Annotated in this window: 58 protein-coding genes (2 of these 58 cut by a window edge); 40 read left to right on the forward strand and 18 right to left on the reverse strand. The window is 67.4% G+C overall.

All coding sequences use genetic code 11. The features are described 5' to 3' along the window. On the forward strand, positions 1-492 hold the 3' portion of the coding sequence (gene cbiQ, locus AWC12_RS21700) for a cobalt ECF transporter T component CbiQ (protein ID WP_024447130.1). It extends 288 nt beyond the left edge of the window; 492 of the gene's 780 nt are visible here — the last part of the coding sequence; its start codon lies off the left edge, out of view; it ends in the stop codon at positions 490-492. Continuing rightward, complete coding sequence (locus AWC12_RS21705) at positions 477-1,226, forward strand: energy-coupling factor ABC transporter ATP-binding protein (protein WP_036465180.1); 750 nt, start codon at positions 477-479, stop codon at positions 1,224-1,226. The genes cbiQ and AWC12_RS21705 overlap by 16 nt, the downstream gene beginning before the upstream one ends. On the opposite strand, the gene AWC12_RS21710 is transcribed toward AWC12_RS21705, so the two are convergent. Further along, positions 1,218-2,732 (reverse strand): sensor histidine kinase, encoded by a 1,515-nt coding sequence (locus AWC12_RS21710; RefSeq protein WP_420087729.1) that lies wholly within the window; start codon positions 2,730-2,732, stop codon positions 1,218-1,220. The genes AWC12_RS21705 and AWC12_RS21710 overlap by 9 nt on opposite strands. Further along, entirely contained in the window at positions 2,729-3,496 is a 768-nt protein-coding gene (locus tag AWC12_RS21715) for a response regulator transcription factor (protein ID WP_024447133.1), read from the reverse strand. Before AWC12_RS21715 ends, AWC12_RS21710 begins: the two co-directional genes overlap by 4 nt. Before the next feature lie 239 nt (positions 3,497-3,735). Between AWC12_RS21715 and AWC12_RS21720 the strand changes: the two genes are divergently transcribed. Together AWC12_RS21720 and AWC12_RS21725 are read left to right on the forward strand one after the other, a co-directional pair. Next, positions 3,736-4,134: a DoxX family protein gene (locus AWC12_RS21720; protein ID WP_085176881.1), complete on the forward strand. Its 399-nt coding sequence runs from the start codon at positions 3,736-3,738 to the stop codon at positions 4,132-4,134. A gap of 243 nt (positions 4,135-4,377) precedes the next feature. Further along, the gene (locus AWC12_RS21725) at positions 4,378-4,842 is read left to right on the forward strand and encodes a sigma-70 family RNA polymerase sigma factor (protein WP_420087730.1); all 465 of its coding nucleotides are present in this window, start codon (positions 4,378-4,380) and stop codon (positions 4,840-4,842) included. A 150-nt stretch (positions 4,843-4,992) separates the two neighbouring features. Here the strand turns inward: AWC12_RS21725 and mtr are convergent, their stop codons facing one another. Together mtr and AWC12_RS21735 are read right to left on the reverse strand one after the other, a co-directional pair. Beyond that, positions 4,993-6,405, reverse strand: a complete 1,413-nt coding sequence (gene mtr / locus AWC12_RS21730; protein ID WP_085176883.1) for a mycothione reductase — start codon at positions 6,403-6,405, stop codon at positions 4,993-4,995. Continuing rightward, positions 6,398-7,435: an alpha/beta hydrolase gene (locus AWC12_RS21735; RefSeq protein WP_085177369.1), complete on the reverse strand. Its 1,038-nt coding sequence runs from the start codon at positions 7,433-7,435 to the stop codon at positions 6,398-6,400. The genes mtr and AWC12_RS21735 overlap by 8 nt, the downstream gene beginning before the upstream one ends. A 138-nt stretch (positions 7,436-7,573) precedes the next feature. On the opposite strand from AWC12_RS21735, the gene mqo reads away from it, so the two are divergent. From mqo to AWC12_RS21780, 9 genes are all read left to right on the forward strand, one after another. Then, positions 7,574-9,130, forward strand: a complete 1,557-nt coding sequence (gene mqo, locus AWC12_RS21740) for a malate dehydrogenase (quinone) (RefSeq protein WP_085176885.1) — start codon at positions 7,574-7,576, stop codon at positions 9,128-9,130. 16 nt (positions 9,131-9,146) lie between these two features. Then, positions 9,147-9,593, forward strand: a complete 447-nt coding sequence (locus tag AWC12_RS21745; RefSeq protein WP_085176887.1) for a GNAT family N-acetyltransferase — start codon at positions 9,147-9,149, stop codon at positions 9,591-9,593. Then, positions 9,590-11,539, forward strand: coding sequence for a magnesium chelatase subunit D family protein (locus AWC12_RS21750; protein ID WP_085176889.1), 1,950 nt, complete (start codon positions 9,590-9,592; stop codon positions 11,537-11,539). Before AWC12_RS21745 ends, AWC12_RS21750 begins: the two co-directional genes overlap by 4 nt. A gap of 12 nt (positions 11,540-11,551) precedes the next feature. Further along, complete coding sequence (gene cobO / locus AWC12_RS21755) at positions 11,552-12,166, forward strand: cob(I)yrinic acid a,c-diamide adenosyltransferase (RefSeq protein ID WP_024447141.1); 615 nt, start codon at positions 11,552-11,554, stop codon at positions 12,164-12,166. A gap of 82 nt (positions 12,167-12,248) precedes the next feature. Continuing rightward, the gene (locus AWC12_RS21760; protein ID WP_085177371.1) at positions 12,249-13,613 is read left to right on the forward strand and encodes a cobyrinic acid a,c-diamide synthase CobB; all 1,365 of its coding nucleotides are present in this window, start codon (positions 12,249-12,251) and stop codon (positions 13,611-13,613) included. Then, positions 13,610-14,824 carry a uroporphyrinogen-III C-methyltransferase gene (cobA, locus tag AWC12_RS21765; RefSeq protein WP_085176891.1) on the forward strand — a complete coding sequence of 405 codons (1,215 nt, stop codon included), beginning with the start codon at positions 13,610-13,612 and terminating at the stop codon, positions 14,822-14,824. Before AWC12_RS21760 ends, cobA begins: the two co-directional genes overlap by 4 nt. 33 nt (positions 14,825-14,857) lie before the next feature. Continuing rightward, positions 14,858-16,501, forward strand: coding sequence for an MFS transporter (locus AWC12_RS21770; protein WP_085176893.1), 1,644 nt, complete (start codon positions 14,858-14,860; stop codon positions 16,499-16,501). A 100-nt stretch (positions 16,502-16,601) separates the two neighbouring features. Further along, a complete protein-coding gene (locus AWC12_RS21775) occupies positions 16,602-18,092 on the forward strand; it encodes an MFS transporter (protein ID WP_085176895.1) in 1,491 nt (496 codons plus the stop codon). A 64-nt stretch (positions 18,093-18,156) separates the two neighbouring features. Then, positions 18,157-19,914 carry a proline--tRNA ligase gene (locus AWC12_RS21780; protein WP_085176897.1) on the forward strand — a complete coding sequence of 586 codons (1,758 nt, stop codon included), beginning with the start codon at positions 18,157-18,159 and terminating at the stop codon, positions 19,912-19,914. Between the two features lie 7 nt (positions 19,915-19,921). Here the strand turns inward: AWC12_RS21780 and AWC12_RS21785 are convergent, their stop codons facing one another. After that, positions 19,922-20,398, reverse strand: a complete 477-nt coding sequence (locus AWC12_RS21785; RefSeq protein ID WP_085176899.1) for a ferritin-like domain-containing protein — start codon at positions 20,396-20,398, stop codon at positions 19,922-19,924. Beyond that, complete coding sequence (locus tag AWC12_RS21790; RefSeq protein ID WP_024446021.1) at positions 20,395-20,913, reverse strand: hypothetical protein; 519 nt, start codon at positions 20,911-20,913, stop codon at positions 20,395-20,397. Before AWC12_RS21790 ends, AWC12_RS21785 begins: the two co-directional genes overlap by 4 nt. A 168-nt stretch (positions 20,914-21,081) precedes the next feature. On the opposite strand from AWC12_RS21790, the gene rimP reads away from it, so the two are divergent. From rimP to AWC12_RS21825, 7 genes are all read left to right on the forward strand, one after another. Further along, on the forward strand, positions 21,082-21,612 hold the full coding sequence (gene rimP, locus AWC12_RS21795; RefSeq protein ID WP_024446020.1) for a ribosome maturation factor RimP: 531 nt from the start codon (positions 21,082-21,084) through the stop codon (positions 21,610-21,612). Continuing rightward, positions 21,609-22,670 (forward strand): transcription termination factor NusA, encoded by a 1,062-nt coding sequence (gene nusA, locus AWC12_RS21800; RefSeq protein ID WP_024446019.1) that lies wholly within the window; start codon positions 21,609-21,611, stop codon positions 22,668-22,670. Before rimP ends, nusA begins: the two co-directional genes overlap by 4 nt. A 93-nt stretch (positions 22,671-22,763) precedes the next feature. Continuing rightward, complete coding sequence (locus AWC12_RS21805) at positions 22,764-23,099, forward strand: YlxR family protein (protein ID WP_412093729.1); 336 nt, start codon at positions 22,764-22,766, stop codon at positions 23,097-23,099. Positions 23,100-23,201: 102 nt separating this feature from the next. Further along, positions 23,202-25,964, forward strand: coding sequence for a translation initiation factor IF-2 (gene infB / locus AWC12_RS21810; RefSeq protein ID WP_085176901.1), 2,763 nt, complete (start codon positions 23,202-23,204; stop codon positions 25,962-25,964). Next, entirely contained in the window at positions 25,965-26,459 is a 495-nt protein-coding gene (gene rbfA, locus AWC12_RS21815; RefSeq protein ID WP_024446017.1) for a 30S ribosome-binding factor RbfA, read from the forward strand. Continuing rightward, a complete protein-coding gene (locus AWC12_RS21820; protein ID WP_133057374.1) occupies positions 26,452-27,438 on the forward strand; it encodes a DHH family phosphoesterase in 987 nt (328 codons plus the stop codon). Before rbfA ends, AWC12_RS21820 begins: the two co-directional genes overlap by 8 nt. After that, positions 27,431-28,750 (forward strand): MATE family efflux transporter, encoded by a 1,320-nt coding sequence (locus AWC12_RS21825; protein ID WP_024446015.1) that lies wholly within the window; start codon positions 27,431-27,433, stop codon positions 28,748-28,750. Before AWC12_RS21820 ends, AWC12_RS21825 begins: the two co-directional genes overlap by 8 nt. Before the next feature lie 16 nt (positions 28,751-28,766). On the opposite strand, the gene AWC12_RS21830 is transcribed toward AWC12_RS21825, so the two are convergent. Beyond that, entirely contained in the window at positions 28,767-29,378 is a 612-nt protein-coding gene (locus tag AWC12_RS21830; RefSeq protein ID WP_085176903.1) for a class I SAM-dependent methyltransferase, read from the reverse strand. On the opposite strand from AWC12_RS21830, the gene AWC12_RS21835 reads away from it, so the two are divergent. Beyond that, on the forward strand, positions 29,377-29,856 hold the full coding sequence (locus AWC12_RS21835; RefSeq protein WP_234814112.1) for a MerR family transcriptional regulator: 480 nt from the start codon (positions 29,377-29,379) through the stop codon (positions 29,854-29,856). The two genes, AWC12_RS21830 and AWC12_RS21835, sit on opposite strands and share 2 nt — an antisense overlap. A gap of 93 nt (positions 29,857-29,949) precedes the next feature. Here AWC12_RS21835 and AWC12_RS21840 read toward each other — a convergent pair whose 3' ends face one another. The 4 genes from AWC12_RS21840 to AWC12_RS21855 form a co-directional block, all read right to left on the reverse strand. Further along, the gene (locus AWC12_RS21840) at positions 29,950-30,771 is read right to left on the reverse strand and encodes an ABC transporter ATP-binding protein (RefSeq protein WP_085177375.1); all 822 of its coding nucleotides are present in this window, start codon (positions 30,769-30,771) and stop codon (positions 29,950-29,952) included. A 12-nt stretch (positions 30,772-30,783) separates the two neighbouring features. Further along, positions 30,784-31,818, reverse strand: coding sequence for an ABC transporter substrate-binding protein (locus tag AWC12_RS21845; RefSeq protein ID WP_234814113.1), 1,035 nt, complete (start codon positions 31,816-31,818; stop codon positions 30,784-30,786). 25 nt (positions 31,819-31,843) lie between these two features. Beyond that, a complete protein-coding gene (locus AWC12_RS21850) occupies positions 31,844-32,725 on the reverse strand; it encodes an ABC transporter permease (RefSeq protein WP_085176905.1) in 882 nt (293 codons plus the stop codon). A 134-nt stretch (positions 32,726-32,859) separates the two neighbouring features. Next, positions 32,860-33,885 carry a LacI family DNA-binding transcriptional regulator gene (locus AWC12_RS21855; RefSeq protein WP_085176907.1) on the reverse strand — a complete coding sequence of 342 codons (1,026 nt, stop codon included), beginning with the start codon at positions 33,883-33,885 and terminating at the stop codon, positions 32,860-32,862. Positions 33,886-34,116: 231 nt separating this feature from the next. Between AWC12_RS21855 and AWC12_RS21860 the strand changes: the two genes are divergently transcribed. The 3 genes from AWC12_RS21860 to AWC12_RS21870 are packed head-to-tail and all read left to right on the forward strand — an operon-like array spanning position 34,117 to position 37,297. Beyond that, the gene (locus AWC12_RS21860; protein ID WP_085176909.1) at positions 34,117-35,289 is read left to right on the forward strand and encodes a Gfo/Idh/MocA family protein; all 1,173 of its coding nucleotides are present in this window, start codon (positions 34,117-34,119) and stop codon (positions 35,287-35,289) included. A 32-nt stretch (positions 35,290-35,321) separates the two neighbouring features. Continuing rightward, positions 35,322-36,476: a dihydrodipicolinate synthase family protein gene (locus tag AWC12_RS21865; RefSeq protein WP_165762849.1), complete on the forward strand. Its 1,155-nt coding sequence runs from the start codon at positions 35,322-35,324 to the stop codon at positions 36,474-36,476. Beyond that, on the forward strand, positions 36,476-37,297 hold the full coding sequence (locus AWC12_RS21870; protein WP_085176913.1) for a sugar phosphate isomerase/epimerase family protein: 822 nt from the start codon (positions 36,476-36,478) through the stop codon (positions 37,295-37,297). The genes AWC12_RS21865 and AWC12_RS21870 overlap by 1 nt, the downstream gene beginning before the upstream one ends. On the opposite strand, the gene AWC12_RS21875 is transcribed toward AWC12_RS21870, so the two are convergent. Further along, positions 37,294-38,058, reverse strand: a complete 765-nt coding sequence (locus AWC12_RS21875; protein WP_024446005.1) for an enoyl-CoA hydratase — start codon at positions 38,056-38,058, stop codon at positions 37,294-37,296. The genes AWC12_RS21870 and AWC12_RS21875 overlap by 4 nt on opposite strands. A 56-nt stretch (positions 38,059-38,114) precedes the next feature. Here AWC12_RS21875 and AWC12_RS21880 point away from each other — a divergent pair, with 56 nt between their 5' ends. Continuing rightward, entirely contained in the window at positions 38,115-38,381 is a 267-nt protein-coding gene (locus AWC12_RS21880; RefSeq protein WP_024446004.1) for a DUF2277 domain-containing protein, read from the forward strand. Continuing rightward, a complete protein-coding gene (locus AWC12_RS21885; RefSeq protein WP_085176915.1) occupies positions 38,378-38,938 on the forward strand; it encodes a DUF1802 family protein in 561 nt (186 codons plus the stop codon). Before AWC12_RS21880 ends, AWC12_RS21885 begins: the two co-directional genes overlap by 4 nt. On the opposite strand, the gene AWC12_RS21890 is transcribed toward AWC12_RS21885, so the two are convergent. Continuing rightward, complete coding sequence (locus AWC12_RS21890; protein WP_036464831.1) at positions 38,927-40,519, reverse strand: CocE/NonD family hydrolase; 1,593 nt, start codon at positions 40,517-40,519, stop codon at positions 38,927-38,929. The genes AWC12_RS21885 and AWC12_RS21890 overlap by 12 nt on opposite strands. A gap of 61 nt (positions 40,520-40,580) precedes the next feature. After that, positions 40,581-41,165, reverse strand: a complete 585-nt coding sequence (locus AWC12_RS21895) for a DUF3558 domain-containing protein (protein ID WP_085177379.1) — start codon at positions 41,163-41,165, stop codon at positions 40,581-40,583. A 152-nt stretch (positions 41,166-41,317) separates the two neighbouring features. Here AWC12_RS21895 and AWC12_RS21900 point away from each other — a divergent pair, with 152 nt between their 5' ends. From AWC12_RS21900 to AWC12_RS21925, 6 genes are read left to right on the forward strand one after another with little or no spacing between them, the layout of a single operon-like run. Beyond that, positions 41,318-42,265, forward strand: coding sequence for an ACP phosphodiesterase PptH (locus AWC12_RS21900; RefSeq protein WP_024446000.1), 948 nt, complete (start codon positions 41,318-41,320; stop codon positions 42,263-42,265). Next, the gene (gene pptT, locus AWC12_RS21905; RefSeq protein WP_024445999.1) at positions 42,262-42,948 is read left to right on the forward strand and encodes a 4'-phosphopantetheinyl transferase PptT; all 687 of its coding nucleotides are present in this window, start codon (positions 42,262-42,264) and stop codon (positions 42,946-42,948) included. Before AWC12_RS21900 ends, pptT begins: the two co-directional genes overlap by 4 nt. Continuing rightward, the gene (gene truB / locus AWC12_RS21910) at positions 42,945-43,826 is read left to right on the forward strand and encodes a tRNA pseudouridine(55) synthase TruB (protein ID WP_085176917.1); all 882 of its coding nucleotides are present in this window, start codon (positions 42,945-42,947) and stop codon (positions 43,824-43,826) included. The genes pptT and truB overlap by 4 nt, the downstream gene beginning before the upstream one ends. 23 nt (positions 43,827-43,849) lie before the next feature. Next, on the forward strand, positions 43,850-44,041 hold the full coding sequence (locus tag AWC12_RS21915; RefSeq protein ID WP_085176919.1) for a hypothetical protein: 192 nt from the start codon (positions 43,850-43,852) through the stop codon (positions 44,039-44,041). 57 nt (positions 44,042-44,098) lie between these two features. Further along, positions 44,099-44,755 (forward strand): response regulator transcription factor, encoded by a 657-nt coding sequence (locus tag AWC12_RS21920; protein WP_024445996.1) that lies wholly within the window; start codon positions 44,099-44,101, stop codon positions 44,753-44,755. Further along, positions 44,752-45,918 carry a sensor histidine kinase gene (locus AWC12_RS21925; RefSeq protein ID WP_085176921.1) on the forward strand — a complete coding sequence of 389 codons (1,167 nt, stop codon included), beginning with the start codon at positions 44,752-44,754 and terminating at the stop codon, positions 45,916-45,918. The genes AWC12_RS21920 and AWC12_RS21925 overlap by 4 nt, the downstream gene beginning before the upstream one ends. Here AWC12_RS21925 and AWC12_RS21930 read toward each other — a convergent pair. Continuing rightward, complete coding sequence (locus AWC12_RS21930) at positions 45,912-46,292, reverse strand: hemophore-related protein (protein ID WP_165762844.1); 381 nt, start codon at positions 46,290-46,292, stop codon at positions 45,912-45,914. The two genes, AWC12_RS21925 and AWC12_RS21930, sit on opposite strands and share 7 nt — an antisense overlap. Before the next feature lie 164 nt (positions 46,293-46,456). Between AWC12_RS21930 and AWC12_RS21935 the strand changes: the two genes are divergently transcribed. Together AWC12_RS21935 and AWC12_RS21940 are read left to right on the forward strand one after the other, a co-directional pair. Further along, on the forward strand, positions 46,457-47,032 hold the full coding sequence (locus AWC12_RS21935; RefSeq protein WP_085176925.1) for a TetR/AcrR family transcriptional regulator: 576 nt from the start codon (positions 46,457-46,459) through the stop codon (positions 47,030-47,032). Next, positions 47,029-47,670, forward strand: coding sequence for an HXXEE domain-containing protein (locus AWC12_RS21940; protein ID WP_085176927.1), 642 nt, complete (start codon positions 47,029-47,031; stop codon positions 47,668-47,670). Before AWC12_RS21935 ends, AWC12_RS21940 begins: the two co-directional genes overlap by 4 nt. A 4-nt stretch (positions 47,671-47,674) precedes the next feature. On the opposite strand, the gene AWC12_RS21945 is transcribed toward AWC12_RS21940, so the two are convergent. Together AWC12_RS21945 and mntR are read right to left on the reverse strand one after the other, a co-directional pair. Continuing rightward, the gene (locus AWC12_RS21945) at positions 47,675-48,106 is read right to left on the reverse strand and encodes a type II toxin-antitoxin system Rv0910 family toxin (protein ID WP_085176928.1); all 432 of its coding nucleotides are present in this window, start codon (positions 48,104-48,106) and stop codon (positions 47,675-47,677) included. Between the two features lie 9 nt (positions 48,107-48,115). Next, entirely contained in the window at positions 48,116-48,832 is a 717-nt protein-coding gene (gene mntR / locus AWC12_RS21950) for a manganese-binding transcriptional regulator MntR (protein ID WP_085176930.1), read from the reverse strand. 92 nt (positions 48,833-48,924) lie between these two features. Between mntR and AWC12_RS21955 the strand changes: the two genes are divergently transcribed. The 5 genes from AWC12_RS21955 to bla all read left to right on the forward strand — a co-directional run bounded on the left by AWC12_RS21955 (position 48,925) and on the right by bla (position 55,202). Continuing rightward, positions 48,925-49,899 (forward strand): bifunctional riboflavin kinase/FAD synthetase, encoded by a 975-nt coding sequence (locus AWC12_RS21955; RefSeq protein ID WP_085176932.1) that lies wholly within the window; start codon positions 48,925-48,927, stop codon positions 49,897-49,899. Between the two features lie 141 nt (positions 49,900-50,040). Next, the gene (gene rpsO, locus AWC12_RS21960) at positions 50,041-50,310 is read left to right on the forward strand and encodes a 30S ribosomal protein S15 (protein WP_024445988.1); all 270 of its coding nucleotides are present in this window, start codon (positions 50,041-50,043) and stop codon (positions 50,308-50,310) included. Positions 50,311-50,686: 376 nt separating this feature from the next. Continuing rightward, positions 50,687-52,954 carry a polyribonucleotide nucleotidyltransferase gene (locus AWC12_RS21965; RefSeq protein WP_085176934.1) on the forward strand — a complete coding sequence of 756 codons (2,268 nt, stop codon included), beginning with the start codon at positions 50,687-50,689 and terminating at the stop codon, positions 52,952-52,954. Further along, positions 52,929-54,284 carry a M16 family metallopeptidase gene (locus AWC12_RS21970; protein WP_085176936.1) on the forward strand — a complete coding sequence of 452 codons (1,356 nt, stop codon included), beginning with the start codon at positions 52,929-52,931 and terminating at the stop codon, positions 54,282-54,284. The genes AWC12_RS21965 and AWC12_RS21970 overlap by 26 nt, the downstream gene beginning before the upstream one ends. Positions 54,285-54,302: 18 nt before the next feature. Continuing rightward, positions 54,303-55,202, forward strand: a complete 900-nt coding sequence (gene bla, locus AWC12_RS21975; RefSeq protein WP_085176938.1) for a class A beta-lactamase — start codon at positions 54,303-54,305, stop codon at positions 55,200-55,202. Here the strand turns inward: bla and AWC12_RS21980 are convergent. After that, on the reverse strand, positions 55,199-55,768 hold the full coding sequence (locus tag AWC12_RS21980; protein ID WP_085176940.1) for a DUF4334 domain-containing protein: 570 nt from the start codon (positions 55,766-55,768) through the stop codon (positions 55,199-55,201). The genes bla and AWC12_RS21980 overlap by 4 nt on opposite strands. A 46-nt stretch (positions 55,769-55,814) precedes the next feature. Here AWC12_RS21980 and AWC12_RS21985 point away from each other — a divergent pair, with 46 nt between their 5' ends. Further along, on the forward strand, positions 55,815-56,096 hold the 5' portion of the coding sequence (locus AWC12_RS21985; protein ID WP_085176942.1) for a YchJ family protein. It continues 93 nt past the right edge of the window; only the first 282 of its 375 coding nucleotides appear in the window; it begins with the start codon at positions 55,815-55,817; its stop codon lies beyond the right edge, outside the window.

Consider the following 56,096-nt stretch of genomic DNA (forward strand, 5'->3'; position numbering starts at 1 on the left):
GCCGGCATGCAACTGTCCGTCGCCGGGCTGTACGCCGCCTGGGGCATCGTCATCAAAGGAACCCTCGGCGTCGCCGCCTCGCTGACCGTGGCGGCGACCACCGCGGCGGCGGAGTTACCGGTGGCGCTGAGCAGGCTACGGGTGCCCGCCGTCATCGTGTCGGTATTGACTCTGATGATCCGCTACATCGATGTCCTCACCGCGGAAGCCCGCAGGATGCGGATGGCGCGGATCTCCCGCGGCGACTCGCCGCGAATGCTGCACCAGGTCGGTGCGACGGCGAAAAGCGTAGGGGCACTGTTCCTGCGATCCTACGAACGCGGTGAGCGCGTGTATCTGGCGATGCTGTCCAGAGGTTTCGACGGGCACGTCCCGGCGCTGGCGGTCGGGGCCGGATGCGTCGCTTCGGCGACGCCGCGGCAGTGGGTGACGGCGCTGATTCCCGCCGCGGCCGCCGCATCGGTGGCTCTGACGGCCTGGGTGACGCTGTGACGCCGGCGATCCGGGTGACGGGGCTGAGCTATGCCTACCCCGACGGGCATTCGGCGTTGCGCGGAATCGATCTCGAGGTCGCCACGGGCGAACGCGTCGCGCTGCTCGGGCCCAACGGCGCTGGCAAGACCACCCTGATGCTCCACCTCAACGGTGTCCTCAGCGCGTTGCAGGGCACCGTCGAGATCGGTGGAACCACCTTGTCCCGCAACACTCTCCGCGACATCCGCCGTCGCGTCGGGTTGGTTTTCCAGGATCCCGACGATCAGCTGTTCATGCCGACCCTCGCCCAGGATGTCGCCTTCGGACCTGCCAATTTCGGCCTCCGCGGTGCCGAACTGGAGGACCGCGTCGCGCGCGCCCTGGAATCGGTGTCCATGACCGAGCTGGCAGGACGCAGCCCCGCCCACATGTCCGGCGGGCAGCGTCGCCGGGCAGCCCTGGCAACGGTGCTGGCCTGCGAACCAGAGGTGCTCGTCCTCGACGAACCGTCGGCCAACCTCGATCCGGTGGCGCGTAGGGAACTCGCCGAAACATTGGCGGGCCTGGATGCCACCATGCTCATCGTCACCCACGATCTGCCCTATGCGGCGCAACTGTGTCGGCGTGCAATCGTCATGGACGGCGGGGTCATCGTCGCCGACGGACCCATCGACGAGGTGCTCGCCGATTCCGAACTGCTTGCCGCGCACCGGCTGGAGCTTCCGTGGGGGTTCGCCGTCGGCTCACGCTGAGGTCTGCGCCGGGACGGCCGGCGCAGGCGCGGCGGGCAGACGGACGCTGAACGTCGTTGCTCCCGAGGAGGATCGAGCATTGATGGTGCCGCCGTGCGATTCCACGATCGACGCCGCGATGGACAGTCCGAGCCCGAAGCTTCCCGTCTGGCGCGACCGAGACTTGTCGGCACGCACGAAACGTTCGAAGAGGTGCGGCAGAAGCTCGGCGTCGATGCCCGGCCCGTCATCGGTGACCGACATCTCGACGAAGGGCGTTCCGTCGTCGTCCGTCCCGGCCGACAGGCGAGTCGTGACCGTGGTGCCCGCGGGCGTGTGCAGACGAGCGTTGGACAGTAGGTTGGCCAGGGTCTGGTGCAGTTGGGCCCTGTCACCGCGCACCCACACCGACCCGTCGGGAACCTGTGTCAACCAGCCGTGCGTCGGCGCCGACACCGTCGCATCGTTGACGGCGTCGACCACCAGATCGGCGAGGTCGATCGAGGTGGCCTGCAGGTCTTGACCCTCGTCGAGACGCGCCAGTAGGAGCAGATCGGCGACCAGCGAATTCATCCGCCGAGTCTCGGCTTCGATGCGGGCCAGCGAGTACTCCGTAGTCTCGGGCAGCACCGCGCTGTCCTGCCGGGTCAGCTCCGCATAACCGTGGATCGCGGCCAGCGGTGTGCGCAGCTCATGGCTGGCGTCGGTGATGAACTGCCGCATCCGCCGATCCGAGGCCGCGACATCGCTCAGTGCCTGCTCGACGTGGTCGAGCAACCGGTTCAGCGTGTCTCCGACCAGTCCCACCTCGGTGCGGGGATCCGTATCGCCGGGCGGAACCCGCGGCGTGATCGCGTGGTTGTCGCGGTCGAGCGGAAGGCTGGCCACCTCGGCTGCCGTCGCTGCCACCCGGCGCAGCGGCCGCAGCGCGAAGCGCACCATCGCAATCGTGCTCAGTGCGGTGACCACCAGCGCGATGGCAGTCATCCCCGACACGATCGCGGTCTCACGCACCATCGCGTCCCACGCGGGCGCCCGGGACACGCCGGTCACCAGGATCTCGTCACCGTCGCCGGGTCTGCCGACCATCCGGTACCAGCCCAGTCCGGGCAGCTCGATGGTGCGAGGTTCCGGATCGCTCCACGACAGCCCCGCTATGGTGTCGACGGCTGCCTGAGGGGCCTTGCGCGCCTCACCGTCCCCGAAGAACGCCGAGTCCACCACCTTGCCGTTCTGGATCAGCGCCACCACATTGCCAGGGGCCTGCCCGATGAAATGAGTCAGGGGTTTCATCGTCCCGGGGGCGGGCAGCTCGCCTCCGGGGCCGGGGGAACTCCGGTATTTGTTCATCGAGCTGATCCCACCGTCGGCGGCGCCCGTCAGCTGGGTGTCGATGATGCCCAGCACGGAAGCGCGCAGACTCACCACCGACATCGTGCCCACCGTGACCAGGACCACCATCACGACCGCCGAGACGCCGACGACCAGTTGACGAAGCAGCGACCAGCTCCGCCACGCGGGCATCATTGCGCCGGTCGCAGCATGTAGCCGACGCCGCGCACGGTGTGGATCATCGGTTCCCGGCCTGCGTCGATCTTCTTGCGCAGGTAGGAGACATACAGGTCGACGATGCTGGACCGGCCGCCGAAATCGTAGTTCCACACCTGCCGTAGGATCTCGTTGCGGTCCAGGGCTTTTCGCTGGTTGCGCATCAGCAGCCGCAACAGCTCGAACTCCGTCGACGTCAGCGAGATCGGCTCGCCGGCGCGTGTGACCTCACGGCTGGCGGCATCCAGCGCGAGATCTCCGACCGCAAGGGTCTCGTCCTCGGTGGGGGTGAGGTAGGCCGAGCGGCGCAACAGCCCGCGCAGCCGTGCGACGAGTTCTTCCAGGGAGAACGGCTTGGTCATGTAGTCGTCCCCGCCTGCCGTCAGGCCGGTGACGCGATCCGACACCGAATCGCGGGCGGTGAGGAACAGCGTCGGTGTGTAGGTACCGGACTCACGCAGTCGGGCCAGCACTCCGAGGCCGTCCATATCCGGAAGCATGATGTCCAGGACCAGCAGGTCGGGGGTGTTCTCCTGGTATTTGGCGACTGCTTCGGCTGCGTCGTGGGCGACCTCGATCTCCCATCCTTCGTACTTCAGCGCCATGCGCACGAGGTTGGTCAGTGCGCGCTCGTCGTCGACGAGCAGCACGCGTATCGGAGACCCGTCGGCGCGATACATTCGGGGCAGCTTGCCCAGGATCGCGCGACGGGGCCCCTGGTCCTCCACCGGCGCAGACGTCATCCGATCATTGTCACGCGCAGCGGCCCGCGCCGTCACCACCCTCATAGAGATCTCATATGTCTCGCCCCGGCCCGAACGTCAGCATTATTGACCGCTACGAAAAACGCTGTCAGACATTTGAATTGCCTATGAGGGTCGACCCGGGTGGCGTTGCCTGCCGGGACAATGGCTCGGTGAGCCCGGCCGGTGACGTCCGGGCACTCACGTGATTCACACCATGCGAGGGAAGGTTCTCCGTCATGTCCACTGACACCACGCTCGAGGCCCGTCCGACTGTACGGGCCGACATCGCGCTCGGCGTGTTCCGCATCGTCGTCGCCCTGTTGTTCATGATGCACGGCACCGCCAAGCTGGCGGGCTGGCCGCAGGGGTCACCCGCACCGCTCGGCGCCTGGCCGATGTGGTGGGCCGGCGCCTTGGAGATAGTGCTCGGCGGCCTCATCGCCATCGGCCTGCTCACCCGGCCCGCCGCATTTCTGGCCTCGGGCATGATGGCAGTCGCCTATTTCTGGATGCACTTCCCCGACGGATTCTGGCCGCTGGTCAACGGTGGTGAGACCGCGGTGCTGTACTGCTTCGGCTTCCTGCTTCTGGCCGCCACGGGTCCGGGCGCGTTCGCCGTCACCCGTCGAATCTGAAAGCTGTTCTCGTTCAAATGTTTTGCAAATGTTTGCGTTTCCTATGCACATCTGGAATTCGCGTCGATCGCTCCTAGATTGGAATCAACGACGACAGAAGCGATGTGGAGGGAACCGAGCATGACCATGACGATGACGGATCCAGATCTGGAACGGTTCGAGCGCGACGCACTGCCGCTGCTGGACACCCTGTAGCGTGCCGCGCGCCGCTACACCGGCAACGCCGCCGATACAGAAGACCTCGTGCAGGAGACGATGATGAAGGCCTACGCAGCTTTTCATCGCTTCGAAGAAGGGACGAACATCCGCGCCTGGCTGCTGCGCATCCTGACCAACACGTGGATCAAGTCCTACCGCAGGTCCCAGTGCAGGCCGGCGGAGATCCTGTCCGAAGGCCTCACCGATGCGCAGTTGCACGACCACGCGGGGCATTCGTCGACGGGCCTACCCTCAGCCGAGCTCGCCGCGCTGGAATCCCTGGGCGACGACGAGGTCAGGCAGGCGCTCGAACAGCTCAGCGAGGAGCAGCGTCTGGTCGTCTACTACGCAGACGTAGAAGGGCTGAGCTACAAGGAGATTGCGCTCATCCTCGGAACCCCGGTCGGCACCGTGATGTCACGTCTGCACCGCGGCAGGCGCACGCTGCGACGCCTGCTGGTCGACGTCGCGGCCAGTCGCGGCTACCTGCGCGGCGCCACCGCAGCCTGACTTGACCGCCGCCTGACTTGACCGCCGCCGAAACTGCATTCCGCGCGCGAAAATCCGCGAAACGACCGCGCGGAATGCAGTTTCGGCGCTAAAGCTAATGCCGCCGGGGGCGCGGCTTCTGCCTAGTGCCGCCGGGGCCGCGGCTTCTGCCTAGTGCCGCCGGGGCCGCGGCCATGGCGGCTCGCCGCACAGCGCCAACAACGCATTCTCGACGACCTCCGGCAGCGCCGGGTGAATCCAGTACTGGCCGCGCGCCATCTCCTGTGCCGGCAGGTCGAACGCCATCGCCTGAATGATCGGCTGAATGATCGACGACGCCTGATGGCCCATGATGTGCGCGCCGAGCAGCAGCCCGCTGTCATCGTCGACGATCAGCTTGGCGAACCCCGTGTTGTCCTCCATCGCCCACCCGTAGGCGACATCGCCGTAGTCCTGAACTTTCGACCGGATCTTGTAACCAGCTGCGCGAGCTTCGTTCTCGGTCAGACCCACGCACGCGATCTGCGGCTCGGTGAACACCGCGGACGGCACATTGCGGTGATTGGCGGGCATCAGGTTCGCGGTGTCGTCCCAGCCTTGCAGCAGGTTGTGTTTGACGACACGGGCCTCGTGGTTGGCAACATGCTTGAGCTGAAACGGGGAACTGACGTCACCCAGCGCGAAGACGTTTCGCGCTGTGGTGCGCTGGAATTCGTCGACGGCGACCAGGCCGTCGTTCACCTCGATCCCCGCCAGGTGCGCATCGAGGAGGTCGCCGTTGGGGACGCGCCCCGTCGCGACCAGGAGGGTGTCGGCCTCCAGCGTCGAACCGTCATCGAGCCGCAACCGGACCCCGGAATCGTCGGACTCGCCACCGACGATGTTGCGCCGGCTGCGGATCTCCCACTTCTTGCCTGCGATGTCGGTGAATCGCTCGCAGACCGTGTCGTCGCAATGGGTCAGCATCGTCGTGCCGCGCAGCACGATCGTCACCCTCGTCCCGAGAGAGGAGAAGACATGGGCGAACTCGGCGGCCACGAAGCCGCCGCCGACGATCACGATGTGTTCGGGCAGATTCGAGATTCGCATGATGGTGTCGCTGGTGTGATGCGCCACCCCACAATCGCGGATGGCGGGCGGCACCGTCGCTCTCGCGCCTGCGGCGATCACCACCTGGTCGGCGGTGAACTCGTCGCCGTCGTCCGTCCGGAGCCGGTAACCATCGCCGGTATCAGGCCCGGCGAACCGCGTGTGGCTGGCGAACACCTCGACGTTCGGTGAGGAACGTCGATACTGCTCACCGCCGCTGGCCAGCGGATCGATCCGGCCGAACACCCGCGACACGATGTCCGTCCATCGCACCCCGTCCAGATGTCCGTCCACGCCATATCGGCTCGACTCCCGGATCTGCTGGGCCACCCCGGCCGCGTAGACGAACATCTTCGTCGGGATGCAGCCCACGTTGAGGCAGGTGCCGCCGAACACACCCTGCTCGCAGATCGCGACGCGCTTGTCGGCGTACCGGTCGTCGAGGATCGAGTTCCCAGAGCCTGTCCCGATGATCGCGATGTCGAAATCAGCCATGCCCTGTGCTCCCCTCGGACGGTGATGCGGTGGCGCCCGGTGCGCCTGTGGCCTCGGACAGATACCAGTGCAGCCAACGGTCCAACTCGTCGTAGGCCCGCCTGCGCGGCTCGGGCAGCGACAGGAAGACGTCATGCTTGGCGTCGGCGATCGGCACGATCGTCGTCCGGTTACCGATGCAGCCGGCCCATCGTGCGATCTGCGACACCTCCAGCACAGCGTCGCCTTTCTGGATCAGCGCGGGGTCGGCGACTTCGCGCACGCTGTGGTCGGACCGCAGGATCAGGTTCGGCACGCCGACATCGAGGCCCCGGTGCAGCTTCGCCTGGCCCCGCCGGATCGCATGGATCCACCCGAAGGTGACCGGGAAGCCGCCGACCGGTTTCCACTCCAGGTTGTAGTCGAACTCGCCGGCGAAGTCGCGGTGCAAAGTCGAGCCGTACCCGCCCTCGCTGACCGGTCGGCGGATCACCGAATGCTTGCGGAACCTGCGCATGGCCATCAGCGCCGCCGAGGTGGGTGGTGTGCGCAAGATCGCATGCCCCTGCAGATCCAGCCACGGGGCGTTGAGCACCAGCCCTCCGACGCCTTTGCGCGCCGTGGAGCGCCGCGCTCGCAGCCTGTCCAGCCATAGCGACACCACCAGGCCGCCCGCCGAGTGGCCGTAAACGAGCACCTGCGGACCCGACACCGCCGCGATCACATCCAACGCCCGCTCCAGTTCGACGTCGTAGCGCGCCAGGTCGGTGGTGAAATGCGGCGTCTGTCCCCGACGGTGTGAGCGTCCACATTTGTGCAGGTCAATGGCGTAGAACGCGAAACCGCGGGCCGCGAAGTGGTCGGCGATCTCGGTGTTGAAGAAATAGTCGGTGAAGCCGTGGACCATCAACACCGCATGCCGCGCCGACGGGTCCGCGTCGCCGCGGCGCACCAGCGTCGCCTCCAACTCTCCCTCGCCGTCGGGATCGGGGCCGAGCGCAAAGGTGCACTGCCAGTATCCGGGCAGCACGTCGGGCTCCCATCGAGACACGTTTGCCACCCTAACGGCGCGCAGGCGGCGGCGAGCGTTTCGGCAGTGGTTGGCGGGTTACGGAAAAGCCGGGCGGGATAACCTGAACACCGGCAAGCCGTGTTCGACGGGCAGCAACCACGAAGGACCCACGAAAAGGTGTCAGAAGCAGAGAAGATTGACGTCCTGCTGGTCGGGGCCGGCATCATGAGCGCCACCCTCAGCGCGTTGCTGCGGCTGGTGGAGCCGAGCTGGTCGATGACGTTGGTCGAGCGCCTCGACGGCGCCGCCGCCGAGAGCAGCGACGCGTGGAACAACGCCGGTACCGGCCACTCCGCGCTGTGCGAGCTGAACTACACCCCGGCGCGCCCCGACGGCTCGATCGACATCGCCAAGGCGGTGAACGTCAACGAACAGTTCCAGGTTTCACGGCAGTTCTGGGCCTACGCGGTCGACAACGGCGTCATCCCGGACGTCCGCAGCTTCCTCAACCCCATCCCGCATGTGTCGTTCGTCTCCGGCCAGGACAACGTGCAGTATCTCCGCAAGCGTTACGAAGCGTTGGTCACCAACCCGCTGTTCGCGACCATGGAGTTCATCGACGACAGTGACGAATTCGCCCGCCGGCTGCCGCTGATGGCCGAGAAGCGGGACTTCTCGGAGCCCGTCGGGCTCAACTGGACGCAGGACGGCACCGACGTCGACTTCGGTTCCCTGTCGCGCCAGCTCATCGGATACGGCGCCAAGCAGGGCCTGTCGACCCTGTTCGGTCACGAAGTCCGCGACCTCAGCCAGAACTCCGACGGCTCGTGGACGGTGAAGGTCGTCAACCGCCGCACCGGTTTCACGCGGGACTTCAACGCCAAGTTCGTCTTCGTCGGCGCGGGCGGCGGGGCGTTGCCGCTGCTGCAGAAGGCAGGCATCAAGGAGGCCAAGGGCTTCGGCGGTTTCCCCGTCGGCGGCCAGTGGCTGCGCACGGGCAATCCGGAGCTGGCGGCCAAGCACCAGGCCAAGGTCTACGGGCTGCCTCCGCTGGGCGCCCCGCCCATGTCGGTCCCTCATCTGGACACCCGCGTGATCAACGACAAGTCCTGGCTGCTGTTCGGGCCGTTCGCCGGGTGGTCGCCGAAGTTCCTCAAGCAGGGCAAGGTCACCGATCTGCCGTTCTCGGTTCGGCCCAACAATCTGATGTCGATGCTGGGCGTGGGCGTCACCGAAATGGGTCTGGTGAAGTACCTCATCGGCCAGCTACTGCTCAGCGAGGCGGCCCGCGTCGAGAATCTGCGCGACTTCGCGCCCAGCGCAAAGGATTCCGACTGGGAGCTCGACATCGCCGGCCAGCGTGTGCAGGTCATCCGCAGGGCCAAGGGCAAGGGCGGCACACTCGAGTTCGGCACCACCGTGCTCACCGCGTCCGACGGGAGCATCGCCGGCCTGCTGGGCGCCTCGCCCGGCGCGTCGACCGCAGTGCCCGCGATGTTCGACGTGATGAAGCGCTGCTTCCCCGACCAATACCCGAGCTGGGAGCCCAAGCTCAAGGAGATGGTGCCCTCGCTCGGCACTGCGCTGTCCGACGAGCCGAAGCTGTTCGAAGAGGTGTGGGCGTACGGAACCAAAGTGCTCAAGCTGGACAAGTCCGCCGACGTCGTCCCGGCGACTGGTGACGGCCAGTCGACCGCGGGAACCGAGCACACCCCGGCAGCGGCGTCTGTCTGACTCAGGACTTCTCCCGATGACAGTGGCGCTACGCCGCAGCTGGGCCAAGGACCTGGACGCCGCGACGCTCTACGAGCTGCTCAAGCTGCGCGTCGAGGTGTTCGTCGTCGAGCAGGCCACTCCGTACCCGGAGCTCGACGGTCGTGACCTGCTCGCCGAAACCCGGCACTTTTGGCTGGAAAACCCCGAGGGAGAGGTCATTTCGACGTTGAGGCTGATGGAGGAGCACCCGGCCGGGCAGAAGGCGTTCCGGATCGGGCGGGTGTGCACCAAGCGCACCGATCGAGGCCACGGCCACACCGCCAGATTGCTGCAGGCTGCGCTCGCTGAGGTCGGCGACTATCCCTGCCACATCAACGCCCAGACCTATTTGGAGGATATGTACGGCAGGCACGGCTTCGTCCGCGACGGCGACGAGTTCCTCGACGACGGAATCCCGCACGTGCCGATGGTCAAACCGTGACGCGCAGCGTCCCGGTCTATCCGTTCAGCGCCGTCGTCGGGCACGACCGTCTACGCCTGGCGCTGGTGTTGTGCGCGGTCCGACCGGACATCGGGGGAGTGCTGATCCGCGGCGAGAAGGGCACCGCCAAGTCGACGGCCGTGCGCGGTCTCGCCGAGGTGCTCTCCGCGGCGTCCGGTGGTGACGGCGGGCAGTTGGTGGAGCTGCCGATCGGTGCCACCGAGGACCGCGTCGTCGGATCGCTGGACCTGCAAAAGGTACTGCGCGATGGCGAGCACGCGTTCTCCCCGGGGCTGTTGGCGCGAGCGCACCGTGGTGTGCTGTACGTCGACGAGGTGAACCTCCTCCACGACCATCTCGTCGATGTGCTTCTCGACGCCGCGGCGATGGGTCGGGTGCACATCGAGCGGGACGGTGTCTCGCACAGTCACGAGGCCCGCTTCGTGTTGATCGGCACGATGAATCCCGAAGAGGGAGAACTGCGTCCGCAATTGCTCGACCGATTCGGGCTCACCGTCGACGTCGCCGCCTCGCGCGACGTCGACGTGCGCGCCGAGGTGATCCGGGCGCGGCTGGCGTACGAGGCCGACCCCGTCGGCTTCGCGGCGCGATACGCCGACGCGGACGCCGAACTGGCCGCACGCATCGCCGCGGCCCGCGCACTGGTGCCACAGGTCGTGTTGCCCGACAACGAGTTACGGCGGATCGCGGCGCTATGTGCTGCTTTCGACGTCGATGGGATGCGCGCCGACCTGGTGGTGGCGCGGACCGCGATGGCGCACGCCGCGTGGCGGGGAAATATAACCGGGGCGAGCGAAGCGACGGGAAATATAACCGGGGCGAGCGAAGCGACGGGAAATATAACCGGGGCGAGCGAAGCGACGGGAAATATAACCGTGACCGAGGACGACATCCGGGTGGCGGCCGAACTCGCGCTGCCGCACCGTCGCCGCCGCGACCCGTTCGACGATCCCGGTCTGGACCCCGAGCGGCTGGACGAGGCGATGCAGCAGGCCGGCGAATCCGCGGATAATCCGCCGGAGCCCGATCCTGATCCGGACCCGCCGGGCGGCGGAGCGTCGCACTCCAGTGACCAGCAAGCGCCGCAGCAGAATTCGTCGCGACAGAACGGTTCGGCGACCCGGCAGAGCGCTCCGCCGTCGGCGACGTTCAAGACCCGGGCGCTCGTGGTCCCGGGTGTCGGTGAGGGGGCTCCCGGCCGCAGGTCCCGTGCGCGCAACCGCACCGGCACGGTCATCTCGGCGACCGACGAGCCGGGCGCCGGCCACGGCATGCATGTGTTCGCGACGCTGCTGGCCGCGGCGGGCAGGCAGACGGGAGCCGGTGCCATACGGCCGAATCCGGACGACGTCCGTCGTGCGCTGCGGGAAGGCCGCGAGGGCAACCTGGTGATCTTCGTCGTCGACGCCTCGGGCTCGATGGCGGCCCGTGACCGGATGTCGGCGGTCAGTGGAGCGACGTTGTCGCTGTTGCGGGACGCCTATCAGCGCCGGGACAAGGTCGCGGTCATCACGTTCCGCCAGCAGGACGCTCAGGTGTTGCTGCCGCCGACATCGTCGGTGCACATCGCCAGCCGGCGGCTGACCCGCTTCAGCACGGGTGGGAAAACCCCTCTGGCACAGGGCCTTCTAGCCGCCCGCGACATGGTGGTGCGGGAGCGGACGCGCGATCGCGTGCGCCGCAGTCTCGTCGTGGTGCTGACCGACGGTCGCGCGACAGGCGGGCCGGACCCACTTGGCCGGGCGCGCACGGCGGCGGCTCTGCTGGTGGCCGAAGGCGCGGCGGCGGTCGTCGTCGACTGCGAAACGTCTTATATCCGGCTCGATCTCGCGGAGGAACTGGCCCGCCAGCTCGATGCGCCTGCGGTCCGGTTGGCGCACTTGCGCTCCGACAATCTGACCGCCCTCGTCAAGGGTGCCGCGTAGAAGGGTGATGCGATGCCTCAGGGTCAACCGCTGACGGTTCCGGACGACGGGCTGACGACGCGGGCGCGACGCAACGCCCCGCTTCTGGCGGTGCACACCGGTCCGGGCAAGGGCAAGTCGACGGCCGCGTTCGGCATGGCGCTGCGTGCCTGGAATCAGGGCTTCGATATCGCCGTGTTCCAATTCGTCAAGAGCGCGAAATGGAAGGTGGGGGAGGAGACGGCCCTCACCGAGCTCGGCCGTGCCCACGCTGAGCGCGGTGTCGGAGGCCCGGTCGAATGGCACAAGATGGGGTCGGGCTGGTCGTGGACGCGCAAGGCGGGCACGGAGGTCGATCACGCCGCCGCGGCGGCTGACGGCTGGGCCGAGATCTCGCGCAGGCTGGCCGAGCAGCGCCACGACTTCTATGTACTCGACGAGTTCACCTATCCGCTCAAGTGGGGCTGGGTTGAGACGAATGAAGTGATCGACGTGCTGGCCAACAGACCCGGCACGCAGCACGTGGTCATCACCGGCCGCGACGCACCGCAGGCGCTGGTGGACGCCGCCGACCTGGTGACCGAGATGACGAAGGTGAAGCATCCGATGGATGCGGGCCGCAAGGGCCAGAAGGGTATCGAGTGGTGAGCGAGCGCGCGCGAAATGCCATTGAACGCGGCGCGCCGCTGTGCAGACACGCGCGCTCGCGGTGCGAAGGGCGGGGCACTCGGTGAGCACGCCGGCGGTGGTGATCGCCGCGCCTTCGTCGGGCAGCGGCAAGACCACGATCGCGACGGGCTTGATGGGTGCGCTGCGGCGGGCCGGCCATCGGGTGGCGCCGTTCAAGGTGGGCCCCGACTTCATCGACCCCGGCTATCACGCGCTGGCTGCGGACAGGCCGGGCCGCAACCTCGACCCGGTTCTGGTCGGCGAGCCCCTCATCGGACCGCTGTACCGGCACGGCAGCGACGACGCCGACATCGCTGTCGTCGAGGGCGTGATGGGCCTGTTCGACGGACGTATCAGCGAATCCACGGTCGGCCCCGCGCAGGGCTCCACCGCCCACGTCGCCGGGCTGCTGGGTGCTCCGATCGTCCTCGTTGTCGACGCGCGCGGCCAGAGCCACAGCGTCGCGGCATTGCTTCACGGCTTTGCGACCTTCGACCGTTCCGTGCGTCTGGCGGGCGTGATTCTCAACCGCGTCGGCTCGGCACGCCACGACGGCGTGCTGCGCCAGGCGTGCGAGCACGCAGGCGTGCCGGTGCTCGGCTCGATCCCGCGGACCGACGAACTCGCCGTCCCCTCAAGGCATCTCGGGTTGGTGACGGCCGTCGAACACGGCCGTCGGGCGAGCGCGGCGGTTCAGGCGATGACCGACCTGGTGTCCCGCCACGTGGACCTCGACGCGGTGGTGAGGGTCGCCGCGAGCCGGGTCGTCGACGAGCCGTGGACGCCGGCGCAGTTCCCGACGACTCAGCCTGCCACCGTGGCGCTCGCCGCCGGTAAGGCGTTCACGTTCGGCTATGCCGAGCACCGCGAGATCCTGGCCGCCGCGGGCGCAGAGGTCGTGGAGTTCGACCCGCTGAGCGACCCGCTGCCTGCGCGAGCGTCCGCGCTCGTCCTGCCAGGCGGCTTCCCGGAGGAGTTCGGCACCGACCTGTCGGCCAACGACGTGGTCCGCGGTCAGATCAGGGCGCTGGCCGCGGGCGGAGCGCCGGTGCATGCCGAGTGCGCCGGGCTGACCTATCTGGTCGACGAGCTCGACGGGCACCCGATGTGTGGCGTGCTGGCCGGTTCGGCGTCATTCACCGCATCGCTCACCCTGGGCTACCGGGATGCGGTGGCAGTGGCCGATTCTGCGTTGCACAGGGTCGGCGATCGCCTTGTGGGTCACGAATTTCACCGGACGACAGTGCAATACGGCGACGGTCGGCAACCCGCCTGGCGCTACCGGGGCCGCGGAGGGCAGGTGATCGAGGACGGCGCCGTCACCGGCGGAGTGCACGCGGGCTATCTGCACACCCACCCGGCGGCACACCCGTGGGCGGTCGCGCGCTTCGTCGCGGCTGCGGCAACCTTTAAGCTCGCCGGGTGAGTCCTGAGACCGACAACGCCTATCTGGTGGGCCTGCGCCTGGAAGGCAAGAAGGTCGTCGTTGTCGGCGGTGGCACGGTCGCCCAGCGGCGCCTGCCACTGCTCGTCGCCAGCGGCGCCGACGTCCACGTCATCACCAAGGCCGCGACCCCTGTCGTCGAGGCGATCGACGGAATCACGCTGACAATGCGCGAGTTTCGTGACGGCGACCTCGAAGGCGCCTGGTATGTGATCGCCGCCACCGATGATCCCGACGTCAACGCCGCAATCGTCGCAGAGGCCGAAAACCGCCGCATCTTCTGTGTGCGCGCCGACGTGGCGATCGAGGGCACCGCCGTCACGCCGGCGACCTTCGAGTACGAAGGGCTCGCGGTGGGCGTGCTGGCCGGGGGCGAGCACCGCCGCTCGGCGGGCATTCGCACGGCGATCCGTGAGGCGCTGCAGCAGGGTCTTCTCACCGATGACAGCGCGGCCGCCTCCGGCGTCATCAAAGGTGGCGTCGCGTTGGTCGGTGGCGGCCCCGGCGACCCGGAACTCATCACGGTTCGCGGGCGGCGACTATTGGCGCATGCCGACGTGGTGGTCGCCGACCGGCTCGCCCCGCAGGAACTGCTCGCCGAATTGTCGCCCGACGTCGAGGTGATCGACGCCGCGAAGATCCCCTACGGCCGGGCGATGGCGCAAGACGCGATCAACGACGTCCTCATCGCGCGGGCCAAGGAAGGCAAGTTCGTGGTCCGCCTGAAGGGCGGCGACCCGTTCGTGTTCGCCCGCGGCTACGAAGAGGTGATCGCGTGCGCGGACGCCGGAATTCCGGTGACTGTGGTGCCCGGTGTGACAAGTGCCATAGCGGTTCCCGCATTGGCCGGCGTTCCGGTCACTCACCGCGGTCTTACTCATGAATTCGTGGTGGTCAGCGGTCATCTTGCGCCGGACCACCCCGAATCGTTAGTGAATTGGGATGCGCTCGCCGCGATGAGCGGAACAATTGTTTTGCTGATGGCCGTCGAGCGGATCGAGCTTTTCGTCAAAGTTCTTCTTCGAGGCGGCCGACCTGCAGATACGCCCGTCTTGGTGGTTCAGCACGGCACAACGTCATCGCAGCGGACTTTGCGGGCAACCCTCGCCGAGACGCCCGAACGCGTCCGGTCGGACGGTATTCGGCCCCCGGCGATCGTCGTTATCGGGGCGGTGGCCGGCTTCGGCACTTAAAGGGTTCTTAAGATTACTGTAAGGTAACCCGATATGACGGCTCTCAACGATGCGGAGCGTGCCGCCATCCACCGTGATGCAGAAGGCAGGACCAAACGAGGCTCGGACCGAGTGTCTGACCGGGCCCTGCCGACGCGCGTTCCCGGGGTGGGTGAGACGGCAGGCGGACATCCCGGTGGCCCTACAGACGGCGCGGCCCGACCTAACAGGACCCCTGCCTGGATGCCGTCGCGGCGTTTCATCGCGGCGGTGGTCGCGATCGGCGGAATGCAGTTGCTGGCCACGATGGACAGCACGGTCGCGATCGTGGCGCTGCCGAGGATCCAGGATGAGCTCAGCCTCTCCGACGCCGGCCGCAGCTGGGTCATCACCGCGTATGTATTGACCTTCGGCGGCCTCATGCTGCTGGGCGGCCGCCTCGGCGACGTCATCGGCCGCAAGCGCACCTTCATCGTCGGCGTCGCACTGTTCACCATCGCGTCGGTGCTGTGCGGTCTGGCGTGGAACGAAGCCACCCTCGTCATCGCACGCCTGCTGCAAGGCGTCGGCGCGGCTATCGCGTCACCGACCGCACTGGCATTAATCGCCACGACATTCCCGAAGGGGCCGGCCCGCAACGCCGCAACAGCGATCTTCGCGGCGATGACTGGCATCGGCTCGGTGATGGGCCTGATCCTCGGCGGTGCCCTGACCGAGGTGTCCTGGCGCTGGGCCTTCCTCATCAACGTGCCCATCGGTCTGCTGATGATCCATTTGGCCCGCCGGACCCTGCGCGAGACCCACCGCGAACGCCTCAAGCTCGATGCCACCGGAGCGCTTCTGGCCACTCTGGGCTGCACGGCCGCCGTCTTCGCCTTTTCGATCGGGCCCGAAGCGGGCTGGATCTCACCGGTCACCATCGGGTCGGGCATCGTCGCAGTCGGCGCACTCATCGCCTTCCTGTGGGTCGAGCGCACCGCCGAAAACCCCGTCGTGCCGTTCGAACTGTTCTACGACCGCAACCGGGTCGCCACGTTCGCCGCGATCTTCCTGGCCGGCGGCGTGATGTTCACGCTGACCGTGACCATCGGGCTGTACGTGCAGGACATCCTCGGCTACAGCGCGCTGAGGGCCGGCATCGGCTTCATCCCGTTCGTCATCGCCCTTGGCATCGGGCTCGGCGTCTCCTCGGCGCTGGTGTCGAAGTTCCCGCCGCGGATCCTCGTGATCGGCGGAGGCGTGCTTGTGCTGGCCGCGATGATCTACGGATCCACGCTGGACGCCAACATCCCGTACTTCCCGAACCTCGTGCTGCCCATCACGGTCGGCGGCTTCGGCATCGGCATGATCGTCGTGCCGCTGACCGTGTCGGCGATCGCAGGTGTCGGCTTCGACCAGATCGGTCCCGTGTCGGCGATCGCGCTGATGCTGCAGAACCTCGGCGGACCGGTCGTGCTGGCGATCATCCAGGCGGTCATCACGTCGCGCACCCTGTACCTCGGCGGCACCACCGGGCCGGTGAGCGACATGAATGCCGTCCAACTGCACGCGCTGGACCAGGGGTACTCCTACGGCCTGCTGTGGGTCGCCGCGGTCGCCGTCATCGTCGGCGGTGCGGCGCTGTTCATCGGCTACACCGCCGAGCAGGTGGCGCACGCCCAGGAAGTCAAGGACGCCATCGACGCCGGAGAGCTTTAGCTCGACATCAGACCAGGGCAGAGCTTTAGCTCGACATCAGACCAGGGCAGAGCGTTAGCTCGACCACGCCGAAATCACCGGGTCGGTAGGGTGGCCAACCATGGCTTCCGGGTCGCCTGAACGCGAGACGGAACCACTGTCCTCGTCGGTGCTCGGCATCGCCATCGTCGCGATCACCGGCATGCAGCTCATGTCGACCCTCGACGGCACCATCGTCATCGTCGCGCTGCCCCGGATGCAGGCCGATCTGGATCTCTCGGACGCCGGCAAGAGCTGGGTCATCACAGCCTATGTATTGGCCTTCGGAGGTCTGCTGCTGCTCGGCGGACGGATCGGCGACGCCGTCGGCCATAAGCGCGCCTTCCTGTCCGGAGTGGGCGTCTTCACTATCGCCTCGCTGGTATGCGGCCTGGCCACCGAAGAGGTCACGCTCGTCGTGGCCCGCGCGGTCCAGGGCGTCGGCGCCGCGGTGGCTGCCCCGACCGGCCTGGCGCTGATCGCGACGACGTACGCGGTGGGGCATGCCCGAAACCGCGCGCTCGCCGTGTCGGCGGCCATGCAGGGTCTTGGGTCTGTCCTCGGGCTGATCCTTGGGGGCGCGGTCACAGGTCTGTCCTGGCGGCTGGCGTTTCTGGTCAACGTGCCGATCGGCATCGTCATCATCTGGATCGCGGTGACTCGGCTGGCCGAGACCCGGCACGAACGCATCAAGCTCGACATCACCGGGGCGCTACTGGCGACGATGGCGTGCACGTCGGCGGTGCTGGTGTTCACCCAGGGTCCGCCCCGCGGCTGGGTCGACCCGTGGGTGATCGGGGCTGTGGTGGCGGCCGCGGTGTTCTTCATCGCCTTCCTGCTCGACGAGCGTGGAGCGGACAACCCTCTGGTGCCGCTGTCGATCTTCGACAACCGCAACCGGGTGGCGTCGTTCGTCGCGTATTTCCTGGCCGGCGGTGTGATGCTGACGTTGTCGGTCATGATCGGACTGCTCGTCCAGGATGTGCTCGGCTACTCGCCGCTGCGCGCCGGCATCAGCTTCATGCCGTTCGCGGTCGCGTTCGTCCTCGGCAACGTCCTGGCGACCCACCTCGCCCCGCGGATAGCGCCCCGCTGGGTGATCCTCGGCGGTGGCGTCCTCGTGCTCGTGGCCATGCTGTACGGGTCCACCCTGGACCGGTCCATTCCATACTTTCCCGACCTTTTCCTGCCTGTCGTCGTCGGCGGGGTCGGCATCGGGGTGATTTCGGTGATCCTGCCGCTGTGCCTGCTTGCCAACGTGGCGCCCCGCGACATCGGCCCACTGTCCTCGGTGACGCTGATGGTGTTCAATCTCGGCGGCCCATTGGTGCTCGTCGTCATCCAGGCCGTCCAGACGTCGCGCACCCTGTATCTGGGGGGGACCATGGGGCCGGTCAAGGACATGAGCCCTGCCCAGCTCGACGCGCTGGGGCACGGCTACACGTACTCGCTGCTGTGGGTCGCCGCGATCGCGCTGGTAGTCGGTGTCGCGGCGCTGTTCATCGGATACTCGGCCCGAGATATCGCGCGGGCACGGGAGACTCGCGAAGCCGTGGAGGCGGGCGAGCTCTAGTTTCGGTGGGGTGGGAGCGTAGCGACTCGGGCGGGGATCCAGCCGATCAGTAAGGTGGTCGGCTGTGATCACCCGCATGTCCGAGCTGTTCCTGCGCACCCTGCGCGACGATCCGGCCGACGCCGAAGTGCCGAGCCACAAGCTGCTCATCCGGGCCGGCTACGTTCGGCCCGTCGGGCCCGGCCTGTACAGCTGGCTGCCGCTGGGTCTGCGGGTGCTGCGCAAGATCGAGAAGGTCGTCCGCGATGAGATGAATGCCATTGGGGGACAAGAGATTCTGTTCCCGGCTCTGCTTCCTAAGGCGCCGTACGAGACGTCGAACCGGTGGACGGAGTACGGCGACGGAGTCTTCCGGCTCAAAGACCGCCGCGGCAACGACTACATGCTGGGACCGACGCACGAGGAATTCTTCACGCTGACGGTCAAGGGCGAGTACTCGTCCTACAAGGACTTTCCGCTGACGCTCTACCAAATCCAGACGAAGTACCGCGACGAGGCGCGCCCGCGTGCCGGCATTCTGCGCGGTCGCGAATTCATCATGAAGGACTCATACTCCTTCGATATCGACGAAGGCGGGCTCAAGTCCGCCTACCACCGACACCGCGAGGCCTATCAGCGGATCTTCGAGAAGCTGGCGGTGCGCTACGTGATCGTCTCGGCGGTGTCGGGGGCGATGGGCGGCAGTGCGTCCGAGGAATTCCTCGCCGAGAGCGACGTCGGCGAGGACACCTACGTACGCTGCCCCGAATCGGGCTATGCGGCCAACGTCGAGGCCGTGATCACCGCGGTGCCCGACGCCATCCCGTTCGAGGGTCTGCCAGAGGCCACGGTGCACCAGACCGGTGACACGCCGACCATCGCCACTCTCGTCGACTGGGCCAATAGCGCAGACCTGCCCAGTTTCGCCGGCCGCCCGGTGACCGCCGCCGACACCCTGAAAAACGTGCTGCTCAAGGTGCGCGAGCCGGGCGGCGAGTGGGAGCTGCTCGCCGTCGGCGTGCCCGGCGACCGCGACGTCGACGACAAGCGCCTCGGCGCCGCGCTGGAGCCGGCGGAGTACGCGATGCTCGACGATGCGGACTTCGCCAGGTACCCCTTCCTGGTGAAGGGATACATCGGACCGAAAGGTTTGTTGGCCAACGGCGTTCGTTACCTTGTCGACCCGAGGGTGGTCGACGGTACGGCGTGGATCACGGGTGCGGACTCCAAGGGCGACCATGTCGTCGACCTCGTGGCCGGACGGGACTTCACCCCGGACGGCACCATCGAGGCCGCCGAGGTCCGCGAGGGTGACCCGTCGCCGGACGGCGCGGGCACCCTGGTGGCTGCGCGCGGCATCGAGATCGGACATGTCTTCCAGCTCGGCCGCAAGTACGCCGATGCGTTCAATGCCGATGTGCTCGGCGAGGACGGCAAGCCGGTCAGGCTCACCATGGGGTCGTACGGCATCGGCGTGTCCCGGTTGGTCGCGGTGATCGCCGAACAGCACCACGACGTACTCGGTCTGCGCTGGCCCTCGAGCGTCGCGCCGTTCGATGTGCACGTCGTCATCGCCAACAAGGACGCCGACGCCCGCACGGGCGCCACGGAACTGGCCGCCGACCTGGACCGCCTCGGCATCGACGTGCTCCTCGACGACCGGACCGCCTCTCCCGGAGTGAAGTTCAAGGACGCCGAATTGCTCGGTGTGCCGTGGATCGTCGTCGTCGGGCGCGGGTGGGCCGACGGAGTGGTCGAGCTGCGCGACCGTTTCAGCGGGAACAAGCGCGACGTGGCGATTGACGGCGCGGTGGGGGAGATCAGCAGCGCGATCTCCGGCTGACGGCCGGCTATTCGCTGCCGCCGGGGAAGGCGACGGTGACCGTCTTGTCGCCGCGGATGACGCGCCACTGGGCGGCGGTGACGGCGCATTCGGACACCGCCGTCACCCCGAACGCGCGCACACTCTGGTCGGTCGCCTGCTCGACGACGGCACGCCACGCCACGGCGGCATCCTCTTCCATCCGGACCGCGAGATTGGTGGCGTCGGCCGAGCTGTCGATCTCCATAGGCATCTGATAGCCCGCAGCCGGCACCGCCACGGCGAAGCCCTGCTGCTCAGCCAGCTCGATGGCCGCCTCGCGGCGCGCGCGATGCTCGGCGATGGCTGTGGACACCAGGTAGTTGACCTCGGGTACGGAGTGCGCCGACACGACGCCGTATCCGTAGATCGTGGCGTGCTCAGTGGCGATCGCGTCGAAGAGGGCAGCCGCAGCGGAGTCCTCCGGACGCGCCGGCATGGTGGAATCGGGTTCGGGAGAGGTCATTGCCCCGTCCCGGCGAGCGCGACGGCGTACGCGGCGGTGCACGACGCGGCGATCGAGGCGAGCAGGCCCGCTCGGTACCCCGACAGCGCACCCGCGGCCTGCGTTGCGCTGTCGGCCGACGCGCGCAGCGCCCCGGTCACGTCCTCGGCTTTCGGTGCGGGCACCGACGGCGATGTCGTGGTCGTCGGGACGGGACTCGCCGTCGTGCTGGCAGTGGGCGCCGGGTGGCCCGTCATCCGCACGATCTCCTCCGACAGCGCCTCGGCGTGGGCGGCACGTTGGGCGGCGATGTCGGTCAGTACGTCGGCCAGCCGTCCGCGGACGGTCTCGGCGACGTCGGAGGCCAGTTCGGCATCGGATCGCGCCCGGTCCAGCGCGGTGGTGAGATCGTCGAGGTCCGGCGGAGGAGGCGGGTCTGCGCAACCTGCCGCGGTGACCGAGAGCGCTGCCAGCGCAGCCGCCCCGACGAGCACACGTCGACGGCTTACGGTCGGCGGTCTCGGCACGTGCCACATCCTGCCATCCGTCCGTCGCGGGGTCGCAGAACCCACTTCCCCGACAGCCGGTCGGCGGTGCGCGCTTTTCGTTATTTGTCTAGGCCACGCTGGCGTATCGTGGGGAGTCGGATTCGCAGGGCCCTCCCTGCGCACCGTGTCCGGACAACTCAAGACGAGGAGCTCGCCGTGGCGGAGCGGTCTACGGGATTACCGTCGCAACGACAGGTGATCGAACTTCTCGACGGGTCGTTCGCGCGCGCGGGCTACGACATCGAAGACGTGGTGATCGACGCCGCCGCCCGCCCGCCGCGCATCACGGTGGTGGCCGACGGCGACCGCGGTCTGGACCTCGACTCCGTTGCCGAACTGTCGAGAATTGCTTCCGAGTTGCTCGACGAACTGGACTCACCGCCCTATGTGCTCGAGGTGTCCTCGCCCGGGGTGGACCGCCCGCTGACCAGCGAAAAGCACTACCGCAGGGCGCGGGGTCGGCTAGCGGAGTTGACCCTGGCTGATGGGTCGAGCCTGATCGGACGGATCGGTCAGCTGGGCGACGGGACCGTCGGCGTCGTCGTGCGTGAACCGCGCAAGAACCCCGAGGTGCGCGAGATCGCACTCGATGCCATAACCAAAGCTGTTGTCCAGGTGGAGTTTTCACCGCCGAGTCCACGCGAGTTGGAACTGGCCGGTGTCTCCGGAGAGGATGCCCGACCGTGAACATCGATATGGCGGCACTGCACGCGATCGAGGCCGACAAGGGGATCACCGTCGACGTCGTCGTCGAAACGATCAAATCGGCTCTGCTGACTGCATATCGGCACACCGAGGGGCACGAGGCGGACGCCCGCATCGACATCGACCGCAAGACCGGCGTTGTCAAGGTGATGGCCAGGCAAACCGACGAAGACGGCAACGTGTTGCACGAATGGGACGACACCCCAGAGGGTTTCGGTCGCATCGCCGCGACGACCGCCCGTCAGGTCATCCTGCAGCGCCTCCGCGACGCCGAGAACGAGAAGAATTACGGCGAATTCTCCGCCAGGGAGGGCGACATCGTCGCCGGTGTGATCCAGCGCGATGCCCGCGCCAATGCCCGCGGTCTGGTCGTCGTGCGGATGGGAAGCGAGACCAAGGGTTCGGAGGGCGTCATCCCCGCCGCCGAGCAGGTGCCCGGCGAACGCTACGAACACGGCGACCGGCTGCGCTGCTACGTCGTCGGCGTCACCCGCGGCGCGCGTGAGCCGCTCATCACGCTGTCGCGCACCCACCCGAACCTGGTGCGCAAACTGTTCTCGCTGGAGGTGCCCGAGATCGCCGACGGATCGGTGGAAATCGTGGCAGTGGCCCGCGAGGCAGGGCATCGTTCCAAGATCGCGGTGGCGTCGCGGGCGCCCGGGCTGAACGCCAAGGGCGCCTGCATCGGTCCGATGGGACAGCGAGTGCGCAATGTGATGAGCGAGCTCTCCGGCGAGAAGATCGACATCATCGATTTCGACGAAGACCCCGCCAGGTTCGTGGCCAATGCTCTGTCGCCGGCCAAGGTGGTGTCGGTGACGGTGATCGACGCGGCGGCCCGTGCGGCCCGGGTGATCGTGCCGGACTTCCAGCTGTCGCTCGCGATCGGCAAGGAGGGTCAGAACGCGCGGCTGGCGGCGCGGCTCACCGGCTGGCGCATCGACATCCGCAGCGACGACGCCGCCGAGGGAGCGGACCCCCAGGCCTCGCGGCCGGCAGCGCGCCGCGATGCCCCGCACGGCGCGGTGGAGGAGCGCTGACCAGCGAGGCCGGATCACCATCAGCACCGTTTTCCTCTCTGCGCCGTGGTGACGGTAGACTCAGCTGTGATCCAGCGCGAGACATCGGCTCGGATGCGAAAAAGCACCTCCACCCCCGTTGGTGGCCCGGTGCGGACGTGCATCGGATGTCGTAAACGAGAGCTGGCCGTCGAACTGCTTCGGGTTGTCGCTGTCGACGGCGGGAACGGTCCTGGGAATGGTTCCAGCGCCGTGACCGTTGACGCGGCGAGAAAGCTTCCGGGGCGGGGTGCGTGGTTGCATCCCGATCCGGAATGTCTGCAAGCGGCCGTTCGCCGGCGGGCATTCGGCCGAGCGTTGCGGATCACCGGTTCACCGGACATCACCGCGGTGTCAGAGCATTTCCCATCCCGGGAGGTGCCCGACGCGCACGGGCAACAGAACAGGTAAGCGAAGAACATGAGCACACCGTGAAGCCCCGATGACCATGCGTCATAGCTAACCCGAGGCGCGGCGCCTACCACCGCTGTCGCCTCCTAGACAGGAGATGTAGTGGCAGGTAAGGCCCGCGTGCACGAGTTGGCTAAGGAACTCGGTGTCACAAGCAAGGAAGTGCTCGCCCGTCTCGGCGAGCAAGGAGAATTCGTCAAGTCCGCGTCGTCGACGGTGGAGGCCCCGGTCGCCCGTCGGCTGCGTGAATCATTCGGTGGGAACAAGACCGACAAGGTGAAGCCCGGCGCCGGCGCGTCCAATGGCTCGCCCGCCAAGCCGGCCCCATCCGCCGACCGGCGTCCCGGTCCGCGACCCGGACCGCCCGCACCCCAGCAGCCCAAACCCGCAGCACCGGCGGCACCCGCTGCCGCCGCACCGCCCGCGGCACCGGCACCGCCCACGCCTGCGGCTCCACCCGCGCCTGCCGCGTCGGCGGCCTCGGAGACGCCCGCGGCTCCCGAGGCACGTCCCACCCCCGGTCCGCGTCCCGGCCCGGGCGGTCCCCGGCCGGGCGGGCCGAAGCCCGCGCCGCGAACCCCGCGCGTCGGCAACAACCCCTTCTCTTCCCAGCAGCCGGTCGAGCGTCCCGCCCCGAGGCCACAGGCGGGTCCCGGCGGTCCGCGACCCGGACCCGGCGCAGGCGGGCCCCGTCCCGGTGCGACGCCGGGCAATATGCCCCCGCGTCCCGGCGGCGGTCCCCGCCCAGGTGGCGGGCCGCGTCCCGGTGGCGGTCCCCGTCCCGGTGGCGGTCCTCGTCCCGGACCTGGCGGCGTCGGTCGTCCCGGTGGTGGCGGCGGCGGTAACTACCGCGGCGGCGCAGGTGGCGGCGGTGGAGCTCCCGCTGGTGGAGGTTTCCGCGGTCGCCCGGGTGGCGGCGGCGGTGGACGTCCCGGTCAGCGCGGTGGCGCGGCGGGTGCGTTCGGCCGTCCCGGCGGCGCCCCGAAGCGTGGACGCAAGTCAAAGCGCGCGAAAAGGGCCGAATACGAGAACATGCAGGCCCCGGTTGTCGGTGGCGTGCGGTTGCCGCACGGCAACGGCGAGACGATCCGGCTGGCGCGCGGCGCATCGCTGAGCGATTTCGCCGACAAGATCAACGCCAACCCGGCCTCGCTGGTGCAGGCGCTGTTCAACCTCGGCGAGATGGTCACGGCCACCCAGTCGGTGGGTGACGAGACCCTCGAGCTGTTGGGCAGCGAGATGAACTACGTCGTGCAGGTCGTGTCCCCGGAGGACGAGGACCGCGAGCTGCTGCAGTCGTTCGATCTGTCCTACGGCGAGGACGAGGGCGGCGAGGAGGACCTCGAGTTCCGTCCGCCGGTCGTCACGGTCATGGGTCACGTCGACCACGGCAAGACCCGACTGCTGGACACGATCCGTAACGCCACCGTCCGCGAGGGCGAGGCCGGCGGTATCACCCAGCACATCGGTGCCTACCAGGTCACCGTCGACCTCGACGGGACCGAGCGGCCCATCACGTTCATCGACACCCCGGGTCACGAGGCGTTCACCGCCATGCGCGCCCGCGGCGCGAAGGCCACCGACATCGCGATCCTGGTCGTGGCCGCCGACGACGGTGTCATGCCGCAGACGGTGGAAGCCGTCAACCACGCGCAGGCGGCCGATGTGCCGATCGTGGTGGCGGTCAACAAGATCGACAAGGAAGGCGCCGACCCGGCGAAGATCCGCGGTCAGCTGACCGAATACGGGCTGGTGCCCGAGGAGTACGGCGGCGACACGATGTTCGTCGACATCTCGGCCAAGGCCGGCACCAATATCGAGCAGCTGCTCGAAGCGGTCATCCTGACGGCCGACGCGTCGCTGGATCTGCGGGCCAACCCCGATATGGAGGCCCAGGGCGTGGCGATCGAGGCGCACCTGGACCGCGGCCGCGGTCCGGTGGCGACCGTGCTCATCCAGCGCGGCACGCTGCGTGTCGGTGACTCGGTGGTCGCAGGCGACGCCTACGGACGTGTGCGCCGCATGGTCGACGAGCACGGCGAGGACGTCAGCGAGGCGCTGCCGTCGCGTCCCGTGCAGGTCATCGGCTTCACGTCGGTGCCAGGAGCAGGCGACAACTTCCTGGTGGTCGACGAGGATCGCATCGCCCGGCAGATCGCCGACCGCCGCAGCGCGCGCAAGCGCAACGCGATGGCGGCCCGCACCCGCAAGCGGATCAGCCTGGAGGACCTGGATTCGGCGCTGAAGGAAACCAGCCAGCTGAACCTGATCCTCAAGGGCGACAACTCCGGCACGGTCGAGGCGCTCGAGGAGGCCCTGCTGGGCATCCAGGTGGACGACGAGGTCGAGCTGCGCGTCATCGACCGCGGCGTCGGCGGTGTCACCGAGACCAACGTCAACCTGGCGTCGGCCTCGGACGCGATCATCATCGGCTTCAACGTCCGCGCCGAGGGCAAGGCCACGGAGCTGGCCAACCGCGAAGGTGTGGAGATCCGCTACTACTCGGTGATCTACCAGGCCATCGACGAGATCGAGAGCGCGCTCAAGGGCATGCTCAAGCCGGTCTACGAGGAGAAGGAACTCGGCCGCGCCGAGATCCGGGCGATCTTCCGGTCGAGCAAGGTCGGCAACATCGCCGGTTGCCTCGTGCAGTCGGGCATCATGCGGCGCAACGCCAAGGCCCGCCTGCTGCGCGACAACGTCGTGGTGGCCGAGAACCTCACCATCTCTTCGCTGCGGCGGGAGAAGGACGATGTCACCGAGGTCCGCGACGGCTACGAGTGCGGCCTGACGCTGACCTACTCCGACATCAAAGAAGGCGACGTCATCGAAACGTACGAGTTGGTCGAAAAGGAACGCGTCTAGATGCCAGATCCCGCGCGGGCCAAAAGGCTTGCCAAGCGGATTTCGACGTTGGTCGCGTCGGCGATCGAGTATGAGATCAAGGATCCTCGGCTCGCCGGCGTGACCATCACGGACGCGAAGGTCACCAACGACCTGCATGACGCGACGCTGTACTACACGGTGTTGGGGAGTTCCCTCGACGAGGAACCCGACTACGCCGGGGCCGCCGCGGCGCTCGAGAGCGCCAAAGGTGTGCTGCGCACCAGGGTCGGAGCCTCGCTGGGAGTGCGGTTCACCCCGACACTGGCGTTCGCCCGGGACACCGTGCCCGACGCCGCCCACCGCATGGAGGAGCTGCTGGCCCGGGCGAGGGCGGCAGATGAGGATTTGGCGAGAGTTCGTCAGGGTGCCAAGCACGCAGGCGATGCCGACCCTTACCGTGTAAGCGGGGTGGACGAGGCAACCGGGGGATCGACCGCAGAGGACATGCGTGGCTCCGACTCGCTCGATGACTGATGTGACGACTGGCGCGGGCGCGCGTGCCGTGGACGCGTTCGGTGCTGCCGAGCTGCTGGCAGAAGCGGACAGCGTGAGCATCGTCTGTCACGTCTTCCCGGATGCCGACACCATCGGGGCCGGACTGGCACTGGCTCTGGTTCTCGAGCAGTCCGGCAAGGCGGTGCAGGTCAGTTTCGCCGAGCCGGACGAACTGCCCGAGTCCCTGCGTTCGCTGCCCGGCGGGCACCTGCTCGTTCCTCCGGCAACACTGCGTCGCGATGCCGACCTGCTCGTCACCGTCGACATCCCGAGCGTGAACCGACTCGGTGCGCTGCGCGAACTCGCCGCCGGTGACCGCAACGTCCTCGTCATCGATCATCACGTCTCCAATCAGCTGTTCGGCAGCGCGAACTTCGTGGACACCTCTGCTGACTCGACGACGATGCAGGTCGCCGAGCTGCTCGACGCATGGGGCAAACCGATCGACGTCGGGGTTGCGCACTGCCTGTACGCCGGGCTGACCACCGATACCGGATCATTCCGCTGGGCCAGTGCCCGCGCGCACCGGCTGGCGGCCCGGTTGGTCGAGGCGGGCGTCGACAACGCGACGATCAGCCGGACGCTGCTCGACACCCATCCGTTCGCGTGGCTGCCGATGTTGTCGCGGGTGCTGGGGTCAGCCGAATTGATCCCCGACGCGCTCGACGGCCGCGGGTTCGTCTATGCCGTGGTCGATCACGACGAGTGGGCCGCGGCCAGACCGGAAGAGGTCGAGAGCATCGTCGACATCGTCCGCACCACCCAGCAGGCCGAAGTGGCGGCGGTTTTCAAAGAGATTGAGCCGCAACGCTGGTCGGTGTCGATGCGCGCCAAGACCGTCGATGTGTCGGCAGTCGCCGCCGGTTTCGGCGGAGGCGGACACCGCCTGGCCGCGGGGTACTCGGCCACCGGGGCCGCCGCCGACGTCATCGCGGCATTGCGTGCGGCCCTTGGCTGACGCCGTCGAACCGGCGAGCAGTCGGCGCATCGCCGCGCTGGCGTTCCCGGCACTGGGGGTTCTCGCGGCCGAACCCGTCTATCTCCTGTTCGATCTGGCTGTCATCGGTCGTCTCGGCGCGTTGAGCCTGGCCGGATTGGCCATCGGCGCACTTGTCATGGGAGTGCTCAGCTCTCAACTGACGTTTCTGTCGTACGGCACCACCGCTCGCGCCGCGCGGTTCTTCGGGGCGGGGGACCGCAGGGCAGCGGTCGAGGAGGGGGTACAGGCCACCTGGCTCGCGCTCGGGATCGGTGCCGCGATCGTGGCCGCCGTCCAGGTCACTGCCGTTCCGCTGGTGTCCGCGCTGGCCGCAGGTGGCGACATCGCCGACGCGGCGTTGCCGTGGGTGCGGATCGCCAGCCTGGCGGTGCCGGCGATCCTGATCGCGGCCGCGGGGAACGGCTGGATGCGCGGCGTGCAGGACACGGTGCGGCCCTTGCGATATGTCGTCGTCGGTTTCGGGCTGTCGGCGCTGCTGTGTCCGGTCCTGGTCTTCGGATGGTTCGGAGCGCCCGAGCTCGGGCTGTCCGGGTCTGCGGTGGCGAACGTGGTGGGGCAGTGGTTGGCCGCCCTGTTGTTCTGCCGGGCGTTGTTCGTGGAGAAGGTGCCCCTGGGGGTGCGTCCGGCTGTGCTGCGCGCGCAGGTGGTGATGGGCCGCGATCTCATATTGCGAACCATGGCGTTCCAGGCGTGTTTCATCTCCGCCGGCGCGGTTGCGGCGCGCTTCGGAGCCGCGTCCGTGGCCGCGCACCAGGTGGTGCTTCAGCTGTGGAGTTTCCTTGCACTCGTTCTGGATTCGCTCGCCATCGCCGCGCAGTCGCTGGTCGGTGCCGCGCTGGGCGCCGGGCAGTTGACGCACGCAAAGTCGGTGGCGTGGCGGGTGACGATCTTTTCGACCGTCGCCGGGCTCGTCCTCGCCGCGGTGTTCGCGCTGGGGTCCTCGGTGATCCCATCGGTGTTCACGACCGATCGCTCGGTGCTCGACGCGATCGGGGTGCCGTGGTGGTTCCTGGTGGGCATATTGCCCATTGCCGGAATCGTTTTCGCCGTCGACGGCGTGTTGCTGGGTGCGGGTGACGCGACGTTCATGCGCAATGCCACGGTGGCCAGTGCGCTGCTCGGCTTCCTACCGCTGATCTGGTTGTCGCTGGCCTACGGGTGGGGTCTGCTGGGGATCTGGGCGGGCCTGGCCACCTTCATGGTGTTGCGGCTGATCTTCGTGGGCTGGCGGGCTCTCTCCGGCCGCTGGCTGATACCCGGCACACGCTGACGGTCCTGCGCCTCGTTCACGATCGGCGCTTGGCGCTGACTGCCCACACCGCTCTACGCCCGGCGCGGCGGCTATCAACTGCGACGTCGACCATGCCGGCCGAACGGCACAGGGCGGCAAAAGCTTCGGCCTGCCTCTCGGTCCAGCCGTGGCTCGCCACGCCGGTGGCACCGGGCGGTGACTGACGTTCGACGGCCAGAAGCCTTCCGCCGGGCGCCAGCACGCGCTGTGCTTGCGCGATTCCGGCGGAGACGTCCTGCCAGTGGTGCACCGTGGCAAGAGCCCAGATGACGGTTGCGGTACCGTCGGCGACGGGAAGCGCTTCGGCGGTGCCCTCGGCCCAGCGGATCCCTGTGTTCCGGCCGGAGACGAGCCGCGCAACGCGCAGCATCGACGCCGACGGTTCGACTCCGGTGACCCGAGCGCCCCTGCCCGCCGCCACCCGCGCGGCGGTTCCGGGACCGCAGCCGATGTCGACGACGTGGTCACCGGCGCCGATGCCGGTGAGCTCCTCGGCGAGCCTGGCACCGGCCCTACCGGTCAACAGGAACATGAGGGCGAACAGCGAGCCTGGCAACCCGGAGAAGCCGGGGTGATCGGCGTGGTGATTGACGGCGAGATCACTCATGAGCACGACCTTGCCGGTTCAAGGCGGGTTGAAGTCAAATGGGGGAATGGACCTGATCCCGATCGGCGAGGCGGCCGCTCGACTGCAGATGACGGCCTCGGCGTTGCGGTACTACGACGAGCGGGGGCTTGTCCGCCCGAGGTCGAGGATGTCCGGCCGCCGGATGTATGGCCGAGAAGAGCTGCGCCGCTTGGCATTCCTGAAGATCGTGCACCGGCTTGGGCTGCCGCTGGACACCGCGGCGGCGGTCCTCGATGCGCCGGGCGGACAGTGGCGCGGAAGCGTTCGCGAGCAGATCGCCGAGTTGGACAGGGTCATCGAACAAGCCAGGGCGGCCCAACAGTTCCTGACCCATGCGCTGAACTGCCCGACCGAGCATCCGGCGAGCGAGTGCCCGACCATGACGGGTGCGCTGGATCGTCTGGTTGCGGGAATGTCGGTGGAGGACCTGGCTGCAGAGCAGTCGAACGAGGGCTGACGCTCGATCGCGGCGAACGCGCGCATCTGCACACGACACACCGGGGGAGGTGTGTGCAGACACGCGCGCTCGCGGTGCGGGCGGGGGGACGAATCAGTCGGCGGCCGAGGTACTTCCGAGGAGATCACGCACCCGGTTTGCGACGGTGATGAACTCCGGCCGCTCCATCGTCTCGGCATAATCGCGCTCGGCGGGTAGCTCGACATCGAGGGTTTCGACGATGCGGCCCGGCCGCGGGCTCATCACGACGACCCGGTTGGCGAGGTAGACCGCCTCGGCGACCGAGTGGGTCACCAGCACCACTGTGGTGCCGGTTTCACGCCAGATGCGATGCAGTTCGACGTTCATCTTCTCGCGCGTGAGCGCGTCCAGAGCGCCGAACGGCTCGTCCATCAGCAGCACTCGCGGCTGGTGCAGCAGCGCCCGGCACAACGAAACACGTTGTTGCATACCGCCGGACAGTTCGTGAGGCAGTGCGTTCTCGAAACCGGTGAGGCCGGTCATCTCGATGAGCTCGTCGCACCGCTGCTGCGCCGCCTGCCGGGGCATGCCCCGCATCTCGGCCTGCAGCAGGATGTTCTTGCGCACCGAACGCCATTCCAGCAGTGCCGCCCGCTGGAACACGTAGCCGATCTCGCGTTGCGGGCCGCGCACCTTCTCGCCGCGCAACAGGACCTCGCCCGCGGTCGCATCGGTGAGACCGGCGACGACCTTCAGCAACGTCGACTTGCCGCAGCCCGACGGGCCCGCGATCGAGACGAACTCGCCGTCGGCGACCTGGAGATCGATGTCGTCGAGAGCGGTGACATCGGCTCGCTTCGAGGAAAACCGCACGGTGAGGTCGCTTATCGTGATGGCCGAGGAACTCAGCGAAGTCGCGCCCGCCTCCGGCGGTGTGATGGTGGCAGTGGTCATTTTCATGATCTCCTACTGCTGACCTTCGGGGGCGAACGACGAATCCCAATACTCGGCAGGCTCTTTGGCGCTTTCCAGCAGGCCCGCCTCGCTCAGGGTCGCGATGGTGGTCTTCCAGTCCTCTTCGGCGTTGGCACCGGGAACCTGGTTGGCGGTGGCAGGCGTCGACAGCAGCGGGATGGTCTGCTGCCACTGCTGCAGCAGAACTTCGCGCGGAGGCATCTGCGGATCCTTGCCCACCATCGCGTCGACGGCGGCCTCCGGGTTGTCCACTGCTGCGGCGTACGCCTCGCTCGTGGCGTCGACCATCGACTGAACCAGTTCGGAGTTGTCGGCGATCGTCGAGGTGTTGACGATGAGCCCGTTGCTGTAGAAGTTCAGCCCGGCATCCGAGTAGCGCAGATAGCGCACCTCGCGTCCGCTCTTGTTGGCGATGGTCGGCCCCTGGTCGTGGGCGAAACCGATCAGCCCGTCGACACGGCCGGACAGCATCGCGGCCATCTTGCCCGCGGCGTCGAGGCTCTGCTGGGTGACCTGGTCCTCGGGGACGCCCACCTTGTTCAGGTAGATCGGGAACGTCGTGGTGGGGGCGTCGCCGGCGGACACCGCGATGGTGCGGCCCACCAAGTCCTGGGGGTTCTCGATGCCGGAGTCGGCGAACACCTGCACCGCCGACGGCGTGGTCTGCAGGAACACGCCGGCACTCTTGACCTTCACGCCTTTGTCGATGTTGCTCAGTACGGCGGGGGTGTCGGCCCAGCCGAAGTCGGCCTGCTCCGAGCCGACCGCCTGGACAGTCTTGGTCGAGCCCTGGCCCGCGTCGACCGTGAGGTCGATACCGTGTTTGGCGAAGATCCCCTCTTGTACGCCGTAGTAGAACGGCGCGTGCTCGCCGTAGGGATACCAGTTGAGCATCAGCGTCGCGGGAGCAGTGGATCCTTCTGCGGCCGAGTTGTTTTCGGTGCTGCTACCGCCGCAGGCGGACAGCGTGAGCATGGCGGCGGCAGCAGCTGCGACAGCGGCGGCCCGGCGTCGGGTGAACATCATTGTCTTTCTCCTAAGGAAGTCGGGATCAGGCGGCGGTGCTGGCGGAACTGGTGGTGCGGCGCGAGGAGTGCCACGGGATGAGCAGCTTCTCGGCGATCTCGATGATCGCGAAGAGCACGATGCCGAGAAGCGACATGATGATGAGGGCGGCGAAGAGCATTGCGGTGTCGACGTTTCCGTTCGCCTGAAGGATGACGTAACCGAGACCTTCGTTGGCGCCGACGAATTCACCGACCACCGCGCCTGTGACCGCGAGAGTGGCAGCGACCTTCAAGCCCGACATCAACTGGGGCAGCGATGCGGGGAAGCGGATCTTCATGAAGGTCTTGACCCTGCTCGCACCCATCGTCGAGGTCAGCTCAAGGATCTCCGGATCGACAGAGCGCAGGCCGGCCAGGCCCGAGATGACGATGGGGAAGAAGGCCATGAGCACTGCCACGAGGATTTTCGGCGAGGGTCCGAAGCCCAGCCACACGACAAACAGCGGCGCGATCGCGATCTTCGGGATGACCTGTGCGAACAGGATCAGCGGGTACACGGTCTTCTCGAGGTTGACCGAGTACATCATGACCACCGCGACCAAGACGCCGAAGACGGCGGCAATAATGAAGCCCAGCACCGTTTCCCACGTGGTCACCCAGGTGTGCTGCATGAGGTAGGCGGCGTTCTCCTGGGTGGTCTGCCAGGTGTCAGCAGGCGAGGGCAGGATGTACGGCGCGACGAGGTCGGCCTCGGTGACAGCCCACCAGGCGGCGGTCAGTACGACGACGAGCGCGATGGGCCGCCACAGGGCCGACGCGGTGCGCCGCGGCGAGAACGACGGACGCCAGGTGCGTCTCGTGCCGGACGAGGCCGGGGGTGGCGCCGGCGAGGAGGGGCGCAAGCCGGCCGATGCGGTTACCGCCATGAAATGTCCTAAATAGTCGCGGTGGCTCGGGTGATCACCCGAATGGGAATGCGCTTTCCGAAGCGAGACCGACCCTAACGTGACCCAGCGCACACTGTCAACGACCCCACCGGTCTGCGTGCGGTCTGCGCAGTTCAGCCCAGGTGAGTGCTGTCCCGCAGAATGACCGTGCCCGGCACCCGCTCACGCAGATCATCAGCGTCGAGGCGCAGCGCGAGGTCGACGGCGCGGGCCCCGATCTCTTCCAGCGGGAGCGCGACGGTCGACAGGCTGGGCGTGTGATCGCGCAGCGTGGGGATGTCGTCGAAACCGGCGATGCAGACATCCCGGGGCACACTCAGGCCCATCTCGCGCCACGCGGCGATCGCGCCGATGGCCATGACGTCGGTCACGGCGAAGACGCAGGGCGGCTTCCTTCCGGACTCCGGCGTGAGCTGCAAGGCCGCGGCCAGTCGCTGCGCCGCTGAGTAGCCGCCGTCGCGGGTGAAGTTCCCGGAGACCTCGACCAGCGGGGTGAGGCCGCACCGTCCGAGCGCCTCGACGAATCCGTTACGGCGGTCCACAGACGTGCGAATGCTGGCGGGGCCGCCGATCACGGCAAAGTCGGTGTGGCCCGCGGCAACCAGGGCATCCGCCAATTCTCCTGAGGCGAAACGGTTTTCGGGTTCGACAGCACTGCCAAAGGCCAGCGGCTGGCCGATCACGACCACCCGGCCGCCGTTGACGCGGTAACGCCCGAACTCGCCCTCGAGCTCGCGGTCGAGGTTTCCGCTCTGGCGCGAACCGGCCAGCACGATCGCATCCGCACGGTGGGAGATGAAGGTGCTGACCGAGTCCCGTTCGATGTCGAAGTCACGGTCCGTGCTCGCGAGAAGCACCTGTTTGCGTGCCGTTCTCGCGGCGAGCTGGACGCCGCGCACGATCGAGGAGAAGTACGGGTCGGCGATGTCGTGCACGATCAGCCCCAGCAGGCCGGTGGACGCCCGGGCAAGGGCTTGAGCCTGAGCGTTCGGCACGTAGCCGAGTTCGCGCGCGGCGGCGCGGACGCGGTCGGCGACACCTTCTCCGGGAATCCGGGTCGAACCGTTGAGCACTCGTGAGGCGGTAGCCTGCGACACGCCAGCGCGCGCCGCGACATCCTGAAGGGTTACCGCTGGCATCTGCGCTGCTCCTGCTCTTTCCAAGGTCGTTCCCCGCCGCGGGGCAGGACGCCGTCGACAGGCTTCGGGGTTGACCGCCACGCCGTGACAGCTTACCGTGGAAAGCGCATTCCGAAGTGCTGACACCGCGCATCTCGTCGCCGAGATGTCGGCGGTTCAGGTCAACCCGACAGCACTCGCCGCGCCCGGACACGTGAAGCCGGCCCGGCTCCCAGACAAGGACATTTTCCGATGACTTCATCGACCTCATCGAACGGGTCGCGCAGGACCCTGCGCATCGCCATGAACGGTGTCACCGGCCGGATGGGCTATCGCCAGCATCTGCTGCGGTCCATCCTGCCGCTGCGCGACAGCGGCCTGATCCTCGACGACGGCACCCGGGTTGTCGTCGAACCAATCCTGGTCGGGCGCAACGCCGAGAAGATCTCCGAACTCGCCGCTGCGCACGGGGTCACCGAATGGACCACCGACGTTGCGTCGGTGATCGCCGATCCGACCGTCGACGTGTACTTCGACGCGCAGGTCACCTCGCGCCGGGTCGAGGCACTGTCGTCGGCGATCAAGGCGGGCAAGCACGTCTACACCGAGAAGCCGACGGCCGAAACGCTCACCGAGGCAGTCGAACTGGCGCGCATGGCGGAGAACGCGGGCGTGGTGGCCGGGGTGGTGCACGACAAGCTCTACCTTCCCGGCCTGGTGAAGCTGCGGCGACTGGTCGACGAGGGCTTCTTCGGCCGCATCCTGTCCATGCGCGGCGAGTTCGGGTACTGGGTCTTCGAAGGCGATGGTCAGCCGGCGCAACGCCCCAGCTGGAATTACCGTTCCGAGGACGGCGGCGGGATCACCGTCGACATGTTCTGCCACTGGAACTACGTGATGGAAGGCCTGCTGGGGTCGGTGCAGGCGGTGACCGCACGCACCGTCACCCACATCCCGACCCGGTGGGACGAGAACGGCCGGTCTTATCAGGCCACCGCCGACGACGCCGCCTACGGCATCTTCGAGATCGACGGCGGCATCGTCGCGCAGATCAACTCGTCCTGGGCGGTGCGCGTCTACCGCGACGAGCTCGTCGAATTTCAGATCGACGGCACCCACGGATCCGCCGTCGCGGGGTTGCGGCGCTGCGTCGCACAGCAGAGGGCGCACACCCCGAAGCCGGTGTGGAATCCCGACCTCCCGGTCACCGAGAAGTTCCGCGAACAGTGGCTCGAGGTACCTGCCAACGCCGACCTCGACAACGGGTTCAAGCTGCAATGGGAGGAGTTCCTGCGGGACGTGGTGGCCGAGCGCCCCCATCGCTTCGGCCTGCTGTCAGCCGCCCGCGGTGTGCAACTGGCCGAACTCGGACTCAAGAGCTCGGCCGAAGGCCGCCGGCTCGAGGTTCCGGAGATCGTGCTGTGACGGCGACGACGCAGACGTCGACCGCGTCGGTCCTGCTGCCGGTCGATGGGCAGCAGCTTCGCAGGCATCATCTCGGCGAACCCGGCCCGTGGCGCAGACCCCGGCAGCCCATCACTTCCCGCACCGCCTACGCCGCGGCGCACGTCGTCCCGAAAACGTTGGCGGACAACACCCCAGGGTCGCCCGCGGACCTGGACTGGGACACCACACTGGCGTACCGGCACGAACTGTGGTCCTACGGACTGGGCGTCGCCGACGCGATGGACACCGCGCAACGCGGAATGGGAATGGACTGGAAGGCGACACGCGAGCTCATCGTCCGCTCCGGTCGCGAGGCCGCCGCGGTGGGAGGACTGCTCGCCTGCGGCGCAGGCACCGACCAACTGACCGACGTGCCGGCAGGGGCGCGCGGTCTGGCGGCCATCACCGACGCCTACCGCGAGCAGATCGACGTCGTTCGCGGTGCAGGCGCACGCGTGATCCTGATGGGGTCGCGAGCGCTCGCGCAGACGGCGACCTCGCCCGGAGACTACCTCTCCGTCTACGGCACCCTGCTCGCCGAAGCCGACCGGCCCGTCATCCTGCACTGGCTGGGCGAGATGTTCGACCCCGCGCTGCGCGGGTACTGGGGCAGCACCGACGTCTACAGCGCCACAGCGACATTCGAGAGCCTGGTCCGCGAGTACGCTGACAAGGTCGACGGGGTGAAGGTTTCGCTGCTCGATGCCGCACACGAGGTGGCGCTGCGCCGCGCGCTCCCCGAGGGGGTGCGTCTCTACACCGGGGACGACTTCAACTATCCGGAACTGATCCTCGGCGACGGCCACCGTCATTCGGACGCGCTGCTCGGCATCTTCGCAGCCATCTATCCCGCTGCGTCGACGGCGCTTCAGTGCCTCGACGCCGGAGACCGGGCCGACGCCCGTGCGATCCTGGAATCCACCCAGGCGCTCGGCCGGCACATCTTCGCCGCACCGACCTACTACTACAAGACGGGCATCGCGTTCCTCGCCTGGCTCAACGGCCATCAGCCGGGATTCGCGATGGTGGGTGGGCTCGCCAGTGGGCGTTCGGTGAATCATCTCTGTGAGGTGTTCATGCTCGCCGACCGTGCCGGCCTGCTCGTCGACCCGGACCTCGCGGCGGACCGGATGCGCACCTTCCTCGCGCTGAACGGGATCAGCTGATGTACCAGCGGCTCTCGCTGAACACCATGACGACCAAGCGCTGGACGCTGCGCGAGGCGGTCGAGGCCACCGCGGCGGCGGGTCTACCCGCAATCGGACTGTGGCGTGACCGGGTTGCCGAGACCGGTGCGGAGCAAGCCGCGAAGATCGTGCTGGACAACGGGTTACGCGTATCCAGTTTGTGTCGCGGTGGCTTCCTCACCGGTCTCGACAACGCCGATGCGGCTCTCGACGACAACCGCAGGGCGATCGACGAGGCGGCGACACTGAGCACTCCCGAACTCGTCATGGTGGTCGGCGGTATTCCCGACCGTGACCTCATCGGTGCACGGACTCGGCTGGCAGAACGCCTCGCCGAGCTGGTGCCCTATGCCGCCGAGCGTGACGTTCGCCTCGCACTGGAGCCGCTGCATCCGGTGTTCTGCGCCGACAGGGCGGTGATCAGCACTCTGGCGCAGGCCCTCGAGCTGGCCGCGCCGCACCCGGCGCGCACCGTCGGCGTCGTCGTGGACACCTACCACGTGTGGTGGGATCCCGCCCTTGCCGATTCGGTGGCGCGCGCCGGCGCGCAGGGCCGGATCAGCAGTTACCAGATCTGCGACTGGCTGGTGCCGATGGCTGCCGATCCGCTGGTGTCGCGCGGCATGATGGGCGACGGCGTGATCGACTTCGCCTCGATCACCGCCCTGGTGCGCGACGCAGGCTACGACGGCGACATCGAGGTCGAGATCTTCAACGAAACCGTCTGGGCCACAGACGGGGTGGAGATCTTGGAGGCGATGAAAGAGCGGTATCGCGAGCTGGTCCTGCCAGTGCTCTAGCGCACCTGCGACCGGCCCCTCTCGATCACGCCGCTGCGGCTGGCGGCAATGTCGTCGCCGGTCGCGCTCTTCATCCATTCGCGAGCGGCGGCCGCCTCTTGCCACAGCGCGCCGCTGTTCTGGCCGTCGTCGATGGCGTGGTAGGAGGCGAGCAGCGCACGCACCGCCTTCTGGTTGTTGCCGACGATCGACGTCGCGACCTGACGAGCGGTCTCGAGGAGCTCGCCATGCGGAACCACCTGGGTGACAAGCCCGCAGCGCAGCGCCTCCTGCGCAGAGAGATAGTCGCCGGTCATGCTCATCCGGCGGGCCATCCCTACGCCGACCTTCTGCGGCAGCCGCACCGACAGGCCCCACGTCGGCAGCAGCCCGACCCGGGCATGGGTGTCGGCGAAGCGGGCCTGCTCGGAGGCGATCAGGATGTCGCAGTACAACGCGATCTCCAGACCGCCGGTGACCGCGGCTCCGTTGATGGCCCCGATCACGGGTTTGGTCATCGGCGGCCACTTCGGCGAGATATCGGGCAGATCCGTGGAATCGCCGAGTTCCCTGAGGTCGAGGCCCGCGCAGAACACGGGGTCGGCGCCGGTGAGGATGACGACGTCGACGTCGTCGGCGGCCTGCGCGTCCCGCAACGCCGCGAACAGGCTCGCGCGTAGCGCAGAGGACAGCGCGTTGCGCGAACCGGGCCGGTTCAGCGTCAATGTGCGGATGCGGTCGCGGGTGTCGATCAGCAGAACGTCTTCGGTGGGGGTGCTCATCCGCTCACCGTATCGACACGTGTCTGGAATATGGGCCGCGGCCTATCGTGGAGGTCATGTGTCGAAACATCACGGAGTTGCGCGGGCTGGAGCCGGCTGCGACCGGCGAGGAAATCGAGGCAGCGGCCCGCCAGTACGTGCGCAAGGTCAGCGGGATCACCCGACCGTCCGGTGCCAATGTCGAAGCGTTCGAGCTCGCGGTCGCCGAGGTCACCCAGACCACGCAGCGGCTGCTGGCCGGACTGCAACCCCGCAAGCAACCCCCGAAAACCCTTCCGCCGCTGCGCCGTCCCGAAGTTCGCGCACGACTCAACCTGAAGTGACGCACCCCGCCCTCAAGGAGTGGAGTGCCGCGGTACACGCGCTGCTCGACGGCAGACAGACCGTGCTGTTGCGCAAGGGCGGCATCCACGAGAAGCGCTTCGAGGTGGCTGCCGACGTCGCGCAGACGCGGTTCCTGCTGTTCCCGACCGTCGCGCACAGCCACGCCGAGCGGGTGCGACCCGAACACCGCGACCTGCTGAAGGCCGCCGCCACCGACAGCGCCGAGGACGCCGTCGTTCTGCGGGCCGGCGCGCGGGTGGTTGCTGCAATTGCAGTCGAACGCCCCGAAGGGCTGGAAGAGATTGCCCCACTGCATATCTGGACCGCCCAGTCGGTGAAGGAGGACCGGTTGGACTTCCGGCCGCGGCACCGGCTGACCGTGCTCGTCGTCTCGGCGGCCCCGCTGATCACCCCCGTAAGGCTGCAGCGCGTTCCCGCGTACCGCGGCTGCACGAGCTGGGTGTCGTTGCCCGTGAAATCGATCTGGGGAGCGCCGGTGCATGACGAGACGGCGCTGGAGGCGATCGCGCAGCGGGTCAGGAATTCAGTCGCCTGACACCGGAAGCGTCAGCCTGGTCGCCTCGCCGAGATGCACGGTGTGCCGCGCGGTCGCGAACGTCGTTGCTCCCGAGGATAGTTCGCCCGTGCCTCGATTCCGGAGGAACCGCGGATGAGAGCCGCCCGCCACGAGGACGCGGATCCGCGACCCGGCAGGGAAGGTCCACGCAAGTGAGTCCAGCTCGATGCGCGCCGCTCCGGACGGCGCGGCGGCCAGGTAGCCGTCGCTGACGTTGCGTGAGCCGCCCTGGGCATCGACCTGGCTGATCCGGACGAACAGATCGTTGTACGGGTTCGGGCAGCTGTGCGACAACTGCACCTCGGGTGTTCCGATCACCTGCAGGTCGGTGGGCAGCGGATCGCTCGTAAACGTCAGCGTGTCGGCGCGCCGCGACAAGGAGGCATCGTCGCGGTAGCCGCCTGCGGGGGACAGGAGCCGTCCGCCGACGGTCGGGGTCGGGTCGGCAGGGTTGTAGACGAATGTCTGCGACTGGCCGGAATCCGGAGGGGAGGACTGCAATCCGCCACCGGGGGATGGAAAGAGGACGAGGTCTTTCGCTGCCGGCGGCCACTCGGGCAGGTCGCGCCAGCCGACACCGTTGACGTGGATGCGCACGGGCGCACTCCGGGTGGGGGACTCGCCGCCAAGGTGGGTGCCGAGCCAATCGAGAGTCTCGCGGAGCACTGTCGGGGCAGCCTTGGTCATCATGTGGCCGTGGGTCCACGGCCCGACGGTGAGGCCGGCGGTCACTCCGCGATCGCGCAGCTTCGTGTACTGCTCAAGTGTCTGTTCCAGGAACAGGTCCTGCCAGCCGGTGAGGAACAGCACGGGCACTTCGCTGCTGGCCAAGACGTCGTCGAACCGCAGGCCCGTCCAGAACGGATCGTCGGGATCTGGATGGTCGAGCCACGTCTCGAACCACGGCGCACCGGTGCCGAGCAGCGCTCGGCTGGAAGCCCCGAGCGGAGAACCGAGCGACGCGCGGGTCACCAACCGCTGTGCGCGTGCCTGCCGCAGCAGCAGCCGGAGCCGGTTCGGGTTCTCCTGACGCGAAACGAGGTCGCTCCAGCCGAGGAAGTCGTTCAGCGCGAACGAGCCTGTGCCCCAGCGTGGTCCGCTGACATCGTGCGGTCCCACGGTGATCACGGACGCCTTCAGTTCCGGCGGCGGATCGGAGTGCAGCGCCCACTGCGTCCAGCCGAGATACGACAGCCCGATCGTCGCGAACGTCCCGGTGAACCACGGCTGGTCGCGCAGCCACGCGACGGTGTCGGCACCGTCGGCGACCTCGTTGACGAACGGATCGAACTCACCCCCGGAACCGAATGTGCCGCGCACACTCTGGAACACCACGTGGTAACCCCGTGCCGCGTACACCGCGCCGAACAGGCCCGAGAACGGCCACCCGCGACCGTACGGGGCCCGCACGAGCAACGTGCCCGCGGGCGTTTGCGTCTGCGGGGCATAGTGGTCGGCGATCAGGTCGATGCCGTCGCGCATCGGTACCCGCACCCGGCGGTCGACCGCGAACTCGGTGGTCGATGGCGGCAGCTGCAGCACGTTGCTGAGCCTCGCCATGGCAGCCTGCTGGAGCGTCACCCCACGAGGCTACGCAACGCCCGGTGGCACCTGATGGCCGCTAGTAGATGTAGAACGGGCTGAGCTCGTGGGCGCGCTGCAGGTTGGTCTGGATGCAGTCGGGGTCGGGGTTCGAGTAGATCGGGGAGTAGAACAGCGACTGCTGGATCACCCCGTAGCTCGTCTTGAACGCGACCATGCAGGTGATCCACCAGCGGTTGTTCCAGTCGGTGGGCTTCATGATCCAGTACTGGGCGGCGCGGTGGCCGTTGATGTCCAATTCGACGGCATCCGGTGGCAGCGTCTGCTCATAGGTGCGCCACACGAAGGCTTCGACGGCCATCTGATAGTTGCCGGCGTCGTACTTGCAGCGCAGGCTGTCCTCGGCAGTCGGCGGGGTGTAGGCCAAGCCGATGCGCTGGACGACGTCGAGCGGGATGTCGCGGCACGGATCGAACGGATCCGGGTCCGTGAGCTCGATCACCGGCGACTTGATCGTGGTGGTTGCGTTAGGCAGTGGTGCGAACGTGGACCGCAGGTCAACGCTCCCGGTCGTCGCGGGTCCGACAGGGTTGGCCTGCCAGACCACGACCACCGCTGCGACCAGCGCGCACAGCGCCGAGAACAGTCGCAGCTTGGCGACCATCGTGAACCCCCTCGGGTGCCGGTTGGTGTCGTCGGACACACAACGTGTCCCGGGAGTGTATCGGGCCTTGCGGGGCCGCCGGGCGGGAACTTAGAACCTGTTCTAGTTGCCACCGGGTGGCCGGCCCATGTCCACCAGTAGGCTGACGGGTTGTGACCACTGACGAACGGCGCCCGACGTTGTGGGCGGTCAGTGACCTTCATACCGGACACACCGGCAACAAGCCGGTCACCGAGTCGCTGCATCCGGCCTCGCCCGACGACTGGCTGATCGTCGCCGGCGACGTCGCCGAACGCACCGACGAGATCCGGTGGGCACTCGATCTGCTGCGCAAGCGCTTCGCCAAGGTGATCTGGATTCCCGGCAATCACGAGCTGTGGACAACCCAGCGCGACCCGATGCAGATCTTCGGCAAGGCGCGCTACGACTACCTGGTCAACATGTGCGACGAGATGGGCATCATCACCCCCGAGCATCCCTATCCGGTGTGGACCGAAGAGGGCGGGCCCGCGACGATCGTCCCGATGTTCCTGCTCTACGACTACTCGTTCCTGCCCCAGGGCGCGGGAACCAAGGCCGAGGGCCTGGCGATCGCCAAGGAGAAAAACATCGTCGGCACCGACGAGTACCTGCTCTCGGCGGAGCCGTATTCGACGCGCGATGCGTGGTGCCGCGACCGCGTGAACTACACCCGCAAGCGGCTCGAGGATCTTGACTGGATGATGCCGACCGTCCAGGTCAACCACTTCCCGATGGTGCGCGAACCCTGCGACGCGATGTTCTATCCCGAGTTCTCGCTGTGGTGCGGCACCACTGCCACCGCCGACTGGCACACTCGCTACAACGCGATCTGCTCGGTGTACGGCCATCTCCATATCCCGCGCACCACGTGGTATGACGGCGTGCGGTTCGAAGAAGTCTCTGTCGGCTATCCGCGAGAGTGGCGGCGCCGCAGGCCTTATCGCTGGCTGCGCCAGATTCTGCCGGACCCGAAGTATGCGCCCGGCTACCTCAACGAGTTCGGGGGCCACTTCCAGATCACGCAGGAGATGCGCGAGAACGCGGCGAAGATGCAACAGCGGATCAAGGACCGGGCGTGATCGCAGCACCCCTGCTTGCCGGAGTGCTGCCCGGCGGCGTCGACGCCTTGGCTGCAGCCGAGTTGTACTCGGACCCAAGGGAGCTCGCACCGCTGCCCGAGGAGGAGCCGCTGATCGCCAAGTCGGTGGCCAAGCGGCGCAACGAGTTCATCACCGTCCGCTACTGCGCGCGTCAGGCGCTCGTCGACCTGGGTATGGAGCCGGTGCCGATCCTCAAGGGGGACAAGGGCGAACCCTGCTGGCCCGACGGCGTCGTCGGCAGCCTCACCCATTGCGAGGGCTTCCGAGGCGCGGCGATCGGCCTTCGCGAGCAGGTGCGTTCACTGGGCATCGACGCCGAGCCGCACGACGTGCTCCCCAACGGTGTCCTCGACGCGATCAGCCTGCCCATCGAACGGCACGAACTCGGCACGATGCCCGGCGGTGTGCACTGGGACCGAGTGTTGTTCTGTGCCAAAGAGGCGACCTACAAGGCGTGGTACCCGCTGACGCATCGGTGGCTGGGCTTCGAGGACGCTCATATCACCTTCGACGTCGACAGCTCCGACGGCACGGGCCAGCGCGGCACGTTCACGTCGAGGATCCTGATCGATCCGGCCGCCGAGTCCGGCCCGCCGCTGACGTCGCTGTCGGGTCGTTGGTCGGTGCGCGACGGAATCGCCCTGACCGCAATCGTGCTGTGACAGCAGCCGGACTGGTCGTCGTCGACAAACGCGGAGGCATGACGAGCCACGATGTCGTCGGCCGCTGCCGCCGCCTGTTCGGCACCCGCAAGGTGGGGCATGCCGGCACCCTGGACCCGATGGCGACCGGTGTGCTGGTGGTCGGGATCGAACGCGCCACCAAGATCCTCGGTCTGCTGACGGCCACGGACAAGTCGTATGAGGCGACGATCCGGCTGGGGCAGACCACCTCCACCGAGGACGCCGAAGGTGAACTGCTGAAGCAGGTTTCGGCGGCTCATGTGACCGGCGCGCAGATCGACGCCGCCATCGCGCCGTTGCGAGGGCAGATCGAGCAGGTGCCGTCGGCGGTGAGTGCGATCAAGGTCGACGGCAAACGCGCCTACCAGATGGTGCGCGAAGGCCAGACCGTGGAGATGTCCGCCCGGCCTGTTCGCATCGATCGATTCGACGTCCTTGCCGTCCGGCACGCCGGCGATCTCGTCGATGTCGACGTGGTCGTGGACTGTTCGAGCGGCACCTATATCCGGGCGCTGGCACGCGATGTGGGGGCCGCGCTCGGAGTCGGCGGTCACCTCACCGCGCTGCGGCGTACCCGCGTCGGAGGCTTCGGGCTCGACCAGGCCCGCACCTTGGAGCAGCTGGCCGATGACGCCCGAGTCAGCTACACGTTGGACGAGGCGTGCCTGCGGGCGTTTCCGCGCCGCGACCTCAGCGAGGCGGAGGTCATCGACGTGAGTCACGGACGTCCGTTGTCGCCCGCCGGAATCGGCGGTGTGTACGCCGCGACGGCACCAGACGGACGGGTGATGGCACTGTTGGAGGACGCCGGCTCGCGGACGAAGTCGGTCGTCGTGATCCGTCCGGCCACGCTCTGAGTCGACGCGGTAGAACTGCGGGCATGAGAGACAACATCCTCTACTCGCCCGAGACCAGCGCCCTGCTGTTGGCGATGACCGCGCTGCAAACCGTCCGGGGTGTGCCCGCGCGCGAGGCCCTCGACCGTGCCTACGACATCTGGGACGCGCACGAAGCCCGGTCGTGGGAGGCTTCCGAGCTGACCGCGCTCGTGGACCATCTCAGCGGGAGCTGAAACGGGGCCGGCGTCGGCCAACGCTCGCCTAACGGTGGATGTGGGCACTATGTGCAGATGCGCGTTTTGGTGGTCGAGGATGAGGTGGTGTTGGCCGATGCGATCGCGGCCGGGCTGCGGCGATACGCGATGGCGGTGGACGTCGCCTACGACGGGGCAACGGCGTCGGAACGGGTCATGGTCAACGATTACGACGTCGTCGTACTCGACCGCGACCTGCCGGCGATGCCAGGTGACGAGGTGTGTCGGAGGATGGTCGAGGCTGGGGCCGACGCGCGGATACTGATGCTCACCGCCGCGACGGCCGTGGCGGACCGGGTCGCCGGACTGCAGTTGGGGGCCGACGACTATCTCATCAAGCCGTTCGCTTTCGCCGAACTGGCCGCACGCGTGCAGACTCTCAGCCGACGAGCGCGTCCCGCGGCGGCGCCGGTGTTGCAGCGGTCGGGCATCCGGCTCGACACGCATCGGCGAGTGGTGTCTCGCGACGGGGCACCGGTATCTCTCACCCCCAAGGAATTCAGTGTGCTCGGCGAGCTGCTGCGGGCAGAAGGTGGTGTGGTCTCGGCCGAACAACTGTTGGAGAAGTCCTGGGACGAAAACGCCGACCCGTTCACGGGTGCGGTCCGCTACACGATCATGACGCTGCGCCGGAAGCTCGGCGAGCCACCGGTGATCGTCACCGAGCCGGGCGCGGGGTATTGCATCCGATGAAGCATCGCTCGACGATTCGTCTGCGGCTCACCCTTCTGTACGCCTGCACGTTCTTCGTTTCCAGTGCAGTGCTGGTGATCATGATGTACCTGTATGTCGACCAGTCGCTGGATCGGCGGCTCGGCGCCGGCGCGGAGGCCATCGCCCGGCAGATCCTGCTCGGAGAAGGCGGACAACAGGCGCGGCCCATCGCCAATCGCCTCATCACGGCGATCACCGAGCAAGCCCAAGCCCGCCGCCGGGAAACCCTGCGAGCCATGGTCGTGTGGTCGGTGGTGTCTCTCGGTGCTGCCGGTGTGATTGCTGTCGGGACCGGATGGCTGCTGGCGGGCCGTGTGCTGAAACCTCTTCAGCAGATCACCGCGACTGCGCGCCGGGTTGTGGACACGAACTTGGGAGAGCGGATCGCACTTGCCGGTCCGAACGACGAAATCAAGCATTTGGCAGACACTTTCGATGCCATGTTGGAGCGATTGGACAGGTCGTTCGACGGTCAGCGGCGATTCGTCGCCAACGCGTCTCATGAATTGCGCACGCCGCTGACCATCAACAGAACGCTCATCGAGGTCGCCCTCGACGACCCCGAGGCTCCCGATTCGCTTCGACACCTGGGCGCCACGCTGCTCGCGGTCAATTCCCGCCACGAGAGACTCATCGAGGGTCTGTTGACGCTGGCCGGTAGCCATCAGCTTGCCACCAAGGCGAGGGTTCCGGTGGCCGAGCTGGTGCGTCGTGTGATCGGCAGTCTCGAGTCGGATGCAGAGCGCGCGCAGGTAGTGGTGACCGCCCGGCTCGACGAGGTGTACATCGAGGGCGACGCCGTGCTGTGGGAACGTCTGGCCCACAACGTGATCGACAACGCCATCCGGTACAACCTCGCCGAAGGGGGCCAGGTGTGGGTTGATCTGTCCCGGGTGCGCGCCGACATGCGCCTCGTCGTCACCAACACGGGTCCCGTCGTCGCCGACGACACCGTGCCCGCGTTGTTCGAACCGTTCCGCCGCGCAGTGGTCGAGGACAGAGTCGCCAACAGCAACCGGGGCGCCGGCCTGGGTCTGTCGATAGTGCGTTCTGTGGCAACGGCGCACGGCGGAACGGTCCATGCGGTGGCCCGCCCGGAGGGCGGGCTCACCGTCACTGTCACGCTGGCTGCCATTCAGTAGTTGTGGCATGTCTGCGCGACCCGCTGGAGCTTGGCCACCGTGTTCTGCCCTTGCGGCGTGTCCCGTCGCGTCTCGATGATGCGCCGGACGTCAGGGTTGCGGTCGAGGAATCCGTCCACCTTGGCGCGCCGCTCGGCAACGGGAAGCGCCAGCAATGCCTGCGCCTTCGTTTGCGCCTCGGGGCGATTGCGTAGCCGCTCCGCGGCCCGTGGCGCCTCGACGTTCAGAGCTTCGGCGATCTGCTGGTACGTACATGTGGTCTCGATCAGCGGTCCGCCCGTTTGCGATGCCGCGATCGGGGCGTAGGTCACTGCCCAGACGGCCGCTGCTACCGCTGTGGCGACCAGGGAGGTGCCAAAACGAAGTCCTGCCATGGGTGGGTCCTTTCTGCGTGGTCCGACGTGCCGCTCACGTCGCACCGCCATCAGACCAAGCGCGATGTTGGGTGCGCGTTGGGCAGCTGAACGTGGACGGTTGACGTACGCAGAGGCACCTTCTAAAGTGCAAGCAAGTACTTGCTTGCATAGGAGGTCCGGGGATGGCTCAGCCGAAATGGGATGCCACACAGTTGGCTGTTCTCGACGCCGCGGTGACGTGCGCCGAGCAGGTGGGCTTTGGAGCCATGACGACCCGTCGCGTCGCCGAGCTTGCCGGTGTGAACGAGGTGACCATTTTCCGTCGCTTCGGCTCGAAGGCAGGACTCGTGGCGGCTGCATTCGAGCGCGAGGCTGCGACGATCGCAAGTTCTGTCGGCGACTACACGGGCGATCTGCGGGCAGACCTGCTGCGCATGGTGGCCTCGATCTGGGACGCAACGGGTCGCCGCAAGAACGTGCTGCCGACGATCTTGTCCGAACTCGCCAACAATGACGAACTACGTTCGGCGGCAACGTATTCGATTGGCGAAGTCGGAAGGGTTGCCGGAATTCTGGCTCGTTACCAGAACGAAGGCGCTCTCATCGAGGAACCGCCGCTGCAGGCGTACGCATCTCTGGTAGGCCCCCTGGTGTACCTCGGGATCGTCTCACGCCTGCTCCCCGAGCCTCCGACCGTCAACCTCGAAGCCCACGTCAGTCACTACCTGCAAGGCCGAGCCCAGAAGGAAACACGATGAGCACTACAGCCCTCACCTACTCCGTGCACGAGTACCGCCGCTACACCCGAGCTACCCAATGGCTCAACGGGACTGGCGCGGTGATTGCCATCGCCCTCGGCGTCTTCATCCTGGTCGACCCGGGCAGGCGCACCGACCCTGACTGGGTGTTCTGGCTGATCTGGCCCATCGCGACGCTGCACACGATCGAGGAGTACCTGTGGCCCGGAGGTTTCCTGAAGTATTTCAACGCGGTGGCCTGGCGAAGCGGCGATCCGCACGGACCGCTGACGGCCCGCCGAGCATTCTTCACAGATGCCGTTGCAGGCCTGTTCAATCCGATCGCCATTCTCGCCTTGAGCTTCGTCTACCTGCCCGCCGTGTGGTTCTTCGTCGGCGTGCTGCTGATCAACGGGTTCTTCCACATCGTCGAGACCCTGAAGACGGGGCGGTATTTCCCGGGTGCCGTCACAGGGGCGCTGCTGTATCTTCCGGGATTCACCGCCATCACGATGTTCTACGTCAACCGGGGGCTGGTCACCGGCCACGATCTAGCCGTGATGTTCGCGCTGGCAACGGGTTTCACCGCGGGTTTCTTCGCCATGGTACGGAGCTGGCAACGCCGCGATGAGAGATCGCCCGCGCTGGTCCACGCCTGATCGCTCAGCAGTAGAGCCGCTCGAATTCCTTGATGGACTTGTCGATGTCGCCTTTGACCGCGCGCGCGGCCGCGGCGCCGATGGGTCCGAACAGGGGAGCGCCGCCGAGATCCATCCGCACCGTGAAGGTGCAACCGTCGCCGGTCGAGGCCACTTTCATCGTGAGCTTGTAGCGGGTTCCCCCCACGCCCTCGCCGCTGACCGCCAGCGCCGACGGTGGATCGAACTCCTTGACAGTCCAGGTGACGCGGTTACGCATCCCCTTGGCACCCGCAACCCCGACGATCGTCGTCCCCACCGTGATCTCGTCGGGCAACTCGGAGCGCCACCCCTGATGCATGGTCAGCCAGTCGCCCATCGACGACAGGTCCGACACATGCGTCCACGCCTGCTCGGCTGACAGCGGAAGCGAGCGGGACAGCTCCAGTTTGGCCATGGTGCCTTCCTATGCGATGACCCAGATTGCCTGTGCAGCAGGGCTGCCCAGGTCGACAGTGGTCTCGTCGCCGGGTTCTTCGATGGCAACGGAGATCATCCCGGCAAAGTCGCGGCGGGCGACGACACGCAGCCGGGAGTCGAGGCTGATCCCGACGGAGTCGAAATATCTGAGCATCTCGGGATCTGCGTCTGAGATGCGCGCGACAGTGCCCGCCTCGCCGTCCTGGCAGGCCGACAGCTGTCGAGCGGGGGGCGTCGGAACTTTGCCGTCCGCTGCGGGGATCGGGTCACCGTGCGGATCGCGTGTCGGGTAGCCCAACTTCGCGTCGATGCGGTCGAGCATTCGGTCAGAGACCGCGTGCTCCAGAATCTCGGCCTCGTCGTGAACCTCGTCCCAGCCGTAACCCAGCTCGTTGACGAGGAATGTCTCCATCAGCCGGTGCCTGCGCACCATGGCCAGCGCGGCGCGCCGGCCTGCGTCGGTGAGTGTCACCGCGCCGTACTTCTCGTGGTCGACGAGACCTTGATCGGCAAGCTTGCGTATCGACTCCGACGCGGTGCTGGCCGAGACTCCGATGCGGTCGGCCAGCATCTTCGTGCTGACCTTCTCCCGCGACCATTCCTGCGCGGTCCAGATGACCTTCAGGTAGTCCTGGGCGACCGTCGACAGATCGGTGGGTCTGGCGGGGTCGGCGGTGTTGTCCGGGCTGCCGTCGGGGGTCACGACATTGAAGTTTAGGCAATCATCACCTGATCCGTTGGTGTCGCTCGGCTGCGATTTGGGCCGAAGTGGCTAGCGGGTCGTAGGCTAACGGCGTGCAGCGCTGGCGGGGGCAGGACGAAATCCCCACAGACTGGGGTCGATGCGTCGTCACCATCGGTGTGTTCGACGGCGTCCATCGTGGGCATCAGGAACTGATCAGTCGCGCCGTGAAGGCGGGCCGTTCGCGCGGTGTACCGACGGTGCTCATGACGTTCGACCCCCATCCGATGGAGGTCGTCTTCCCGGGGAGCCATCCTGCGCAACTGACCACATTGACCCGGCGAGCCGAGCTGGTCGAGGAGATGGGCATCGACGTTTTCCTCGTCGTGCCTTTTACCGCGGACTTCATGAAGCTCACGCCCGAGCGCTATATCCACGAGCTGCTCGTCGAGCGGCTCCACGTCGTCGAGGTCGTGGTCGGCGACAACTTCACGTTCGGCAAGAAGGCCGCCGGAAACGTCGACCTGTTGCGCAAGGCCGGCGACCGGTTCGGTTTCGCGGTGGACTCCCTCTCGCTGGTGGCAGAACACCACCGCGACGAGACGGTGACGTTCTCGTCGACCTACATCCGCTCCTGTGTCGACGCTGGCGACATGGTGGCCGCCGCCGAGGCGCTGGGGCGGCCGCACCGCGTCGAAGGGGTGGTGGTGCGGGGCGATGGTCGCGGCAGAGATCTGGGCTACCCGACCGCCAACGTCGCACCGCCGATGTACTCGGCCATCCCAGCCGACGGCGTCTACGCAGCCTGGTTCACCGTCCTCGGGCACGGGCCCGTGGTCGGCACCGTCATTCCGGGTGAGCGCTATCAGGCCGCGGTGTCCGTCGGCACCAATCCGACCTTTTCCGGGCGCACTCGAACGGTCGAGGCGTTCGTACTCGACACCGATGCGGATTTGTACGGCCAGCACGTCGCCGTCGACTTCGTCGCGCGGTTGCGCGGCCAGGAGAAGTTCGACTCGGTGGCCGACCTGGTGACGGCGATGGGCACCGACACCGACCGGGCACGCACCATCCTGTCGGCTCACTAGCTGGGCTTTCGTCGATTGGCGGCCGTCGTGGGCGCGCTGCTAGACTCCCTGCCGACCTGAGACGTGCTGCAGTTCGCGGTGGCCGTGCTCTTTCTCGGGATTAACCCCGATGTTCGCGGACCGAATTGATGGAGTTGTTTCGTGGCGCTCTCGACCGAGCAGAAGAAAGACATCCTGGGCCAGTACGGCCTGCATGACACCGACACCGGTTCCCCGGAGGCGCAGGTCGCGCTGCTGACCAAGCGGATCTCCGATCTCACCGAGCACCTCAAGCAGCACAAGCACGATCACCACTCGCGTCGCGGGCTGCTGCTGCTGGTCGGCCGTCGTCGCCGGCTGCTGAAGTACGTCGCCCAGGTCGACGTCGAGCGGTACCGCTCGCTGATCGAGCGCCTCGGCCTGCGCCGCTGACACTGGCCGCTTCCCACGCGGACGACGGCCGTGCAGGCGCGGTGTGCGTCGACGACGTCGCCTGATCTCGGCGGCCACCACGATTAGGGATTCCGGAGGTTCCGGGATGTAACATGGGTGCGTTCTCCTGCCCCATGGCACGAACACACCTGGGTGCGGTCCTCGCAGACCCGCGTGCACCGTTCCCGCGTGACAAGACACGAACCGCCCGATCGCGCGGTCTTCGGTAGTGGCTGTCGGAGGAATCCCTCCGGCCGCTTCGATCGACGGCCGTCGACGCATCCGGGCGACTTCCCGGGTCACCCCCGGGGTGTCCGCAATAGCGAGCGTGATCACGCAAAACCGTAGATGACCCAGAGAGGCCGTACGGACATCCATGTCTGTAGTTGAAATTGAAGACGGCGTGTACGAATCCACCGCCGTGATCGACAACGGGAGCTTCGGCACCCGCACCATCCGTTTCGAGGCGGGCCGGTTGGCCCAGCAGGCCGCCGGCTCCGTCGTCGCCTACCTCGACGACGAGACCATGTTGCTGAGCGCGACCACCGCCAGCAAGCAGCCCAAAGAGCACTTCGACTTCTTCCCGCTGACGATCGACGTCGAAGAGCGGATGTACGCCGCGGGCCGCATCCCCGGATCGTTCTTCCGCCGCGAGGGACGTCCCTCCACCGACGCGATCCTGACGTGCCGCCTGATCGACCGGCCGCTGCGCCCGTCGTTCGTCAGCGGCTTGCGTAACGAGATCCAGGTCGTCGTGACGGTGCTGAGCCTGGACCCCAAGGATCTGTACGACGTGCTCGCCATCAACGCGGCGTCGGCGTCCACCCAGATCTCGGGTCTGCCGTTCTCCGGCCCGGTCGGCGGCGTGCGCGTCGCTCTCGTTGAGGGCCAGTGGGTCGCGTTCCCCACCGTGGAGCAGCTGGAGAAGGCCGTGTTCGACATGGTCGTCGCCGGGCGCAAAGTAGAGACCGCCGGAAAAGAAGATGTCGCGATCATGATGGTCGAGGCCGAGGCCACCGAGAACGTCATCGAGCTCGTCGCCGGTGGCGCGGGCGCCCCGACCGAAACCGTCGTGGCCGAAGGCCTTGAGGCCGCCAAGCCGTTCATCTCGGTGCTGTGCGACGCCCAGGCCGAGCTGGCCGGCGCCGCGGGTAAAGCGACCGCCGAGTACCCGTTGTTTCCGGACTACGCCGAGGACGTCTACTACTCCGTCGCGTCGGTGGCGACCGAGGCGCTCTCGCAGGCGCTCACCATCCCCGGCAAGGAAGAGCGCAACGACCGCACCGACGAGATCAAGGTCGAGGTGCTCCAGCGTCTTGCCGAGCAGTACGCCGGCCGTGAGAAGGAGATCGGCGCCGCCTACCGGTCGCTGACCAAAAAGCTTGTGCGCCAGCGCATCCTGACCGACCACTTCCGTATCGACGGACGCGGTGTCACCGACATCCGCGCGCTTTCCGCCGAGGTCGCGGTGATCCCGCGTGCGCACGGCAGCGCGCTGTTCGAGCGTGGCGAGACCCAGATCATGGGCGTCACCACCCTCGACATGGTCAAGATGGCCCAGCAGATCGACTCGCTCGGGCCGGAGACGTCCAAGCGCTACATGCACCACTACAACTTCCCGCCGTACTCGACGGGTGAGACGGGCCGCGTCGGTTCGCCGAAGCGCCGCGAGATCGGCCACGGCGCGCTCGCCGAGCGCGCGCTGGTGCCCGTGCTGCCCAGCGTCGAAGAGTTCCCGTACGCAATCCGTCAGGTGTCGGAAGCATTGGGCTCCAACGGTTCCACGTCGATGGGCTCGGTGTGCGCGTCGACCCTGTCGCTGCTGAACGCCGGTGTGCCGCTCAAGGCGCCCGTCGCCGGTATCGCGATGGGCCTGGTGTCCGACGACGTCGAAGTCGATGGCAAGGTCGAGCGCCGCTTCGTCACGTTAACCGACATCCTCGGCGCCGAAGATGCCTTCGGCGACATGGACTTCAAATGCGCGGGCACCAAGGACTTCGTCACCGCCCTGCAGTTGGACACCAAGCTCGACGGCATTCCGTCGCAGGTTCTGGCGGGTGCACTCAGCCAGGCCAAGGACGCCCGTCTGACCATCCTCGAAGTGATGGCCGAGGCGATCGACGCCCCCGACGAGATGAGCCCGTACGCACCGCGGATCACCACGATCAAGGTTCCGGTCGACAAGATCGGCGAGGTCATCGGGCCCAAGGGCAAGATGATCAACTCGATCACCGAGGAGACCGGCGCGTCGATCTCCATCGAGGACGACGGCACCGTGTTCGTCGGCGCGTCCAACGGCGAAGCGGCGCAGGCGGCGATCGACAAGATCAACGCGATCGCGAACCCGCAGCTGCCCAAGGTCGGCGAGCGTTTCCTCGGCACGGTCGTGAAGACCACCGACTTCGGAGCTTTCGTTTCCCTGCTGCCCGGCCGTGACGGGCTGGTGCACATCTCCAAGCTCGGCCGCGGCAAGCGGATCAACAAGGTCGAAGACGTCGTCAAGGTCGGCGACAAGCTGCGCGTCGAGATCGCCGATATCGACAACCGCGGCAAGATCTCGCTGGTCCTGGTCGCCGAAGACGACTCGGCGTCCGAGACAACCGCTGACGCACCGGTTGATGCAGCAGCGACCTCCAGCAGCTAGCACGGGCGCGCTCCGTTGCGGACGTCGCTCCGGCGATACCGACAAGTCCGCGGCGGTGCGCCGCACCCAATTACCCGGTGGCCTGCGTGTGGTTACCGAACACATCCCGTCCGTGCATTCGGCGTCGGTCGGTGTGTGGGTCAACGTCGGCTCGAGAGATGAAGGCCGAAGCGTGGCCGGCGCTGCGCACTTCCTCGAGCACCTGCTGTTCAAGTCGACCCCGACGCGCTCCGCGGTGCAGATCGCGCAGGCCGTTGACGCAGTCGGCGGGGAGCTGAACGCCTTCACCGCGCGGGAGCACACCTGCTATTACGCGCATGTGCTCGACTCGGATCTGGCACTGGCCGTCGACCTGGTCGCCGACGTGGTGTTGAACGGTCGCTGTGCCGCCGAGGACGTCGAGGTCGAGCGCGACGTGGTGCTCGAAGAGATCGCCATGCGCGATGACGATCCCGAAGACACGCTCGGTGACGTCTTCCTTTCGGCGATGTTCGGTGATCACCCGGTAGGCCGTCCGGTGATCGGCAGCGTCGATTCGATCTCTGCGATGACCCGCGCACAACTTCATTCGTTCCATCTGCGCCGCTACACGCCTGACCGGATGGTGGTGGCCGTGGCGGGAAACATCCAGCACGATGAAGTCGTCGCGCTGGTCCGCGAGCACTTCGGTGCGCGGCTGGTGCGCGGGCGCGCACCAGTGGCTCCACGCAAGGGTGCCGGACGGGTCACCGGTCGGCCGACACTGCAGCTGGTCAACAGGGACGGCGAGCAGACCCACCTGTCGCTGGGGGTTCGGACCCCGGGGCGGCACTGGGATCACCGGTGGGCGTTGTCGGTGCTCAACACCGCTTTGGGAGGCGGGCTGAGTTCGCGCCTCTTCCAACAGATTCGAGAAACCAGGGGACTGGCCTACTCGGTGTACTCGACGGTCGACACCTTCGCCGACAGCGGCGCGTTGTCCATCTACGCCGGATGTCTGCCCGAGCGTTTCGACGAGGTGGTTCGCGTGACCACCGACGTGTTGGCCGAGGTGGCGCGCGACGGCATCACGGCCGACGAGTGCCGTATCGCGAAGGGTTCACTGCGGGGCGGATTGGTTCTGGGACTGGAGGATTCGGGTTCCCGGATGAACCGCATCGGGCGCAGCGAGCTCAACTACGGAGAGCATCGGACGATCGCCCAGACCCTGTCGAAAATCGAGAGTGTGACGCTCGAAGAGGTCAACGCGGTGGCCAGGCAACTGCTCGCCAAGCCGTTCGGGGCGGCGGTGCTGGGGCCGGTGCGCGGGAAGCGCTCGCTGCCGAGGGCCCTGCAGACCATCGCTGGTTGACCGGTAGCCTGGAAGGCGATGACGGAACTTTCCCGACGGCATGTGTTGTTCGGTGGGCTGTCTCTGTTCGCGCTGACTGCGTGTTCGTCGCAGACCGTACTCGCCGACCCAGCTGAACCGCTGCCTCCGGTCGAGGAGCGGATCGAGGCGCTGGCGAAGCGACACAACGCCCAAATCGGCCTGTATACAGTCAATCTCGACAGCGAGGAGAGTCTCGGCTACCGCGACACCGAGGTGTTCGCGATGTGCTCGACCTTCAAAGCGTATGCCGCCGCGGCGGTGCTGCAGCGGGCGCAGCAGGGCCGTCTCGCGCTCAGCGATACGGTGCCGATCGAGCCTGCCGACATCCGCCCGCACTCGCCGGTGACCGAACCGCGGGTGGGGACGGCGATGACGCTGGCCGAGCTGTGTCAGGCTGCGCTGCAGCAGAGTGACAATGCCGCGGCAAACGGTCTGTTACGAGCTCTGGGCGGGCCCCCTGCGATCACCGAGTTCGCGCGCAGCATCGGCGACGACCGAAGCAGGCTGGATCGCTGGGAGGTGGAGCTGAACTCCGCCGTGCCAGGCGATCCACGCGACACCAGCACGCCTCGGGCGCTGGGGGCTGGTTACCGAGCGATCCTCACCGGCGACGTACTGCAGCCCGCGGGCCGCCAGCAGCTCGTGGATTGGATGCTCGGCAATCAGACGTCGAGCATGCGCGCGGGCTTGCCCGCGGGGTATACCAGCGCGGACAAGACGGGCAGCGGCGACTACGGGACAACGAACGATGTCGGTGTCGTCTACGGTCCGGCCGGGCAGCGGATGCTGCTGGCATTCATGACGCGGTCAGCGGTCGACGATCCGGACGCGGCCAGCCTGCGCCCGCTGATCGGCGAACTGGCCACGCTGGTGATGGCGGAGCTGGACGGGCGCTAGACCAGCCGCAGCGAATTGTCGCGTTGCAGCACAAAGAAATACGGCGCCTTGATGCCGCGGAGGTCCATCGCACCGATGACTGCCTCTGATCCCGCGGTGTCGTCGGCCAAGCGGAACACGTCGTTGATCGGTAACTGGTCGTAGATCATGGTTGCGGTGTCCACGCCGCGGTAGCGGGTTGTGCGCAGGCGTGCCTTCGGTCCGCGAGCCTTCAGGGCGGGCCTGAGTGCGGCGATGGTGCCCGAGAAGTTCTGATTCTTCAGCGCAGGGATCTTGGTGGCCACACCCAGCCCGGCGAATGCGAGTAGAGGGTTCAGGGCCCACAAGCCTGCGCCGTCGTTGGTGGGGAACAGCAGCGGATCCACCGATTCGCTGTTGCGGAAGTGCTTACCCCACCAGCCGCTGGCGGCGAGCATGCCGTCGAGCGGGTGATCGGTGGGGAGTTCGGCGCCGTGCCATGTGCCAAGCATGGACTCGGGCTCGACGGGCGGGCAGGAATCGAACAGCTCAAGGGCGTCGGCCGTGGTGGTGGGGACGTTGGGGAGGACGTCGGTGAGCGCAAGCATGCCCGCAAGTTTACTTGACACCTGTCAAGTCACAACACTGTGGGGCATGCGCTCCGACGAACCTTGTCCCTGCGGCACCGGCCATCGGTTCGGCGTGTGCTGTCTGCCGCTGCTCGTCGGAGAACGCCAAGCCGAGACCGCTGAGGTGCTCATGCGCTCGCGCTACAGCGCGTATGTCGTCGGTGACTCTGAATACCTGTGGCGGACATGGCATCCGCGGACACGCCCCGCCGACGTCGCGGAGTTCACGGTCACGTGGACGCGCCTGGAGGTCGTCCATTGCGTGGACGGTCGACGTGGGGACGATTCAGGCGAGGTCGAATTTCGC

Origin of the sequence: Mycolicibacterium iranicum, from assembly GCF_002101705.1 — a bacterium.
GTDB lineage: Bacteria > Actinomycetota > Actinomycetes > Mycobacteriales > Mycobacteriaceae > Mycobacterium > Mycobacterium iranicum.

What these genes read in the sequence shown, in the direction of transcription:
- AWC12_RS21710 (WP_420087729.1), bottom strand. Translation starts at nt 2,732, where the DNA reads ATGATGCCCGCGTGGCGGAGCTGGTCGCTGCTTCGTCAACTGGTCGTC.
- AWC12_RS21715 (WP_024447133.1), bottom strand. Translation starts at nt 3,496, where the DNA reads ATGACGTCTGCGCCGGTGGAGGACCAGGGGCCCCGTCGCGCGATCCTG.
- AWC12_RS21720 (WP_085176881.1), top strand. Translation starts at nt 3,736, where the DNA reads ATGTCCACTGACACCACGCTCGAGGCCCGTCCGACTGTACGGGCCGAC.
- mtr (WP_085176883.1), bottom strand. Translation starts at nt 6,405, where the DNA reads ATGGCTGATTTCGACATCGCGATCATCGGGACAGGCTCTGGGAACTCG.
- AWC12_RS21745 (WP_085176887.1), top strand. Translation starts at nt 9,147, where the DNA reads ATGACAGTGGCGCTACGCCGCAGCTGGGCCAAGGACCTGGACGCCGCG.
- cobO (WP_024447141.1), top strand. Translation starts at nt 11,552, where the DNA reads ATGCCTCAGGGTCAACCGCTGACGGTTCCGGACGACGGGCTGACGACG.
- AWC12_RS21770 (WP_085176893.1), top strand. Translation starts at nt 14,858, where the DNA reads ATGACGGCTCTCAACGATGCGGAGCGTGCCGCCATCCACCGTGATGCA.
- AWC12_RS21775 (WP_085176895.1), top strand. Translation starts at nt 16,602, where the DNA reads ATGGCTTCCGGGTCGCCTGAACGCGAGACGGAACCACTGTCCTCGTCG.
- AWC12_RS21785 (WP_085176899.1), bottom strand. Translation starts at nt 20,398, where the DNA reads ATGACCTCTCCCGAACCCGATTCCACCATGCCGGCGCGTCCGGAGGAC.
- AWC12_RS21790 (WP_024446021.1), bottom strand. Translation starts at nt 20,913, where the DNA reads ATGTGGCACGTGCCGAGACCGCCGACCGTAAGCCGTCGACGTGTGCTC.
- AWC12_RS21805 (WP_412093729.1), top strand. Translation starts at nt 22,764, where the DNA reads ATGCGAAAAAGCACCTCCACCCCCGTTGGTGGCCCGGTGCGGACGTGC.
- rbfA (WP_024446017.1), top strand. Translation starts at nt 25,965, where the DNA reads ATGCCAGATCCCGCGCGGGCCAAAAGGCTTGCCAAGCGGATTTCGACG.
- AWC12_RS21820 (WP_133057374.1), top strand. Translation starts at nt 26,452, where the DNA reads ATGACTGATGTGACGACTGGCGCGGGCGCGCGTGCCGTGGACGCGTTC.
- AWC12_RS21835 (WP_234814112.1), top strand. Translation starts at nt 29,377, where the DNA reads ATGAGCACGACCTTGCCGGTTCAAGGCGGGTTGAAGTCAAATGGGGGA.
- AWC12_RS21830 (WP_085176903.1), bottom strand. Translation starts at nt 29,378, where the DNA reads ATGAGTGATCTCGCCGTCAATCACCACGCCGATCACCCCGGCTTCTCC.
- AWC12_RS21840 (WP_085177375.1), bottom strand. Translation starts at nt 30,771, where the DNA reads ATGACCACTGCCACCATCACACCGCCGGAGGCGGGCGCGACTTCGCTG.
- AWC12_RS21845 (WP_234814113.1), bottom strand. Translation starts at nt 31,818, where the DNA reads ATGATGTTCACCCGACGCCGGGCCGCCGCTGTCGCAGCTGCTGCCGCC.
- AWC12_RS21850 (WP_085176905.1), bottom strand. Translation starts at nt 32,725, where the DNA reads ATGGCGGTAACCGCATCGGCCGGCTTGCGCCCCTCCTCGCCGGCGCCA.
- AWC12_RS21855 (WP_085176907.1), bottom strand. Translation starts at nt 33,885, where the DNA reads ATGCCAGCGGTAACCCTTCAGGATGTCGCGGCGCGCGCTGGCGTGTCG.
- AWC12_RS21860 (WP_085176909.1), top strand. Translation starts at nt 34,117, where the DNA reads ATGACTTCATCGACCTCATCGAACGGGTCGCGCAGGACCCTGCGCATC.
- AWC12_RS21870 (WP_085176913.1), top strand. Translation starts at nt 36,476, where the DNA reads ATGTACCAGCGGCTCTCGCTGAACACCATGACGACCAAGCGCTGGACG.
- AWC12_RS21875 (WP_024446005.1), bottom strand. Translation starts at nt 38,058, where the DNA reads ATGAGCACCCCCACCGAAGACGTTCTGCTGATCGACACCCGCGACCGC.
- AWC12_RS21880 (WP_024446004.1), top strand. Translation starts at nt 38,115, where the DNA reads ATGTGTCGAAACATCACGGAGTTGCGCGGGCTGGAGCCGGCTGCGACC.
- AWC12_RS21890 (WP_036464831.1), bottom strand. Translation starts at nt 40,519, where the DNA reads ATGGCGAGGCTCAGCAACGTGCTGCAGCTGCCGCCATCGACCACCGAG.
- AWC12_RS21895 (WP_085177379.1), bottom strand. Translation starts at nt 41,165, where the DNA reads ATGGTCGCCAAGCTGCGACTGTTCTCGGCGCTGTGCGCGCTGGTCGCA.
- AWC12_RS21915 (WP_085176919.1), top strand. Translation starts at nt 43,850, where the DNA reads ATGAGAGACAACATCCTCTACTCGCCCGAGACCAGCGCCCTGCTGTTG.
- AWC12_RS21920 (WP_024445996.1), top strand. Translation starts at nt 44,099, where the DNA reads ATGCGCGTTTTGGTGGTCGAGGATGAGGTGGTGTTGGCCGATGCGATC.
- AWC12_RS21925 (WP_085176921.1), top strand. Translation starts at nt 44,752, where the DNA reads ATGAAGCATCGCTCGACGATTCGTCTGCGGCTCACCCTTCTGTACGCC.
- AWC12_RS21930 (WP_165762844.1), bottom strand. Translation starts at nt 46,292, where the DNA reads ATGGCAGGACTTCGTTTTGGCACCTCCCTGGTCGCCACAGCGGTAGCA.
- AWC12_RS21935 (WP_085176925.1), top strand. Translation starts at nt 46,457, where the DNA reads ATGGCTCAGCCGAAATGGGATGCCACACAGTTGGCTGTTCTCGACGCC.
- AWC12_RS21940 (WP_085176927.1), top strand. Translation starts at nt 47,029, where the DNA reads ATGAGCACTACAGCCCTCACCTACTCCGTGCACGAGTACCGCCGCTAC.
- AWC12_RS21945 (WP_085176928.1), bottom strand. Translation starts at nt 48,106, where the DNA reads ATGGCCAAACTGGAGCTGTCCCGCTCGCTTCCGCTGTCAGCCGAGCAG.
- AWC12_RS21965 (WP_085176934.1), top strand. Translation starts at nt 50,687, where the DNA reads ATGTCTGTAGTTGAAATTGAAGACGGCGTGTACGAATCCACCGCCGTG.
- AWC12_RS21970 (WP_085176936.1), top strand. Translation starts at nt 52,929, where the DNA reads ATGCAGCAGCGACCTCCAGCAGCTAGCACGGGCGCGCTCCGTTGCGGA.
- bla (WP_085176938.1), top strand. Translation starts at nt 54,303, where the DNA reads ATGACGGAACTTTCCCGACGGCATGTGTTGTTCGGTGGGCTGTCTCTG.
- AWC12_RS21980 (WP_085176940.1), bottom strand. Translation starts at nt 55,768, where the DNA reads ATGCTTGCGCTCACCGACGTCCTCCCCAACGTCCCCACCACCACGGCC.